The organism is Nocardia sp. NPDC056611 (assembly GCF_042792755.1).
Lineage (GTDB): Bacteria > Actinomycetota > Actinomycetes > Mycobacteriales > Mycobacteriaceae > Nocardia.
This window is the reverse complement of the sequence record NZ_JBHTVV010000002.1, coordinates 159122-213792: the sequence shown is the minus strand read 5'-3', so window position 1 is coordinate 213792 and position 54671 is coordinate 159122. Positions and strand designations below refer to the sequence as shown.

Annotated in this window: 58 protein-coding genes, 3 tRNA genes and 1 pseudogene (1 of these 62 cut by a window edge); 22 read left to right on the top strand and 40 right to left on the bottom strand. The window is 68.4% G+C overall.

What is annotated here, in order from left to right; translation table 11 throughout:
• A protein-coding gene (locus ACFRAQ_RS09385) for a DUF222 domain-containing protein (protein ID WP_379096541.1) crosses the window boundary here: on the top strand, positions 1–743 show its 3' portion. Its footprint begins 730 nt before the window's first position; the window shows 743 of its 1473 coding nt (coding positions 731–1473); its start codon lies off the left edge, out of view; it ends in the stop codon at positions 741–743.
• A gap of 352 nt (positions 744–1095) precedes the next feature.
• On the opposite strand, the gene hflX is transcribed toward ACFRAQ_RS09385, so the two are convergent.
• Positions 1096–2589: a GTPase HflX gene (gene hflX / locus ACFRAQ_RS09380; RefSeq protein ID WP_379096538.1), complete on the bottom strand. Its 1494-nt coding sequence runs from the start codon at positions 2587–2589 to the stop codon at positions 1096–1098.
• An 81-nt stretch (positions 2590–2670) separates the two neighbouring features.
• Positions 2671–3045, bottom strand: a complete 375-nt coding sequence (locus ACFRAQ_RS09375) for a MerR family transcriptional regulator (RefSeq protein WP_379096535.1) — start codon at positions 3043–3045, stop codon at positions 2671–2673.
• Between the two features lie 60 nt (positions 3046–3105).
• Here ACFRAQ_RS09375 and ACFRAQ_RS09370 point away from each other — a divergent pair, with 60 nt between their 5' ends.
• Positions 3106–4263 carry an alkene reductase gene (locus ACFRAQ_RS09370; RefSeq protein WP_379096532.1) on the top strand — a complete coding sequence of 386 codons (1158 nt, stop codon included), beginning with the start codon at positions 3106–3108 and terminating at the stop codon, positions 4261–4263.
• Between the two features lie 8 nt (positions 4264–4271).
• On the opposite strand, the gene dapF is transcribed toward ACFRAQ_RS09370, so the two are convergent.
• The 4 genes from dapF to ACFRAQ_RS09350 are packed head-to-tail and all read right to left on the bottom strand — an operon-like array spanning position 4272 to position 7741.
• Positions 4272–5192, bottom strand: coding sequence for a diaminopimelate epimerase (gene dapF / locus ACFRAQ_RS09365; protein ID WP_379096529.1), 921 nt, complete (start codon positions 5190–5192; stop codon positions 4272–4274).
• Between the two features lie 5 nt (positions 5193–5197).
• Positions 5198–6019 carry a TrmH family RNA methyltransferase gene (locus tag ACFRAQ_RS09360; RefSeq protein ID WP_379096526.1) on the bottom strand — a complete coding sequence of 274 codons (822 nt, stop codon included), beginning with the start codon at positions 6017–6019 and terminating at the stop codon, positions 5198–5200.
• Positions 6020–6041: 22 nt separating this feature from the next.
• Positions 6042–6950: a tRNA (adenosine(37)-N6)-dimethylallyltransferase MiaA gene (gene miaA, locus ACFRAQ_RS09355; RefSeq protein WP_379096523.1), complete on the bottom strand. Its 909-nt coding sequence runs from the start codon at positions 6948–6950 to the stop codon at positions 6042–6044.
• Complete coding sequence (locus ACFRAQ_RS09350) at positions 6947–7741, bottom strand: hypothetical protein (RefSeq protein WP_379096520.1); 795 nt, start codon at positions 7739–7741, stop codon at positions 6947–6949. The genes miaA and ACFRAQ_RS09350 overlap by 4 nt, the downstream gene beginning before the upstream one ends.
• Positions 7742–7915: 174 nt before the next feature.
• Between ACFRAQ_RS09350 and ACFRAQ_RS09345 the strand changes: the two genes are divergently transcribed.
• The gene (locus ACFRAQ_RS09345) at positions 7916–9352 is read left to right on the top strand and encodes a DUF349 domain-containing protein (protein WP_379096517.1); all 1437 of its coding nucleotides are present in this window, start codon (positions 7916–7918) and stop codon (positions 9350–9352) included.
• Positions 9353–9595: 243 nt separating this feature from the next.
• Here ACFRAQ_RS09345 and ACFRAQ_RS09340 read toward each other — a convergent pair whose 3' ends face one another.
• Both ACFRAQ_RS09340 and miaB read right to left on the bottom strand, forming a co-directional pair.
• Positions 9596–10177, bottom strand: coding sequence for a hypothetical protein (locus tag ACFRAQ_RS09340; protein ID WP_357283190.1), 582 nt, complete (start codon positions 10175–10177; stop codon positions 9596–9598).
• Between the two features lie 309 nt (positions 10178–10486).
• Positions 10487–12013: a tRNA (N6-isopentenyl adenosine(37)-C2)-methylthiotransferase MiaB gene (gene miaB, locus ACFRAQ_RS09335; RefSeq protein WP_379096514.1), complete on the bottom strand. Its 1527-nt coding sequence runs from the start codon at positions 12011–12013 to the stop codon at positions 10487–10489.
• 299 nt (positions 12014–12312) lie between these two features.
• Between miaB and ACFRAQ_RS09330 the strand changes: the two genes are divergently transcribed.
• The 5 genes from ACFRAQ_RS09330 (at position 12313) to ACFRAQ_RS09310 (ending at position 15920) form a co-directional block, all read left to right on the top strand.
• Positions 12313–13041: an amino acid ABC transporter ATP-binding protein gene (locus ACFRAQ_RS09330; RefSeq protein ID WP_379100166.1), complete on the top strand. Its 729-nt coding sequence runs from the start codon at positions 12313–12315 to the stop codon at positions 13039–13041.
• A 24-nt stretch (positions 13042–13065) separates the two neighbouring features.
• Entirely contained in the window at positions 13066–13905 is an 840-nt protein-coding gene (locus ACFRAQ_RS09325) for a glutamate ABC transporter substrate-binding protein (protein ID WP_357282891.1), read from the top strand.
• Between the two features lie 91 nt (positions 13906–13996).
• Complete coding sequence (locus ACFRAQ_RS09320) at positions 13997–14677, top strand: amino acid ABC transporter permease (RefSeq protein WP_357096646.1); 681 nt, start codon at positions 13997–13999, stop codon at positions 14675–14677.
• Positions 14674–15585: an amino acid ABC transporter permease gene (locus ACFRAQ_RS09315; RefSeq protein WP_379096509.1), complete on the top strand. Its 912-nt coding sequence runs from the start codon at positions 14674–14676 to the stop codon at positions 15583–15585. Before ACFRAQ_RS09320 ends, ACFRAQ_RS09315 begins: the two co-directional genes overlap by 4 nt.
• Before the next feature lie 59 nt (positions 15586–15644).
• The gene (locus tag ACFRAQ_RS09310) at positions 15645–15920 is read left to right on the top strand and encodes a hypothetical protein (RefSeq protein WP_379096506.1); all 276 of its coding nucleotides are present in this window, start codon (positions 15645–15647) and stop codon (positions 15918–15920) included.
• Positions 15921–16039: 119 nt separating this feature from the next.
• Here the strand turns inward: ACFRAQ_RS09310 and ACFRAQ_RS09305 are convergent, their stop codons facing one another.
• The 4 genes and pseudogenes from ACFRAQ_RS09305 to ACFRAQ_RS09290 form a co-directional block, all read right to left on the bottom strand.
• Positions 16040–16357 (bottom strand): hypothetical protein, encoded by a 318-nt coding sequence (locus tag ACFRAQ_RS09305; RefSeq protein ID WP_379100164.1) that lies wholly within the window; start codon positions 16355–16357, stop codon positions 16040–16042.
• 228 nt (positions 16358–16585) lie between these two features.
• Positions 16586–17089 (bottom strand): annotated as a pseudogene (gene recX, locus ACFRAQ_RS09300) (recombination regulator RecX); the annotation flags it as partial.
• A gap of 1369 nt (positions 17090–18458) precedes the next feature.
• Positions 18459–19493, bottom strand: coding sequence for a recombinase RecA (gene recA, locus ACFRAQ_RS09295; RefSeq protein WP_357282885.1), 1035 nt, complete (start codon positions 19491–19493; stop codon positions 18459–18461).
• A gap of 171 nt (positions 19494–19664) precedes the next feature.
• Complete coding sequence (locus ACFRAQ_RS09290; RefSeq protein WP_379096503.1) at positions 19665–20687, bottom strand: Lrp/AsnC family transcriptional regulator; 1023 nt, start codon at positions 20685–20687, stop codon at positions 19665–19667.
• Positions 20688–20783: 96 nt separating this feature from the next.
• On the opposite strand from ACFRAQ_RS09290, the gene ACFRAQ_RS09285 reads away from it, so the two are divergent.
• The gene (locus tag ACFRAQ_RS09285) at positions 20784–22193 is read left to right on the top strand and encodes an MFS transporter (protein WP_379096500.1); all 1410 of its coding nucleotides are present in this window, start codon (positions 20784–20786) and stop codon (positions 22191–22193) included.
• 131 nt (positions 22194–22324) lie between these two features.
• Here ACFRAQ_RS09285 and ACFRAQ_RS09280 read toward each other — a convergent pair whose 3' ends face one another.
• The 3 genes from ACFRAQ_RS09280 to ACFRAQ_RS09270 all read right to left on the bottom strand — a co-directional run bounded on the left by ACFRAQ_RS09280 (position 22325) and on the right by ACFRAQ_RS09270 (position 24272).
• A complete protein-coding gene (locus ACFRAQ_RS09280; RefSeq protein ID WP_379096496.1) occupies positions 22325–22777 on the bottom strand; it encodes a nuclear transport factor 2 family protein in 453 nt (150 codons plus the stop codon).
• Between the two features lie 36 nt (positions 22778–22813).
• Entirely contained in the window at positions 22814–23731 is a 918-nt protein-coding gene (locus tag ACFRAQ_RS09275) for a pyridoxamine 5'-phosphate oxidase family protein (protein WP_379096493.1), read from the bottom strand.
• An 88-nt stretch (positions 23732–23819) separates the two neighbouring features.
• A complete protein-coding gene (locus tag ACFRAQ_RS09270) occupies positions 23820–24272 on the bottom strand; it encodes a VOC family protein (RefSeq protein WP_379096490.1) in 453 nt (150 codons plus the stop codon).
• A gap of 155 nt (positions 24273–24427) precedes the next feature.
• On the opposite strand from ACFRAQ_RS09270, the gene ACFRAQ_RS09265 reads away from it, so the two are divergent.
• The gene (locus ACFRAQ_RS09265) at positions 24428–24979 is read left to right on the top strand and encodes a CGNR zinc finger domain-containing protein (protein WP_379096487.1); all 552 of its coding nucleotides are present in this window, start codon (positions 24428–24430) and stop codon (positions 24977–24979) included.
• A gap of 7 nt (positions 24980–24986) precedes the next feature.
• On the opposite strand, the gene ACFRAQ_RS09260 is transcribed toward ACFRAQ_RS09265, so the two are convergent.
• From ACFRAQ_RS09260 to pgsA, 14 genes are all read right to left on the bottom strand, one after another.
• A complete protein-coding gene (locus ACFRAQ_RS09260) occupies positions 24987–25178 on the bottom strand; it encodes a DUF3046 domain-containing protein (protein ID WP_357282872.1) in 192 nt (63 codons plus the stop codon).
• A gap of 128 nt (positions 25179–25306) precedes the next feature.
• Entirely contained in the window at positions 25307–26455 is a 1149-nt protein-coding gene (locus ACFRAQ_RS09255; protein ID WP_379096484.1) for a glycosyltransferase, read from the bottom strand.
• Between the two features lie 88 nt (positions 26456–26543).
• Positions 26544–27257, bottom strand: coding sequence for a PIG-L deacetylase family protein (locus tag ACFRAQ_RS09250; protein ID WP_357282868.1), 714 nt, complete (start codon positions 27255–27257; stop codon positions 26544–26546).
• Between the two features lie 125 nt (positions 27258–27382).
• Entirely contained in the window at positions 27383–28534 is a 1152-nt protein-coding gene (locus ACFRAQ_RS09245; RefSeq protein WP_379096481.1) for an ROK family protein, read from the bottom strand.
• Between the two features lie 25 nt (positions 28535–28559).
• Entirely contained in the window at positions 28560–29984 is a 1425-nt protein-coding gene (locus ACFRAQ_RS09240; RefSeq protein WP_379096478.1) for a sugar ABC transporter permease, read from the bottom strand.
• A 17-nt stretch (positions 29985–30001) separates the two neighbouring features.
• Positions 30002–30775 (bottom strand): ATP-binding cassette domain-containing protein, encoded by a 774-nt coding sequence (locus ACFRAQ_RS09235; protein WP_379096476.1) that lies wholly within the window; start codon positions 30773–30775, stop codon positions 30002–30004.
• Between the two features lie 86 nt (positions 30776–30861).
• Positions 30862–32016, bottom strand: a complete 1155-nt coding sequence (locus ACFRAQ_RS09230) for a sugar ABC transporter substrate-binding protein (protein ID WP_379096474.1) — start codon at positions 32014–32016, stop codon at positions 30862–30864.
• A 138-nt stretch (positions 32017–32154) separates the two neighbouring features.
• Positions 32155–33099 carry an NADP-dependent oxidoreductase gene (locus ACFRAQ_RS09225; RefSeq protein ID WP_379096471.1) on the bottom strand — a complete coding sequence of 315 codons (945 nt, stop codon included), beginning with the start codon at positions 33097–33099 and terminating at the stop codon, positions 32155–32157.
• Positions 33100–33171: 72 nt separating this feature from the next.
• Positions 33172–33348 carry a hypothetical protein gene (locus ACFRAQ_RS09220; RefSeq protein WP_357096697.1) on the bottom strand — a complete coding sequence of 59 codons (177 nt, stop codon included), beginning with the start codon at positions 33346–33348 and terminating at the stop codon, positions 33172–33174.
• Positions 33349–33719: 371 nt separating this feature from the next.
• A complete protein-coding gene (locus ACFRAQ_RS09215; protein ID WP_379096468.1) occupies positions 33720–34526 on the bottom strand; it encodes a hypothetical protein in 807 nt (268 codons plus the stop codon).
• Between the two features lie 771 nt (positions 34527–35297).
• Entirely contained in the window at positions 35298–36122 is an 825-nt protein-coding gene (gene pspA / locus ACFRAQ_RS09210) for a phage shock protein PspA (RefSeq protein ID WP_357096702.1), read from the bottom strand.
• A gap of 187 nt (positions 36123–36309) precedes the next feature.
• Positions 36310–36675: a helix-turn-helix domain-containing protein gene (locus ACFRAQ_RS09205; protein ID WP_213556733.1), complete on the bottom strand. Its 366-nt coding sequence runs from the start codon at positions 36673–36675 to the stop codon at positions 36310–36312.
• A gap of 81 nt (positions 36676–36756) precedes the next feature.
• A complete protein-coding gene (locus ACFRAQ_RS09200) occupies positions 36757–37251 on the bottom strand; it encodes a CinA family protein (RefSeq protein ID WP_379100162.1) in 495 nt (164 codons plus the stop codon).
• Positions 37252–37303: 52 nt separating this feature from the next.
• A complete protein-coding gene (gene pgsA, locus ACFRAQ_RS09195; RefSeq protein WP_379100160.1) occupies positions 37304–37912 on the bottom strand; it encodes a CDP-diacylglycerol--glycerol-3-phosphate 3-phosphatidyltransferase in 609 nt (202 codons plus the stop codon).
• A 228-nt stretch (positions 37913–38140) separates the two neighbouring features.
• Here pgsA and ACFRAQ_RS09190 point away from each other — a divergent pair, with 228 nt between their 5' ends.
• Together ACFRAQ_RS09190 and ACFRAQ_RS09185 are read left to right on the top strand one after the other, a co-directional pair.
• Complete coding sequence (locus tag ACFRAQ_RS09190; RefSeq protein WP_357096706.1) at positions 38141–38683, top strand: amino-acid N-acetyltransferase; 543 nt, start codon at positions 38141–38143, stop codon at positions 38681–38683.
• A gap of 41 nt (positions 38684–38724) precedes the next feature.
• Positions 38725–39009 carry a YciI family protein gene (locus ACFRAQ_RS09185; RefSeq protein ID WP_379096463.1) on the top strand — a complete coding sequence of 95 codons (285 nt, stop codon included), beginning with the start codon at positions 38725–38727 and terminating at the stop codon, positions 39007–39009.
• Here ACFRAQ_RS09185 and ACFRAQ_RS09180 read toward each other — a convergent pair.
• From ACFRAQ_RS09180 to ACFRAQ_RS09170, 3 genes are all read right to left on the bottom strand, one after another.
• Entirely contained in the window at positions 38969–40273 is a 1305-nt protein-coding gene (locus ACFRAQ_RS09180) for a glycosyltransferase 87 family protein (protein WP_379096460.1), read from the bottom strand. The two genes, ACFRAQ_RS09185 and ACFRAQ_RS09180, sit on opposite strands and share 41 nt — an antisense overlap.
• A gap of 481 nt (positions 40274–40754) precedes the next feature.
• Positions 40755–41522 carry a pyrimidine reductase family protein gene (locus tag ACFRAQ_RS09175; RefSeq protein WP_379096457.1) on the bottom strand — a complete coding sequence of 256 codons (768 nt, stop codon included), beginning with the start codon at positions 41520–41522 and terminating at the stop codon, positions 40755–40757.
• Complete coding sequence (locus ACFRAQ_RS09170) at positions 41519–42577, bottom strand: asparagine synthase-related protein (protein ID WP_379096454.1); 1059 nt, start codon at positions 42575–42577, stop codon at positions 41519–41521. The genes ACFRAQ_RS09175 and ACFRAQ_RS09170 overlap by 4 nt, the downstream gene beginning before the upstream one ends.
• A 222-nt stretch (positions 42578–42799) precedes the next feature.
• Between ACFRAQ_RS09170 and ACFRAQ_RS09165 the strand changes: the two genes are divergently transcribed.
• Entirely contained in the window at positions 42800–43306 is a 507-nt protein-coding gene (locus ACFRAQ_RS09165; protein ID WP_379096452.1) for a hypothetical protein, read from the top strand.
• On the opposite strand, the gene ACFRAQ_RS09160 is transcribed toward ACFRAQ_RS09165, so the two are convergent.
• Together ACFRAQ_RS09160 and ACFRAQ_RS09155 are read right to left on the bottom strand one after the other, a co-directional pair.
• Positions 43303–43794, bottom strand: a complete 492-nt coding sequence (locus ACFRAQ_RS09160; protein ID WP_379096449.1) for a hypothetical protein — start codon at positions 43792–43794, stop codon at positions 43303–43305. The genes ACFRAQ_RS09165 and ACFRAQ_RS09160 overlap by 4 nt on opposite strands.
• A 176-nt stretch (positions 43795–43970) precedes the next feature.
• The gene (locus ACFRAQ_RS09155) at positions 43971–44351 is read right to left on the bottom strand and encodes a DoxX family protein (RefSeq protein WP_379096446.1); all 381 of its coding nucleotides are present in this window, start codon (positions 44349–44351) and stop codon (positions 43971–43973) included.
• Between the two features lie 132 nt (positions 44352–44483).
• Here ACFRAQ_RS09155 and ACFRAQ_RS09150 point away from each other — a divergent pair, with 132 nt between their 5' ends.
• From ACFRAQ_RS09150 to ACFRAQ_RS09140, 3 genes are all read left to right on the top strand, one after another.
• A complete protein-coding gene (locus ACFRAQ_RS09150) occupies positions 44484–45374 on the top strand; it encodes a LysR family transcriptional regulator (RefSeq protein ID WP_379096443.1) in 891 nt (296 codons plus the stop codon).
• 259 nt (positions 45375–45633) lie between these two features.
• A tRNA-Leu gene (locus ACFRAQ_RS09145) sits at positions 45634–45706 on the top strand.
• A 69-nt stretch (positions 45707–45775) separates the two neighbouring features.
• A tRNA-Arg gene (locus ACFRAQ_RS09140) sits at positions 45776–45851 on the top strand.
• A gap of 323 nt (positions 45852–46174) precedes the next feature.
• Here the strand turns inward: ACFRAQ_RS09140 and ACFRAQ_RS09135 are convergent.
• Positions 46175–47095 carry an Arm DNA-binding domain-containing protein gene (locus tag ACFRAQ_RS09135; RefSeq protein WP_379096440.1) on the bottom strand — a complete coding sequence of 307 codons (921 nt, stop codon included), beginning with the start codon at positions 47093–47095 and terminating at the stop codon, positions 46175–46177.
• Positions 47092–47268 carry a helix-turn-helix domain-containing protein gene (locus ACFRAQ_RS09130; protein ID WP_379096437.1) on the bottom strand — a complete coding sequence of 59 codons (177 nt, stop codon included), beginning with the start codon at positions 47266–47268 and terminating at the stop codon, positions 47092–47094. Before ACFRAQ_RS09130 ends, ACFRAQ_RS09135 begins: the two co-directional genes overlap by 4 nt.
• 57 nt (positions 47269–47325) lie before the next feature.
• Between ACFRAQ_RS09130 and ACFRAQ_RS09125 the strand changes: the two genes are divergently transcribed.
• On the top strand, positions 47326–47499 hold the full coding sequence (locus ACFRAQ_RS09125; RefSeq protein WP_379096435.1) for a hypothetical protein: 174 nt from the start codon (positions 47326–47328) through the stop codon (positions 47497–47499).
• A 6-nt stretch (positions 47500–47505) separates the two neighbouring features.
• Here the strand turns inward: ACFRAQ_RS09125 and ACFRAQ_RS09120 are convergent, their stop codons facing one another.
• Positions 47506–48597: a nuclease-related domain-containing protein gene (locus ACFRAQ_RS09120; RefSeq protein ID WP_379096427.1), complete on the bottom strand. Its 1092-nt coding sequence runs from the start codon at positions 48595–48597 to the stop codon at positions 47506–47508.
• A gap of 948 nt (positions 48598–49545) precedes the next feature.
• Between ACFRAQ_RS09120 and ACFRAQ_RS09115 the strand changes: the two genes are divergently transcribed.
• Positions 49546–50199 carry a hypothetical protein gene (locus ACFRAQ_RS09115; RefSeq protein WP_379096424.1) on the top strand — a complete coding sequence of 218 codons (654 nt, stop codon included), beginning with the start codon at positions 49546–49548 and terminating at the stop codon, positions 50197–50199.
• Between the two features lie 627 nt (positions 50200–50826).
• Here the strand turns inward: ACFRAQ_RS09115 and ACFRAQ_RS09110 are convergent.
• Positions 50827–51114: a hypothetical protein gene (locus ACFRAQ_RS09110; RefSeq protein WP_379096422.1), complete on the bottom strand. Its 288-nt coding sequence runs from the start codon at positions 51112–51114 to the stop codon at positions 50827–50829.
• Between the two features lie 515 nt (positions 51115–51629).
• Between ACFRAQ_RS09110 and ACFRAQ_RS09105 the strand changes: the two genes are divergently transcribed.
• Positions 51630–51696: transfer RNA gene (locus ACFRAQ_RS09105), tRNA-Arg, on the top strand.
• Between the two features lie 9 nt (positions 51697–51705).
• Here the strand turns inward: ACFRAQ_RS09105 and ACFRAQ_RS09100 are convergent.
• Both ACFRAQ_RS09100 and ACFRAQ_RS09095 read right to left on the bottom strand, forming a co-directional pair.
• A complete protein-coding gene (locus ACFRAQ_RS09100) occupies positions 51706–51915 on the bottom strand; it encodes a DUF397 domain-containing protein (protein WP_379096419.1) in 210 nt (69 codons plus the stop codon).
• Entirely contained in the window at positions 51902–52816 is a 915-nt protein-coding gene (locus ACFRAQ_RS09095; RefSeq protein ID WP_379096417.1) for a helix-turn-helix domain-containing protein, read from the bottom strand. Before ACFRAQ_RS09095 ends, ACFRAQ_RS09100 begins: the two co-directional genes overlap by 14 nt.
• A gap of 180 nt (positions 52817–52996) precedes the next feature.
• Here ACFRAQ_RS09095 and ACFRAQ_RS09090 point away from each other — a divergent pair, with 180 nt between their 5' ends.
• The 3 genes from ACFRAQ_RS09090 (at position 52997) to ACFRAQ_RS09080 (ending at position 54519) form a co-directional block, all read left to right on the top strand.
• Positions 52997–53209: a hypothetical protein gene (locus tag ACFRAQ_RS09090; protein WP_379096414.1), complete on the top strand. Its 213-nt coding sequence runs from the start codon at positions 52997–52999 to the stop codon at positions 53207–53209.
• The gene (locus ACFRAQ_RS09085; RefSeq protein ID WP_379096411.1) at positions 53196–53501 is read left to right on the top strand and encodes a hypothetical protein; all 306 of its coding nucleotides are present in this window, start codon (positions 53196–53198) and stop codon (positions 53499–53501) included. The genes ACFRAQ_RS09090 and ACFRAQ_RS09085 overlap by 14 nt, the downstream gene beginning before the upstream one ends.
• A 121-nt stretch (positions 53502–53622) precedes the next feature.
• Positions 53623–54519, top strand: coding sequence for a helix-turn-helix domain-containing protein (locus ACFRAQ_RS09080; protein ID WP_379096408.1), 897 nt, complete (start codon positions 53623–53625; stop codon positions 54517–54519).
• Positions 54520–54671: the final 152 nt, after the last annotated feature.

The window sequence follows — 54671 nt, the reverse complement described above, 5'->3', positions numbered from 1 at the left end:
ATGATGCTGAAAGCCCTTGGACCACCGAGGGACTCGACGACGTAGCCCTCGCCGGGCTGGAGCGGGCCGCACGCCGTGACAACCGCACCGCCGCGCAGCGCAACCATGACGCGCTGCTGGCGTTCCTGCGGCCCGAGATGGGTCCGGCCACTCCCGGTCAGCACCGTGGGCTGCCGGTCTCGACAATCATCACCATGTCGCTCGCGGAGGTCGAAGCGGCTGCCGGGGTGTCCACGACCGCGTCGGGTGGGACCGTGCCGCTGGGAGAAGCATTGCGGCTGGCCGAGAAGTCGAAGCCGTTCCTGGCGATCTTCGATCACGCCGGGCAGGCCCTGCACCTCGGGCGGACCAAGCGGCTCGCGAACTCCGCACAGCGGATGGCGTTGATCGCCACCGAACGCGGCTGCACCCGCCCGGGATGCAACGCACCCGCCACGCTGACCCAGGTGCACCACGTCACCGAGTGGGCCAAGGGCGGTCGGACCGACATCGAAAACTTGACCTTGGCTTGCGATGCTTGCCACGCGCTGATCCATGACGGGCCCGGCGGCTGGAAAACCGTTGTCATGCCAAAGGATTCCGGCCATGCGTGCCGGACAGGGTGGATCGCGCCACGCCACATCGACCCCACCGGAACACCCCGGGTCAACGATCGACACCATGCGGGTGAGTTGATGGCCGCCTCCCTGGCCAGGCTGCGCGATGGCACACACCCACCGGTCAAATGGTGGTCACTCGCCTGACGGGTGGCCTTCCCCGATCACGCAAAGCCCGAGCCCCACCAAAGGTGGGGCCCTTCGGGCTGCGTGCGTCACGGCTGCTCGTGTCACAAGGGCGTGCGCAGAGCTACGCGGAGTGTGGTCGCCTCGCCTGCCCTACCGGACTTGGGCTGACGCCAGGTTGGGAGCCATCACCCGCCACCCCAGCCCGCGGACTGCACGCATCACCTTCTACAGACAACCCGAAGATCCCTTTGCCCTTGCCCCGGGACGATGCGCGGCCGAGCCGTGCGGGGCTGGTAGGTGAGGGGGCCTCGCAAGCTCGGCCGCCCTCTCTTCCTTCTCCAGGCGTCTTTGGTCCTTGGTTGTTCCGGCCCTAGGCGGCCGTACCACCTGCATGCGCGAACTCGGCAAGCTGACCAGCAAGGCTGTTCGGCACGCGAGCGTGAACCCGGGTACCGGTTTCCTCATGCTCGGAGCTCAGGATCTTGCCGTCCGCGTGGATCCGAGCCAGCAGGTCCCCGCGGGTGTAAGGCAGCAACACGCTGACCTCGACATCCAACCCGCCGAGAATCTGACCGAGTCGGTCCCGAAGCTGATCCACCCCTTCGCCCGTGCGAGCGGAGACGAAGGCCGCATCGGGCAGCCAACCCCGCAGCTGCGGCACCTCCAGCGGATCCAGGGCGTCAATCTTGTTGACCACCAGGAACTCCGGCGGAGCAGGCGTCTTGGTTTCCTTCAGCACATCGGTGATGACCTCGCGAACCGCCTTGATCTGCTGATCCGGCAGCGCGTCCGAACCGTCGACCACATGCAGGAGCAGGTCCGCGCCGGTCACCTCTTCCAGGGTGGACCGGAACGCCTCGACCAGCTGTGTGGGCAGGTGGCGGACGAAACCGACGGTGTCGGTGAACACGACCTCACGCCCGTCCTCCAGCGCCGCCCGGCGGGTGGTCGGATCGAGGGTGGCGAACAGCGCGTCCTGCACCAGGATTCCGGCATCGGTCAACGCGTTCATCAGCGAGGACTTGCCCGCGTTGGTGTAGCCGACGATCGCGACCTGCGGGATGCCACTGGACGAGCGCTTGGCGCGCTTGGTGTCGCGGGCGGTCTTCATCTCGCGGATCTCGCGGCGCAGCTTGGCCATTCGCTCGCGAATCCGGCGACGGTCGGTCTCGATCTTGGTCTCACCGGGACCACGCAGACCCACACCGCCGTTGCTGCCCGCACGGCCACCGGCCTGCCGGGACATGGACTCACCCCAACCGCGCAGACGCGGCAGCATGTATTCCATCTGAGCCAGCGAGACCTGCGCCTTGCCCTCACGCGAGGTGGCGTGCTGGGCGAAGATGTCCAGAATCAGCGCGGTGCGGTCGATGACCTTCACCTTGACGATCTTCTCCAGCGCGGTCAGCTGCGCGGGCGAGAGCTCACCGTCGCAGACGACGGTGTCGGCGCCGTGCTCGAGCACCATGCCGCGTAGCTCGTCGGCCTTACCCGAGCCGATGTAGGTGGACTTGTCCGGCTTGTCGCGGCGCTGGATCAGCGCGTCGAGCACTTCCGAACCCGCGGTCTCCGCGAGCGCGGCCAGCTCGGCCATGCTCGCGTCGGCCTGGGCGGCCGTGCCCTCGGTCCAGACACCGACCAGAACGACCCGCTCCAGTCGCAGCTGCCGGTACTCGACCTCGGTGACGTCCTCGAGCTCGGTGGACAGACCCGCGACGCGACGCAGCGCGGCGCGCTCCTCGAGCTGCTGCTCGCCGACGGTCGGCGCGGCCGACCAGCCATTGCGGCCGATCTCGGGCGCGTCGTTGGTCTCCTCGTCGAGGTCCTCGGCGGGAGTGAACTCATACGTTTCTGGCTTACTCATACACCTCCATAGTCCCACGTCCCAACGAACGACCGCACTCGGTTATTTCGGGGCGACCGCGGCCCGCCCGCGGGCCACCGCTCACGACCTGGCCACGAACCGCTCCCCTGCGCGCACGATCACATCGTCGAGCACCTCGCGGGACCGCAGCAGGTCCGCGATGGTGCGGTCGATCTTGTCGCGTTCGGCGCGCAATTCGTCGACCAGCTCGGGTGTGGCGCGCTCGTTCGCGCCGCCGTCGGTGTCACGCATGCACGGGAGGATCTCGAAGATCTTCTTGCTGTTGAGGCCGGCCGCGAACAGCTCCTGAATGTGGATGACCCGGTCCACGGCGAGCTCCGGATAGTCGCGCTGGCCACCCGGGGTACGCGTGGCCACCAGCAGGCCCTGCTCCTCGTAGTAGCGCAGCGACCGATCGCTCACGCCGGTACGTTTTGCCAGCTCACCGATTCGCATGCGGCACTCCGGAATCCGAGGCTTGCACCTCACATTGATGTCAGGTTTTACCTTACCGGCATGACGAACACAGACCTCTTCACCACCGGCCGCGTCGGCGCCCTCGAACTCCCCAACCGCCTCGTGATGGCCCCGATGACCCGCAATCGCGCGGCCGCCGACGGGACCCCGACCGAGCTCATGGCCACCTACTACACCCAGCGCGCGAGCGCCGGCCTGATCATCGCCGAGGCCGCCACCCCCAACCAGGTCGGACTGACCTACCCGAATATCCCGGCCATCTACACCGATTCGCACATCGCGGGCTGGCGGCGGGTCACCGACTCGGTGCGGGCCGCGGGCGGGCGCATGGTGCTGCAACTCCAGCACGGCGGACGCGTCGGGCACCCCGACAACAGTGGACTGACTCCCGTCGCACCGTCGGCCATCGCACTGCCCGACACCGTGCACACCCCGACCGGGCACCAGGACGCCGTCACCCCGCGGGAACTCACCGTCGCCGAAATCCAGGACACCGTCGCCGATTTCGTCACCGCCGCCCGCAATGCGATCGCGGCCGGATTCGAGGGCGTCGAAATCCACAGCGCCAACGGCTATCTGCTGCACCAGTTCCTGTCCGACAACACCAACCAGCGCACCGACGCCTACGGTGGGTCGATCGCCAACCGGATCCGGTTCACCGTCGAGGTGGTGGACGCGGTGATCGCGGCCGTCGGAGCCGAGCGGGTCGGGGTACGGATCGCCCCCGGGGTGAACGTCAACGGCATCGCGGAAACCGACACCGACGAGCTGTACCCGGCGCTCGTCTCCGCCCTCGCGCAGCGGCGACCCGCCTACCTGCACGTGGTCTTCGCCGACCCGGAAAGCAGCCTCTTCCAACGCATCCGGAGCCTGTGGCCGACCACCCTGATCGCGAACCCGAACCTCGGCTGGGGCGTCCCGCTACCCGCCGACGGCGGTGCGGCGGCAGCCGGCGCGCTCCTCGGCGCGGGCGCGGACCTGGTCTCGCTGGGCCGCTCGTTCCTGGCCAATCCGGACCTGGTGGAACGCCTGCGGATTGGCGCGCCGCTCAACACCGTGCGTGACGCGCACCTGATGTACGTCGGCGGCGCGACCGGCTACACCGACTACCCGGTGCTCGCCGACAACTCCGTGCCCGGCGATTCCGCGCTGGACAGCCTCGCCACGAAGCAGCTCTCCGCCGTCAGCGCGGCGTGAAGATCCGCTCAGGCGTCCTGCCACCACTTGGCCGCGATGCGGCCCGTCGCCACCAGCTCGGACGGGCCGCGCAGCCACGCCGAACCGTTCTCGATGCCGACGGTCACCACGCCGCCGGGAATGCGGACCTTCACGTGTCCGGTGTCCGAGGCGAGGTCGAAACCGTCGCGGGCGAGGGCCGCGGCGGCCGCCGCAACGGTTCCCGTGCCACAGGATCGGGTCTCGCCCACGCCGCGCTCGTAGACTCGCATGTTCACACCCCGCTCGCCGTCGGAGCCGACATTCAACGGGGTGAGGATCTCGACGTTCACACCGTGCGGGAACAGGGTGTGATCGAAGCCGGGGGCGTGCTCGAGGTCGAGGTCGGCGAGCAGCACCGGGGTCAGGTCGGGGTCCACGCAGGCCAGGTGCGGGTTGCCGACGTCGATGCCGATCCCGGTGAATTCACGTCCGCTCAGCGTCGCCGTCGAGGGGCCGAGGTTCTTCACAATGCCCATGGCGACGGTCACTTCACCGTGCACAGGATCGGCGTGGTGCACGACCACCGGCCGCGCGCCCGCGCGGGAGCCGACCACGAACTCGGAACGCTGCTCCAGCCCGGTCGCGACCAGATAGTGCGCGAACACCCGCACCCCATTGCCGCACATCTCGGCGATGGACCCGTCCGCGTTGCGGTAGTCCATGAACCAGTCGTCGACGTCGACGCCCTCGGGCAGTGCGGCCAGCACGCCGGTCTCGATCAGCGCGCCCGCGCGGGCCACCCGCAGCACCCCGTCCGCGCCGAGCCCCCGCTGCCGGTCGCACAGGGCGGCGATCCGGGATTCGGTGAGCTGCAGCCAGGCGTCCGGGTCCGGCAGCACCACGAAATCGTTCTGGGTGCCGTGGCCCTTGCTGAATTCGATATCAGCGGCGCTGCTCTCGCTCGTCATGGTCATTACGGTAGCGCCCGGCGCTGACGGGAGATTTCGTAGAGGGCCACCGCGGCCGCGGACGGCATACCGAGCGTGCCATCGGTGGGGATGCAGACCAGTTCGTCGCACACCTGCCGCCAGCCCGGGGCCAGGGCCTCGGTCTCGTCGCCGAGTACCAGCACGGTGCCGCCGTCGAATTTCGCGTCGTCGAGGGCCAGGCCGCCGCGATCGTCGCTGCCGACGATCCGGGTCGGGACACCACGCGCCCGCTGCCGGTCCCGGAACGCCGCCACCTGCGCCGGACCGGAGGTGCGCAGCACGGGCACCTCGAACAGGGCGCCGTCGGAAGCGCGCACGCTCTGCGGGTCGTACTGGTCGACACCGGAACCGGTCACGATCACCCCGCCCGCCCCGAACGCCGCCGCGGATCGGATCAACGCGCCCAACCGGATCGCCGACGCGGGCCGATCCACGACCACCACGGTCGCCGGATCGTCCGCGGTGCCCGGCGCGAAGTCCTCGAGCTCGGGCCGTTTCGTCACCGCGACCGCGACCAGTTCCGGCACCGGCTCGCTCGGTTCGGCCAGTTCGGCCATCACCTCCGGCACCAAGCCGATACTGGGCACGCCGCTGGAGTCCAGCACCTGCCGCGCCCACGGCGACGGTTCCGGATCACCCAGCCGGTAGACCAAAGTCTCCAGCGGCCAACGGCATTCGAGGGCGCGGCTGATGGGCCGCATGCCCTGCACCAGGAATCGGGAATCCCGGGTACGTGCGGCGCGGGTGGTCAGGTAGGCCTGCCACACCCCGACCGCGGCGGTGCGTGTGTTCGCGCGACGCGTCACTGTGGTTGTTCCTGTTCGTCCCTCATCGGTGAGGCTCGAGGAGGGCCAGCGTGGTCTCCGCCAAGGCGGGATCCGCGCCGTCCACCCATCGCACCCGCTGATCTCGGCGGAACCACGACCGCTGTCGCCGGACATAGCGCCGGGTGCCGATGAAGGTGCGTTCCTGAGCTTCGTTCAGGTCGTATTCGTTGTCCAGGAAATCGAGGACTTGGGCGTAACCGATGGCGCGGCGGGCGGTTTGGCCGTGGCGCAGACCGTGTGCGAGCAAGCCCTCGACCTCGTCGAGCAGACCGGATTCGAACATCTTCGCGGTGCGCAGTTCGATGCGGGCATCCAGTTCGGCGGTCTCCCGATCGACACCAATAATGGCTGTCCCCCACCGGGGTTCACCGATCTGGGGCGCCGAGGCGGCGAACGGCTGCCCGGTCAGCTCCACCACTTCGAGGGCGCGCACCATACGGCGGCCGTCGGTGGGCAGGATCGTCTGCGCGGCCACGGGATCGGCCTGCTTCAGCGCCTCGTGCACGGCGACGGTGCCGCGGTCGGCCAGCACCGTCTCCCACTTGGCGCGGATCTCCGGATCGGTGGCCGGGAAATCCCAATCGTCCAGCAGCGCTTGCACGTACATCATGGAGCCGCCCACGATGACCGGGGTGCGGCCACGCGCCATGATCGCCTCCACGTCGGCGCGGGCCGCCGCCTGATACGAGGCGACGGTGGCGGTTTCGGTGATGTCGAGGACGTCGAGCTGGTGGTGCGGGATGCCGCGGCGTTCGGCGACCGGAAGTTTCGCGGTGCCGATGTCCATGCCGCGGTACAGCTGCATGGCGTCGATATTGACGATCTCGCCGTCCAGGCGTTCCGCCAGATCCAGGGCCAGATCGGACTTTCCGGTGGCGGTGGGGCCGACGACCGCGACGGGGCGGGTCACGAGGTGACCCCGCCATCGGCGGAGAGCGTCGGGCGCCACACGCTGACGTGGTAGGCGACGCCGAACGGGGCTGCGGCGTAGCGGGTTTCGACCTGCGGATCGGCGGGGTCGGCGGCGAACAGTCCGGCCAGCGCCTGGTAGGCGGGCCGGCCCTCCACCTCGATCGCGGCGCACAGGGCGGTGTCGAGGGCCGCGAGGGCCTTGCGGTCGCCCGCGCTCAGGGCTTGGTCGATATCGGCTTGCACGCCCTCCGCGCGCTCGTCGAGGTATCGGGGGGCCTTCAGCGAGAGGGTGGCCGCGCCGTCGGCAACCACCAGGACACCGACCGGTTCGGATTCTGCGTCGAGTTCCGCTCGCAGCGTCCGCCCGAAGGCCAGACTCTCTTCCGCGGTGGCATCGGCCGAGATCAGACGGCATTCCGCGACGGTCTCGGGCGCGACCTGCTCGCGTAGCCACCCCGCGATCAACGCGGGCAGCGGTAACAGGACATCCGCGACACGCTCGGCAACCGGGCCTGACAAACCGACCCGCACGTCCACGCCGTATCCCCGGAATGTGCCCACCGCGTCAGCACCGATCACCCGGCCCGAATCGCCCGCGCCCGAGCCCTCCCCCGGCTCCGCCACGCCGACGACGACCCATCGCGACACGCGGGCGGCCAACTCCCGGCCCGCAGCCGACACCGCAGCTCGCAGCTCTGCGACAGCCCCCTCGACGGCAGACCCGGCCGCGCCCTCCAGTTCGGGAACCAGCACGGGCGGCGAGGGGACCAGTGACGCAACACAGAACACGCCGTCAACCGTAGCGCTACCGCACCTCACCAGCCCCACCCCCGCCGATCGCCGCGCCGCCGAAGCGGGCTCAAAGACAGCATTTCGCATCTCAGCCTGGTTGAATGGGATGAGCTAGACCGATGAGCTAGGGCGTAACCAGGCAGCCGTGACGCGCGGCAGGGACGAGGAGCTATGACCGACAACAACGGAAACGAGAAGGCTACCCACCCGGAGTCGACCCCGACGCCCCAGCCCGGCGCCGCCGTGCCTGCCCCGAGCGAGAGCGCCAAGCCATCACCGGCGGCCGCCGCCGCACCCCGCCCGGGGGGCCCGCGCCGCAAACCCGAAACTCCCAAACCGCACGCCATGCCCGGCCCGGCCGCCGCGCATCCGCACCCGGTCGTGGTACCGAACGTCAGCGACCCCAGCCAGTGGGGACGGGTCGACGAGGACGGCACCGCCTGGGTCAAGACCGCCGACGGCGAGCGGGTGATCGGCTCCTGGCAGGCCGGTGACGCCGCCGAGGGCCTGGCCCACTTCGGCCGCCGCTACGACGATCTGGCCACCGAGGTGGCCTTGCTGGAGGCCCGCCTGGCCGCCGGCACCGACGCCCGCAAGACCAAGACCGCCGCCACCGCGCTTGCCGAAACGTTGCCGACGGCCTCGGTGATCGGTGATCTGGACGGTCTGTCCGCCCGGCTGCAGGCCATCATCGAACACTCCGACGAGGCGGCCGCGCACGCCAAGGAGGAGAAGGACCGCACCCGGCACGAGCAAACCGAGCGCAAAGAGGCCTTGGCAGCCGAGGCCGAGCAGATCGCCAACGACTCCACCCAGTGGAAGGTCGCCGGCGACCGGCTGCGGGAGATCCTCGACGAGTGGAAGACCATTCGCGGCGTGGACCGCAAGGTCGACGACGCGCTGTGGCGCCGCTTCTCCAAGGCTCGCGAGGCGTTCAACCGCCGCCGCGGGGCGCACTTCGCCGATCTGGATCGCGAACGCGCCGCCGCCAAGGGCCGCAAGGAAGAGCTCTGCGTCCGCGCCGAGGAACTGTCCGGCTCGACCGACTGGTCCGGCACCGCCGCCATCTTCCGTGAGCTGCTGACGGAGTGGAAGGCCGCCGGTCGCGCTCCCCGCGAGGCCGACGAGCAGCTGTGGCGTCGCTTCAAGGCCGCGCAGGACGTGTTCTTCGCCGCCCGCAACTCCGCGGCCAGCGAACGCGACCACGAGTTCGAGCACAACGCCTCCCTCAAGGAGGAACTGCTCGAGGCCTATGCGCACATCAACCCCGAGACCGGGCTCGATGCCGCTCGCAACGCCCTGCGCGAACTCCAGGAGAAGTGGGACGCCATCGGCAAGGTGCCCCGCGAGCGCATGCACGACCTGGAATCGCGTCTGCGCGCCATCGAGAAGAAGGTCCGCGAGGCCGCCGACGCCCAGTGGCGGCGCACCGACCCCGAGGCCATGGCCCGCGCCGCCCAGTTCCGCGAGCGCGTCGCCCAGTTCGAGGAGCAGGCCGCCAAGGCCCAGGCCGCGGGCAAGACCCGCGACGCGGAGAAGGCCCTGGAGCAGGCCAAGCAGTGGCGCGAATGGGCCGAGGCCGCCGAAGGCGCGGTCAGCCAGCGCTGAGCTGTGAAAAGAGCCCGGCGGCAACCTGATTCGGTTGCCGCCGGGCCTCTTTCGTCGACCGGAGCAGCTGCCTTCGACCCCGCCACCGCGATCCTCGGCCACACCGCACCGCACTCCGACCGTGGCCCGGACGAGCCGCGTTGTCCGAGGGTGGCCGCGCGAACGCCCCCATCACGTGAAAAAGGCCCGGTGACAACCGATTCGGTTGTCACCGGGCCTTCCAGATCTTCGTGGTGCCGTCGTTCAGTCTTCGCCGAAGAGGCGGCGGCGCTGCTGGTCCTCGGCCTTGGCGGCGGCCAGGCGGCGCTGTTCCTCGGCGGCCAGCTGGACCGAGGTGCGGGCCCAGACCACGCGGACCCAGTGGAAGGTCAGCACGATGATGGCGAGGGTGGCCAGGATGAGGCCCGCGCCGGGGCCGGCGCCGTGGTAGTTGCCGAGGCCGGGGGTCTGGCGGTGCCAGATGGACAGGACGCCGAAGACGCTGCCGACGGCGGAACCGGCGACGGCGATCCACGCCAGCATCCAGCGGCGGGTGATGAGCGCGAGCACCGAGAAACCGATGCCGAAGATCACCACGAACCAGACGAACACCCGCGACGGCAGGCCGATGTGGTCGGCCTGGGCGACGGTGTCGTAGAGCAGCACGTCGAAGCCGCGGGTCTTGCCCGCGTGCGGCAGCACCAGCGAGGCCAGCAGCACGAACACCGAACCGGCGACCACCATGGCGCGCATGCCCGGATCGATCTCGCCGGCGATCTTGCGTTCGACGGCCTCGAGGTCCGCGCGGAACTGCTCGAAGTCCTGACTGTGGTCGGCCGCCTTCATGCTCTCCTCGTTCGCGTCGGGCGCCTGCTGCGACGCCGTATCCGATTGTGCTGCTTCGTCTTCCGGCTGCTCCGGCCGGTCACGAGGCTCGTCGGAGCCGGTGGGCTGCTGCTCGGTCATGCTGATCCTCGCTGACGCCGTAGCGCTCCCGCGCCGTGACTGGGTGCGGCGTGCGCGGGCGAAGAGCCGACGGCGCACGTCCCCCGCGATCCTGCCCTATGACACAGCGTAGTTGACCAGCGACCCCCACGATCCCGGGACCGGTTCCGGCCCGGCCGCCGATCGCACGCGATTCGCCGCGGCGCGCGATTACTCGCCGCAGGCGGACCCGCAGCCCGCCGCCGCCGTCTCGACCACCACCGGCGCGCCGATGCCGGGCAGGCCCAAGCCGACGCCGATGGGCGCGGTCTTGGGGGTGATGCCCTGCTCGTGGGCGTCGCCCGCGCGGGTGCGGCGGTGGCTCAGCACCTCGCCGTCGGCGATCAGGTAGTGCGGGGCCGCACCGGTGACGTCGATGGTGATGATGTCGCCGGGCCGGATCTCGCTGCCCGGCGCCGGATTCACGGTCGGGCGGAAGTGGACCAGACGGCCGTCGCGGGCGCGGCCGGACATGCGGGCGGTCTTGTCGTTCTTCTTGCCCGCGCCCTCGGCGACCAGCAGCTCGACGGTCGAACCGATCAGCGCCTGATTGCCCTCGAGCGAGATCTGCTCCTGCAACTCGATCAGCCGGTCGTAGCGTTCCTGCACGACCTCCTTGGGCAGCTGGTCGGGCATGGTCGCGGCCGGGGTGCCCGGGCGGATCGAGTACTGGAAGGTGAACGCGCTGGTGAACCGCGCCTGCCGCACCACGTCCAGGGTGGCCTGGAAGTCCTCCTCGGTCTCACCGGGGAAGCCGACGATGATGTCGGTGGTGATGGCGGCGTGCGGCATGGCGGCACGCACCTTCTCGATGATGCCGAGGAACTTGGCGCTGCGGTAGGAGCGGCGCATGGCCTTGAGCACGCGGTCCGAGCCGGACTGCAGCGGCATGTGCAGCTGCGGGCAGACATTCGGGGTCTCGGCCATCGCCTCGATCACGTCGTCGGTGAACTCGGCCGGGTGCGGGGAGGTGAAGCGGACCCGCTCGAGGCCCTCGATCGTGCCGGTGGCGCGCAGCAGCTTCGCGAAAGCGCCACGGTCGCGCGGCTCTTCGGGGTCGGCGAACGAGACGCCGTAGGAGTTCACGTTCTGACCCAGCAGCGTCACCTCGAGCACGCCCTGCTCGACGAGCGCCTGCACCTCGGCGAGCACGTCGCCGGGCCGCCGATCGACCTCCTTGCCGCGCAGCGCCGGAACGATGCAGAACGTGCAGGTGTTGTTGCAGCCCACCGAGATCGACACCCAGCCCGCGTACGCGGACTCGCGCTTGGCGGGCAGCGTGGACGGGAACGCCTCGAGCGACTCGATGATCTCGACCTGGGCCTGCTCGTTGTGGCGGGCCCGCTCCAGCAGCACCGGCAGCGAACCGATGTTGTGGGTGCCGAACACCACATCCACCCAGGGCGCCTTCTTGACCACGGTGTCGCGGTCCTTCTGCGCCAGGCAGCCGCCGACCGCGATCTGCATGCCCTCGCGTTCGGCCTTGATCGGCGCCAGGTGGCCGAGGGTGCCGTACAGCTTGTTGTCGGCGTTCTCGCGCACCGCGCAGGTATTGAAGACGACCAGGTCAGCGGTATCGCCGGCCACGGCCTTGACGTAGCCGGCGTCCTCGAGCAGACCCGAGAGCCGCTCGGAGTCGTGCACGTTCATCTGGCAGCCGTAGGTGCGGACCTCGTAGGTCCGGGCCGGGGAATTCACCCAACCAGGGTAATAGCTGCCCGGCGGAGGCCCTAAACCCGTCCGGGCCTCGGGCGAAACCCGTCCGGGCCGCGCGCACCCGGACCCCGTGGCCGCGCCGTGGATGGTCGCCGAATTGTCGCCGAATCAACGCCCGACCGGCCGAGCTGGTCTCGGCAGCGTCAATCGCTGGTTACGCGCGGGTGTCGAGTCTCGGCACAACCCGGGCCGGACCGGCAAAGACGAGCATTTCGGGCGCAAGGTGGTTAGGGTCACTGGTCATGACCGACGTGGCCGATTCCATCAGCACTCCCGCGCCGATGATCTCGATGCGGAATGTGGACAAGCACTTCGGCTCGCTGCACGTCTTGCGTGACATCAATCTCGAAGTGCCCAAAGGGCAGGTCGTGATCGTGGTGGGACCCTCGGGCTCCGGCAAGTCGACGTTGTGCCGAACCATCAACCGGCTCGAGACCATCGATTCCGGTGAGATCGCCGTCGACGGGGTGAAACTGCCCGAGGAAGGCAAGGCCCTCGCCAAGCTGCGCGCCGACGTGGGCATGGTGTTCCAGCAGTTCAACCTGTTCGCGCACAAGACGATTCTCGACAATGTCATGCTCGCGCCGGTGAAGGTGCGGCGCCTCGACAAGACCAAGGCGCGGGCCCGGGCGCTCGAGCTGCTCGACCGGGTCGGCATCGGCAATCAGGCCGACAAGTATCCGGCGCAGCTCTCCGGCGGACAGCAGCAGCGCGTGGCCATCGCCCGCGCGCTGGCCATGGATCCGAAGGTCATGCTGTTCGACGAGCCCACCTCCGCACTGGACCCGGAGATGGTGTCCGAGGTGCTCGACGTCATGGTGCAGCTGGCCAAGGACGGCATGACCATGCTGGTCGTCACCCACGAGATGGGCTTCGCGCGCCGCGCCGGCAATCGGGTGCTGTTCATGGCCGACGGGCAGATCGTCGAGGACACCGAACCCGAATCCTTCTTCACCGCACCGAAATCGGATCGCGCCAGGGACTTCCTCGGCAAGATCCTCTCCCACTGACTCCACAAGAGAACAGGACGTTCGATGAGGATCAACCCCGCGCTCAGGATCGCCGCCGGAGTGGCTGCCCTGGCCCTCGCTGTCACCGCGTGTGGCGGCAGCAGCAACAAGACGGCCAGCCAGCACGCGGCCGATGGCAAACTCACCATCGGCATCAAGTACGACCAGCCGGGCCTGGGCCTGCACAACAAGGACGGCAGCTTCAGCGGCTTCGACGTCGACGTCGCCACCTACGTGGCCGACAAGCTGGGCGTGAAGGCGGAGAACATCACCTTCAAGGAGTCGCCGTCCGCGCAGCGCGAGACGCTGATCGAGAACGGGCAGGTCGATTTCATCGTCGCCACCTACTCGATCACCGACAAGCGCAAGGAGAAGGTCGATTTCGCGGGCCCGTACTTCCAGACCGGGCAGTCGCTGCTGGTGCGGTCGGACAACACCGACATCACCGGGCCGGATTCGCTGAACGGCAACAAGAAACTGTGCTCGGTGAAGGGCTCCACCCCGGCGCAGAACATCAAGGACAAGTACGTCGCCGCCCATGAGGTGCAGCTGATCACGTACGACACCTACTCGCTGTGCGTGGAGGCGCTCAAGTCCGGCGCGGTCGACGCGGTCACCACCGACGACATCATCCTGCGCGGTTATGCGGCGCAGTCGCCGGGCGCGCTCAAGGTGGTCGGCAACACCTTCACCGTCGAGAAGTACGGCATCGGCGTGAAGAAGGGCGACACCGAATCGCGCGGCAAGATCAATGACGCCATCGACGCCATGATCGCCTCCGGGGCGTGGAAGGCCGCGCTGGAGAAGGAGTTCGGCGCCACCGGCTTCCAGGTTCCCGAGCCGCCCAAGGTCGACCGGTACTGATCCACGGACTCGTGCCGGGTGATTTCCTGCTGACAGAGTTCACGGAATCACCTGGCACGCTTCGTTTTCCGATCGGAGGAATGGGGCAGTCGTGTTCGACTTGATCTCCAACTATCACACCAAGTTGCTCGACGCGTTCTGGGTGACCATCAAACTGACGCTGTATTCGGGGTTCTGGGCGCTGATTCTCGGCACCCTCGTCGCGGGCATGCGGGTGTCGCCGATTCCGATCGCGCGCTGGATCGGCACGTTGTACGTCAACATCATTCGGAACACGCCGCTCACGCTGATCATCGTGTTCTGCTCCATCGGCCTGTACTCCACGCTCGGGCTGCGGCTCGCGGCGGAGGGGCCGAACAGCATCTCCGAGAACAACTTCCGGTTCGCGATCGTCGGGTTGAGCGTCTACACCGCGGCTTTCGTCTGCGAGTCGCTGCGAGCGGGCATCAACACGGTGCCGTTCGGGCAGTCGGAGGCGGGCCGTTCGCTGGGGTTCACCTTCGGGCAGAACCTGCGCATGGTGGTGCTGCCGCAGGCCTTCCGGGCGGTCATCGCGCCGCTGGGCAGCGTGCTCATCGCCCTGACCAAGAACTCGACCATCGCCTCGGCCATCGGTGTCGGCGAGGCGGCGCTGCTCATGGCGGAGATGAACGAGAACGAGGCGGCGGTGCTCAATATCGGCGCCATCTTCGCGCTCGGGTTCGTGATCCTGACCCTGCCGACCGGCCTGTTCTTCGGCTGGCTGGCCAAACGATACGAGGTGGCGCGATGACCGCGGCGTCCGTGCTCTACGACGCGCCGGGCCCCCGCGCCCGGGTGCGCTACCGGATCTATTCGGTCATCGCGATCGCCGCTGTCGCCGCGGTGTTGTGGTTCCTCTACCGCGGGCTCGCCGACAAGGGTCAGTTCACCGAAGCCAAATGGAAGCCGTTCACCGAGAGCCAGGTCTGGAGCACCTACCTGTTGCCGGGTCTGCGCGGCACGCTCGAGGCGGCGGCGCTGTCCATCGTGCTGGCGCTGGTGCTGGGCATGCTGTTCGGCATCCTGCGCATGTCGGATCATCGGGCGATCCGCTGGTTCGCGGCCGTGGTGGTGGAGGTCTCGCGGGCGATTCCCGTCCTGGTCCTGATGATCTTCCTCTACTACCTGTTCGCCAAGCAGAACGCCTTCCCCTCCGATCAGCTGGCGCTGGCCGCCGTGGTGACGGCGCTGACCGTCTACAACGGATCCGTCATCGCCGAGATCGTCCGCTCGGGCATCCGCGCGCTGCCCAAGGGGCAGACCGAGGCGGCCGTGGCGCTGGGCATGCGCAAGACCCAGGTGATGGTCTCGATCCTGCTCCCGCAGGCGGTCACCGCCATGATGCCGGCGCTGATCTCGCAGATGGTGGTGGCGCTCAAGGACTCCGCGCTGGGCTACCAGATCACCTACCTCGAGATCGTGCGCTCGGGCACCCAACTCGGTGCCGCGCAGCAGAACCCGATCCCGTCGCTGATCGTGATCGCCATCATCATGATCATCATCAACTACACGCTGACCGTGCTCGCCACCCGCGTCGAGAAGTGGCTGCGCACCCGCAAACGCGGTTCCCGAGCCGTGGTCGCGGCGGGCACCATCACCGCCCCGCCCGGCATGGACGCTATGGTGTCCGACGTTTCCCTGCAGAAACCGCCGAACTGACCGGTGCGGCTTGCCCGACCGCCGGACAAGCCGCTCCCCCAGCTCGCATACTGAATTTCATGACCGAAGACGTCAGCGCTCGAAGAGAATTCGTCGTCGGGCTCTTCCTGGCCACGGTGCTCGCCCCGCTCCTCGCGGGGCTCACCAGCTTCGCCGCCATCCTCGGCGCCCACCTCACCCGCGAGGCCGCACACCGGCTGCGCGCCGCCCGCCGGGAGAAACCCGCCGACCCCGCCTCACCACACCTGACCGCCCAGCGCCCACTGCGCCATACCGGACACCGGCACGCCCGCCGCGCCCTGTCCACCCGCCGCCCGGGCGGCGTCCTGCACTGACCTCCGGCCGGGGCAGACATTCGGCCGAACTCCCCGATGCGCTGATATGGTCAGCCACCACCGCCGCGGATACCTACGCGCACTGGCGGAGTGAGCGGAGCGGGCATAGATGCCGTTGATCAGTCACCCGACAGGTTGGCCTCGGCCAGTTCGGCTTTCACCACCGAGTAGGCCGTGGCGGCGCTGAAGCCGCGGCGGGCCAGGAGACCGACGAGGCGTTGGGTGGCCTTGGCGTGGTCCAGGTTTCGGGGGAGGGTGCGTATTTTCGCGCGCACCAATTCGGCGGCACGAGCTTGCTCGTCATCTTCGGCCGAGTCGGTAGGGGGCGGGGACGAGAGCTTCGAGCGGCGCGGGGAGGCCGCTGTTCCAGTGGATGTCCGGTCGGTTCGATCGGGGGCACCGCTGCCGAAGTTGGCGGCGTTCAGCTCCGTGGTCACGACCTTGTAGGCGGTGGCGGAGGTGTAGCCGCGGCGAGCCAGCAGGCCGACCAGTCGACGGGTGGCTGTCTCGCGGTCGAGGTTCGGGGACAGGGTGCGGAGCTTGGCGCGAATCAGTTCGGTCGCGGATTCGGTGTCGTCGGAGGGGGATTCGCGGCGGGGGTGGGTGGAGTTCGAGCCGCTGGTCGACCGAGGCCCGGAGGGAGGGGGATCGCGACGGGGTGTGGGTGCGGGCGGGACTTCGGTCGTCACCACTTCGAAGGCCGTGCCCGGGTTGTAGCCCTTGCGGGCCAGCATGGCGATCAGGCGGCGGACGGCCTTGTCGCGGTCGAGATCCGGGGAGAGGGTTGCGGCCTTGCGGCGGACCAGATCCGACGCGCGGGTCAATTCGTCCGCGGCGGTGATCGACTCCAGGGCCGGTTCGGCGTGTTCGGGTGCGATTCCCTTGCGTCGCAATTCCTCGGCGAGGACCTTCTTGCCCTTGCCTCCATACGTGTGCCGCGAATGCACCCACTGCTGCGCGAAGGCCGCGTCGTCGATCAACCCGACCTCGGTCAGCCGATCGAGCACCCGCTTCGCCACGTCAGCATTGAAACCCTTGTCGGCCAGCCGATCAGCCAACTCGAACCGGCTTCGAGCCCGATCAGTCAGCAGACGCAGGCAGATATCCTTCGCCTGTGCTTCGGTGCCGCCACCCGCCGGCGCGCCCGATCCGGCCGACTCCTCACCGGACCCATTCCGTCCACGACGACGTCCCGGCCCGCGACGACTCTCATCATCCTCGAATTCTGGACTATCACCCCCGGCGCGGTCCGCATACGCCCCGCGCCGACGACCGCCCCGCCCACGCCGACTGTCGTCCTCCTCGGAGTAGGCGCCATCGCCCCCGGCAGCCCGTTCCCCGTACTCGTCGCGCCGGCGACCACCGCGACGCCCGCGTCCACCAGCTCGATCCGCGTCGGGCCTGCCGCCACCCGACCCCGGACCCGAATTCTCCTCGTCTCGGCCATACGACTCCCCCGCAATCGAATACTCGTCATCGCGTGAATACGCTTCCCCCGCAACCGAGTTCCTAGCATCCCGACGTCCCCTGCGGCGGGTGATCACTTCATCGGCATCCTGATACCCGGCAGTGCTCGACTGTTCCGCCGAGGCCGTCTTCTCCCGGCTCCCCCGCCGCCCCCGCGACTCCGACGCAGCTGCGTTCGCCGCCGCATTGGCTGCGGCGACAGCCGTGGCCTCGGCCAAGGCGGCGCGCGCCGCGGCCAGCCTGTCCGCCGAAGCCGCAGACACCGAATCGGTTTCGCGCCCGCCGGCAGTTGCTTGTGTGGCAGAGGATTCACCGTCACGGCGAAAGCGCTGCTCGGAGCTCTGCACGGCACCGATCGTTTCCAGCTCTGTCGCCGCCGGGCGGCCGGTCGCCGCAACCTCCTGCGACGAAGGCGGCGTGCTCCGCGCAGCCGCTGGAGGGGTGGCGCCATCCCGGCCGAGGCCTGCAGCGAGAGTGGCCGTTTCGAGGACTGACCGGCGCCCGGTCGGCCGAGTCGCTCCCGGCGGCAACTGGTCTTCGCCAGTGTCGCCTGCGGGGTGGGTCCCACCGTCGCCGGGGGCAGTGGACGCTTCCTCTCGCCACTGCCCCGGCGAGCGGCCTCGCCCGGTAGGCGAACGGCGGTGGGGGCGGGATGAATTCGGGGGTGGGCCGTCGAGGGCCGGATCGTCGCCAGGGGATTCTGGATCATGGTCCGCGGCCTCGGCGTTCGGGCGCGGAGGGTCGAGCCGGGGCGATGCGTCGTCGGCGGTTCGCCAGGTTGAGCGGTCGTCGCTCGGCGAGTTGTGTCCGGGGGCGGCGTAATAGGAGTCGGTGCGGCCGGTGGAGGGGCCGTAGTTCCAGCCGCCTGCTGAGGCGTAGGGGTCGGCGGAGTCGCGGCCGAAGAGGTCGTGGCTCGGCTCGGTGGAGCGGGGCGCAGCTGGTCGGGATCCGCGGCGGGCGGATTTGGCGTCGCGGGATTCCAGTTGGCGGCGGAGGCGTTCCACCGCGTCCAGCTGGGGGGTGGGCCCCGGCGGGGTGCGCCGGGGCCCTTCGGAATCCCGCGAGGTCATGTCAGAAGTCGGCGGCGGTTTCCTCGGCGGTGACGTCTGCGCCGATGCCGAGCTTCTCCTTGATCTTCTTCTCGATCTCGTCGCGGACGTCGGTGTTCTCGAGCAGGAACTTGCGGGCGTTCTCCTTGCCCTGGCCGAGCTGGTCGCCCTCGTAGGTGTACCAGGAGCCGGACTTGCGGATGAAGCCCTGATCGACACCCATGTCGATGATCGAGCCCTCCTTGGAGATGCCGAAGCCGTAGAGGATGTCGAACTCGGCCTGCTTGAACGGCGGCGAGACCTTGTTCTTGACGACCTTCACGCGGGTGCGGTTACCGACCGCGTCGGAACCGTCCTTCAGCGTCTCGATGCGGCGCACGTCCAGGCGGACCGAGGCGTAGAACTTCAGCGCCTTACCACCGGTGGTGGTCTCCGGCGAGCCGAACATGACGCCGATCTTCTCGCGCAGCTGGTTGATGAAGATGGCGGTGGTGCCGGAGTTGTTCAGCGCCGAGGTCATCTTGCGCAGCGCCTGGCTCATCAGGCGGGCCTGCAGACCGACGTGGCTGTCACCCATCTCGCCCTCGATCTCGGCGCGCGGCACCAGGGCGGCGACGGAGTCGATGACGATGATGTCGATGGCGCCGGAACGCACCAGCATGTCGGCGATTTCGAGCGCCTGCTCACCGGTGTCGGGCTGCGAGACCAGCAGCGCGTCGGTGTCGACACCGAGCTTGCGGGCGTAGTCCGGGTCCAGCGCGTGCTCGGCGTCGATGAACGCCGCGACGCCGCCGTTGGCCTGCGCGTTGGCGACCGCGTGCAGCGCGACGGTGGTCTTACCCGAGGATTCCGGGCCGTAGATCTCCACGATGCGGCCGCGCGGCAGGCCGCCGATGCCGAGAGCGACGTCCAGCGCGATGGATCCGGTGGGAATCACCGCGATCGGCTGGCGCGCCTCTTCTCCCAGGCGCATGACCGCGCCCTTGCCGAAGCCCTTCTCGATCTGCGCCAACGCCAGTTCGAGGGCCTTGTCACGATCGAAAGCCGGAGGTGCCATCGTCTGTCCCCTTCTCAACGGGTGAGTCTCATACTGTGGTTGGCGCCCACGTTAGAGGGAGGCACCGACAACTTCCGACGACGAGCTTAGACGAACAGGTGTTCGATGCAAGCGACGCGCTGAACGACACGCGAAACACCTGGTAGCAACCGATCGGCAAGCTGACCGGGCTCAGGGCACGACCCCCACCTTCCGGTCATCCAACAGCGTCGACGACTGTTTGAACATCCGCAACGCCGACAGCACCTGAACATCGTTGATCCCCGGCAGCGCCCCCAGCGACTCGGTGACATACCGGTACAGATGCGCGGTGTCGTGGCACACCACCGCGGCCACCAGATTCACGGTTCCCGTGGTCGCCGCGACGAACGCCACCTCCGGATGCGTGGCGACGGCCCGGCCCACCGCCTCCAGATCCCCGGGCCGCACCCGCATCCACAGCAGGGCTCGCGACACGTAGCCCATTCGCTCCAAAGCGAAGTCGAGGTCGAAGTACAGCACCCCGGATGCGATGAGCTCGCTCATGCGCCGCGCCACCCGGCTCGAACTCCACCCGGTGGCGGTGGCGATCTGCGCGTAGGAGGCCCGCCCGTCGCGCCCCAGGATGGCCAGCATCGCCTCGTCCTCGCGCGACAGCTGAACCGATTTCTCCGGCCCCCGCGGCTCCCACATGGGCGGCCGTGGCCCCAGTTCACGCAGCTGCCCGGCCGTGAGCAGCCTGCTGTAGCGCGGCCACTCCTCGGCGAACGGGAACTGCCGCATCACCTCGTGCACGGTCAGCTCGAGCACCTGGGTGGCGCGCGGGATCATCCGCAACAGCAACTCGTCCTGCCGCTCCACCGATCGCGGCCGGCACACGCAGGTGACCTCGAATCCGGTGGCCAGCAGGGAAACCCAGCTCACGTCCGGCTGCCGGGCGAGCGCTTCGGCCAACGCGACCGCCCGATTCGGCGCGGTCCGCATGCGCAGGATCCACCGGGTGCGCCCGAGCGGCACCGTATTCACCTGCCCGGCGACGTGGAGCATGCCGCGCTCCCGCAGCGACCGGTAGCGCCGGGCGACGGTCTGCTCGGAGACGCCGAGGATCGCGCCGAGCCGCGCGAACGGGATGCGCGCGTCGGTGACCAGGCCGTGGATGATCTGCTTGTCGAGCACATCCAGAACGGCGGATTCACCCAGATCTTCGCCATCCATGGGAGGAATCCTTCGCATTCAGCGGTGTGGCTAGGGAATGTACGCGCTCTCCTCCAGCCTAGGTGACGAAATCGTTCATTCCTTCTGGAGGTTCCCGTGCGGAAATGGCTGCCACTGCTGGCCGCGTGCCTCGGTTCGTTCATGCTTCTCATCGACGTCACCATCGTGAATGTCGCGCTGCCCGATATCGCCGCCGACCTGGGCACCGGATTGTCCGGACTGCAATGGGTCATCGACGGCTACGCTCTCGCCCTGGCCGCCCTGCTGCTCATGCTCGGCGCGCTGGCCGACCGGTTCGGCGCGAAACCCACCTATCTGATCGGTCTCGCCTTGTTCGCGGCCGCGAGTCTCGGCTGCGGGGTGGCCGGATCGGCGAGTGTCCTGGTGGCCGCGCGCGCGGCACAGGGCATCGGCGGCGCGGCCATGCTGGCCACCACGCTGTCGCTGTTGCACGCCACCTACACCGGCCGCGATCGCGGGATCGCGTTCAGCGCCTGGGGCGCGGTGTCGGGCGCGGCCGCCGGTGTCGGGGTGGTGCTGGGCGGCGCGTTGACCGATCTGCTGTCCTGGCGGTGGATCTTCTTCGTCAACCTGCCGATCGCCGCGCTGGCGATCGCCTTGTCCGCCATCGCTTTCGGACCGTCGCCACGCCGTGCCGACCGCCGGGTGGACCTGGCCGGCATGCTGAGCTTCACGGTGGCGGCGACGGCCGCGACCTACGGCATCATTCGCGCGGGCGAGCACGGCTGGGGCGATCGCGGGGCCGCGGCGGCGCTGATCACCGGCGCGGTCGCGCTCGTGGTGTTCGTCGCCGTCGAATCCGGCAGCGCCGCACCGATGTTGCCACTGCCGTTGCTGCGTGGCGCGGGCTTCACCGCCACATTGATCGCCGCCGCCGGCCTGAGTTTCGCCGCGTTCTCCACGAGCCCGCTGCTGTCCCTGTGGCTGCAGCAGTACCTGCATCTGAGCCCGCTGCGGGCGGGGCTGTCCATGCTGCCGCTGTCGGTGTGCGCCTTCCTGGTCTCGGGCGTCTTCGGCAGGCTGCTGCACGATGTCGCACCGAAGTGGACGATCGGCGGCGGGCTGGCGGTCATCGGCGCGGGCAGCGCGCTGTTGACCCTCATCGGCACCGGATCGTCCTGGACCGCGACGATTCCCGGCTATCTCCTGATCGGCGCGGGTGTCGGCATCATGGCCCCGCCACTGGTGGCGGTCGGTCTGGCGGCGGTCCCGCTGCACCAGAGCGGCACCGCGGCCGGGGCGATCAATACCGCGCGGCAGCTGGGCCTGGCCTTGGGAGTCGCCGTGCTGGGCACCGTCTTCCGGAACGCGGGTACCGGGAAGACGCCCGGGCACGCTTTCGTGGACGGCTTGAACACCGCGACGATGACGGCCGGGGTGACCGGAATCCTGTCGGGTGCACTGGTCTTCGCCCTGTACACGCGAGCTGCCCGCCCGGCTCCCGCCCCGGTCGTCGCCCCGCCGGAACCCGCACGGCTCGCCTGACCCGGCGCTCCACCCGAGGCGGTCCACCGCGCCCGTCCCGGCGCGGGTCCACATCACGGGCAACCACGATCAGGGAGCTCGCACCGAGGAATCGTCCGAATTCCCTCGGTGCGAGCTCCCTGATCGTGTTGCTACCGCAGGGGAAGGGGCGCGTTGTCCTCTTCGGGGGTACGCGGGCCGAAGATGCGGCGCTCGGACTCGGCGATCGGTACGTCATTGATGCTGGCCTCGCGGCGGGACATGCGGCCATCGGGCGCGAACTCCCAGAGTTCGTTGCCGTAGCTGCGATGCCACTGGCCCGCGTCGTCGTGCCATTCGTACTGGAAGCGGACGGCGATGCGGTTCTCGGTGAAGGTCCACAGGTCCTTGCGCAGGGCGTAGCCGTTCTCGGTGGACCATTTGCGCTTCAGGAAGTCGACGATCTCGGCGTGGCCGGTGAGGAATTCATCGCGGTTGCGCCAGACGGAATCCTCGGTGTACGCCTGCGCCACCTTCTCGGGATCGCGAGTGTTCCAGGCGTTTTCGGCGGCGCGAACCTTCTGCTTCGCGGATTCCAGGTCGAAGGGCGGCAGTGGGGGACGCATGGCGGTGAGCCTTTCGGGTTGACGGGGGATCGCCGGTCAGGGGTTGACCGGCGACAGCTCGGGGTCGGTCCAGCGCAGTGGCGTGGCACCCGAGATCTCGACGGCCTCGGTGACGGTGAAATCGATGGCGCATTGCGCGCCGGGCGTGAAAACCGTCTCGTCCCAGGTGATCTCGGCGGTTCCGGTGATTTGCAGGGTGGTCCCCGTCCGCCAGTCGGGCACGAGCAGCCCGCAGCGCGGGTCGGAGGCAATATTGCCGAGGGTCATGAACATGGAGTTGCCGCGATAGTCGGGCCAGCGCAGGCGGGTCGGGGAAAGCACCTGCAGGAAACCGGGATTGCCGCCGCGATGGGAGGCGTCGGCGTGCCCGTCGGCGTCGGCGGAGGCGACGAAGAAGGTATCGGCGCGTGCGATGAGCTCCTGCTGCGCGGCAGCCAACTCCGTGCCGCGACGCACCTCCGGCGCCCCGCCCGCGACCCATTCCTCGACCCCTCGGCGGGAAATGTATTTCGGGCAGTTCGAATACACCTGTTCGGTATCGATGCGCAGTCCGGTCGCGGTGGGTGCGATCACCCCGTTGACCCGCATGCGGCGGCGCGTTTGCGGTTGCAATGCGATCATCCCGACATGCCTTGTGCCGCGCAGTGATTCGGCCAGCGGGTCGCCCGTCACCGGTGTCGCCTCGACCTCGATGGCGCGCTCACCGGCGGCGTGGACGAATCCGGGCGACCCGGCCAGCTGGCCCGCCCACATGCGACCCGCGTCATCGGCGGCGGCCAGCACGATCATCGGCTGTTCGGCCAGGAATTGCGCGGCGGCGGCCGGAATGTCGGGCCGGATCATCCGGCCGACCCGCTGCGCGATGTCGGCCTGGCCGAGCCGCCGCTGCACCGCCAGTTCCCCGGGGTGATAGGCGACCCCGCCGGGCAGGTCCCGGACCCGTCTGTCGTTCATGTCCGTCTCCCTTCGGGGGCTCGGTTCGGCGTGGAGGCGCCGCGGTGGCGCCCATGCGAATCCCGCGGTGCGAGTCCGATATTCCTGCTCAGAAGAACCCGCAGGTCGGGGCGCTGCCCGAGGGAGCGGGAGCATGCTCGGCACCCGACGGCGCGTACACCTCGAGGCGGATGCCGTCCGGGTCGATGAAGAAGATGCCGCCCGAGGCCGCGCCCTCGCCGTGCGCGACGACGCCGTCGTGGGCGAACGCGACGTCCAGGTCCTTCAGCGCGGTCTCCACCGCACGGACCTGGTCGATGGTGTCGACCTGGAACGAGAGGTGGTGCAGGCCGGGAGTTTTCGCCGAGAACTCGCCGTCGCTCTGCTGCCACAGGGTGACCTGCAATTGCCCGGCCCGCCCGAGGAAGGCGAAGCGCTGCGCTCCTTCCCCGCCCGCACCGAGCTGCTCGAAGCCGAGCGCGCGTCGATAGAAGGACACCGAGCGGTCGAGGTCGGTGACATTGAGGCCGATGTGCCCGGTGGCGAGGACGGGTGCGGTCATGATGAATCCCTTCGGAATGATCTAACCCATGTTGCTTGTTTGACAGGTTAGACGCTAATCGCAGGGGTCGCCCAGCGTCAACCCCTATAGTTGATTTGTCTGGTTAGAAGGGAGCGGATGATCCGATGACGACAAGGAGCCGGTTACCCTCAGACGTGCCCGAACCACGCCCCCACCTCGGTGAACCGCCCGCGTTGGACCTGCTCAACACGCGCTGGATAGCGCAGACGGGCCCGCAGGATCTGCTCACCGACGTGGCCGGCGCCGGGCAGTGGCTGGCCGACAACAACCTCGACGTCCCCGCCGACGAGGACACGCTGAACGCGCTGCTGGCCGCCCGGGAGGCGATCCTGCGCGTGGTCAAGGCCGACTCCGCGGATGATCCGCACATCGCCGACGACCTCAATGCGGTGCTCGCACACGGCCGCATCCGCCGCGCTCTGACTCCCGACGGCCCCGCCGGGGTCCCCGAGGTCGCCGACCCGGCCTGGCTACCCGCCTGGCTCGCCGCCGACAACCTGCTACATCTGCTGGCGAACTCCCCCGAACGCATCAAGCAGTGTGCGCACCCGCACTGTGTCCTGTGGTTCCTGGACACCTCGAAGAACGGCACCCGCCGCTGGCATTCCATGGCGGCGTGCGGGAATCGCGCCAAGGCAACGCGGCACTACGCGAAGAAGACCCAGTCGGAGCAGTCCGCCGGGTAACCCGAATTCACCAGCGCGACTTCGGCACATCGAATTCCGCGCACAGCGCCCGCCACACGTCGCGGGGATCGACCCCCGCCTCGATGGCCTGCGCGCCGGTCCGCCCCATGGACGGCAGCACGTGATCGGCCAGCAGCGCGTCGGCGCGCGCCGTGCCGAACTCGGTATGCATCAACTCCTGAAACTCCGTCAGCCGCACGGCCGCGAGCCTACGCCACCGACCGGATCCGGCCGGTGGCATACCGGTTCGACCGGATCGCCCGGCTCGTGCGCGACCGTTGGTTCGGAGGTCGCACCGCTGGTCCGGCTCTCGCCGAGCAGGCGGCGTCAGCGCACCACGGCGTGACAGATCTCGACCGGGTCGACGGTGTCGGCGATGCCGGCGGCGGCCGACTCGGCGGCGGTCTTGTAGGCGGGGTCGTCGAGGATGCGTTTCACCGCGTCACGCAGGGCCTCGGGGGTGAGCGGCCGCACGAACAGGGAACTGCCTTGGCGGGCCGCGCGATTGGCGAGTTCCCACTGGTCGCCGCCGCCGGGGACGGTGACGATCGGGACCCCTGCCAGCAGGGTCTTGGCGAGCAGACCGTGTCCGCCGCCGCCGATCACGACCGAGGCGTGGCGCAGCAGTTCGTCCTGACGACCCAAACCGGCTGTGGCCCAGGTCGGGAGGTCGGTGGGCGGGGTGTCGAGGGTGGAGATGGCGAGCCGGACGCCCGCGCCCTCGAACGCCGCCAGCGCGGCCTCGGCGAGACCGACCTGGCCGGTCTGGGCGGTGGAGGGGGCGACCATGACCAGCGGTTCGTCGCCGGGCGGCAGGTCGAGGATGTGCTCGGTGGGCTCCCACAGCAGGGGCCCGACCAGGTGGGCGTTCTCCGGCCAGTCCGGCCGCGGCACCTCCAAGGCGGGCAGCGTGGCGATCAGCCGGGCATCAGGCCCCGGATCCTGCGAGGGCAGGCCGATACTGGCCCGCGCCTGCTCACGCTGCACTTCCCCGCGGCGCACGGCGCGCGAGCTCAGCCCGCGCAGCACCGAGTCCCGCGCCCGTCCGCGCAGACCCTCCCCCGCCGCGAGGCCACTCCCGATGGGCGGCAACCCCTTCGACTGCAGGTACAGCGGATGCGGCGACAGTTCCACCCACGGCAGCCGCAACCGCTCCGCGGCCATTCCGCCGCCGGCGGTGAGCACATCCGACACCACGAGTTCGGGCAGCATGGCGCTCAGATCCGGCAGGATCTCCGTCGAAATATGCGCGGCCCGTTGATGAATCCGCGCCCCGGCGTCACTGTCGTCGTCCTCGGCCCGAGGCGCGAGGCCCTTGAGCCGCCGCACCCCGATCCCGGCCTCCCGCGCGGCGTCGAACCAGCGCGGGCTGGTGAACAGCACCGGCTCGTCCCCGGCCGCCAGCAATCGTTCACACAACGCAATCGCCGGAAACGCATGCCCCGGATCAGGCCCGGCCACCACCGCTACTCGCACGCAGCCAGCGTCCCACACCCGCCCGACACATCCGGAACCTCACCCACCTTCCGGTTCCGCGTCGCCGGGCGGGCGGCGAAGTCCCAGCTCAGCCCGCGAAGCGGTAGAGCTCGAAGCTGAGGGCTCGGGCGGCGGGGAAGCCCTCCTTGGGGCCGGTGGTCATCTCGATGACGGCGCGGGCCTGGGCCTCGACGGGTTCGGGGCTGAGGACCTCGAGGTAGCGGCGGTGGGCGGTGAGGGATTCGACGGCGGCCTCGACGGTGTCGGTGACGTCGAGGCCGTGGCTGCCGTCGCCGACGCCGTAGACGGCGGCCCAGCGTGGGGACCACGCCGGGAGGTCGGCGATGTCAGGGTGGATCCACTCGTTGCCCGCGTCGGAGACGGCGTCGAGGGCGGCGCGGCCCACGGCGCGGTGGTCGGCGGAGTTGACGTAGCCGCGGGCCCAGGTGTCGCCGAAGTTGAACAGGATCACCATCTCGGGGCGGTGGCGGCGAATGGCGGCGGCCAGGTCGCGGCGCAGCGCGAGGGATTCCTCGATGCGGCCGTCGGGATAGCCGAGGAATTCGACCGAGCTGACGCCGACGATCTTGGCCGAGGCGCGCTCCTCGTCCTCGCGCAGCGGCCCGGCCTCGGCGGGCGACAGCCCCGCGATGCCGGCCTCACCGCTGCTGACCAGTACGTAGCGAATGTCCTTGCCCTGCCCGGTCCATCGCGCGACCGCGGCGGCGGCCCCGTACTCGATGTCGTCGGGATGCGCCACGATGACGATCCCCCGCTGCCAGTCCTCGGGAAGCTGCTCCATGCCTGTATTCAACTCCGGCCGCGCGGGCCCGCGCCACCAGGGCACGAACTTCGCACCCGGACACGCATCGCACCGCGCCCGCCGCGCCGCGGACCGAGCCGTCACGCGCGGTGAACGGGGCCGTCTCACAGCATGCTGAGCACGCCCTCGAACGCCGCCTCAGCCGCCCCCAGCAGTTTGAGATCCGGTCCCAGACAGGACTTCTCGATCCGCACCCCGCCGAACGCGCGGCTCACCATGCTGCGCCGGTGCACCTCCTCGCGCACCCGCGCGATCGCCGGGCCGGGCAGCGCGGTGAACAGGTCGCCCAGCACCACCAGTTCGGGACCGAGAATGTTCACGACATTGACCAGCCCGAGCGTCATCCAGTCCAGGTACTCGCCGAGCGGCGATTCCCAATCCCCGCTCAGCGCACGCAGTTCGGCCACGATCGCGCCGCGCGGCCCGTGCTCGGGCATGCCGAGGGCCCGGCACAACGCGGCCTCCCCCACCTCGGTCTCCCAGCAGCCCTCGTTGCCGCAGTAGCACTTTCGCCCGCCGGGCCGCACCGTCATGTGCCCGATCTCGCCCATGTACCCCGCCTGCCCGCGCAGCAGCTCACCCTGGGCGATGAGCCCGCCGCCCACCCCGACATCGGCGGACACGAACACGGCATCGGCGGCGGTGCGCCCCGCGCCCCTGAGATGCTCTGCGAGAGCTCCGAATTCGGCGTCGTTGCCGACCGTGACCGGCAGCTCCAGCACCGCACGCAGCCGCTGCCCGAGGGCCACTTCGCCCCAGCGCAGATTCGCGGCATTGTGCACCAGCCCGTCGGCGCGCCGCACCACCCCCGGCACACAGACCCCGGCCGCGACCGGCCGCAGCCCCAGATCCTCGGCCAGGATCGCCGAGGATTCCGCGACATGTGTGATCACCTCGTCCGGTTCCCGTTGCCGCCCCCGCAGATTCCAGCTGTTGCGGCCCATGATCTGCCCGCCGAACCCGACCAGCGCGATCCCCACGTGCTCGACCTGCACGTCCACCGCCAGCACCACCGCCGCCTCGGGCTGCGGCAGCACCAGCAGCGACGGCCGTCCGGCCCCGCGCGCCAGCCGCGGCACCTTCTCCTCCACCACGCCGTCCTCGGCGAGCCCGTCCACGAGCATCTTGATGGTGGATCGGTTGAGCCCGAGTTCGGCCGCGAGGGTCGCGCGGGTGGCGGGGCCTCCGGTGTGTAGCAGCCGCAGGAGGGTCGACCGGTTGAACCGGCGCACCTCGTCCGGACGGGCGACGGTCATGAACTCGGATATACCATCGCGCGGCTCACCGGCCGGACATCGCCACGCGGCGTCTCGACAGCGCGTCCACGGTGGCGGCCAGCAACAGCACCAGCCCGGTCACGATGGACACCACCGCCGCCGGTTGCCGCAGCAGGCCCAGCCCGTTCGACACCACCGCGAGCACCGCGCCGCCGATCACGGCGTCGGCGACCCGCCCGCGCCCACCGAACAGCGAAGTCCCGCCGATCACGGCCGCACCGACGGCGAACAGCAGCGTATTGAGCCCGCCGGCTTGCGGATCCACCGAACCGACCTTCGAGGAGTAGACGATCGCCCCGACCGCCGCGCACGCGGAACTGATGACGAAAACGCTGGCCCGCAACTGGGTCACATTGATGCCCGCGCGCCGCGCCGCCTCGACATTGCCGCCGACCGCGTAGATATGACGGCCGTAGGTGGTCCGCGTCAGCACGTAGGTTCCGGCGACCAGCAGCACCAGCACGATCGGAACCACGTACGGCACACCGGAAATGACGATGAGCGAGCTCGGCGACCGGTTGACCGTGAGCAGCGCCGTCACGACCACCGCGAAGATCACGAGCGCCGCGACCTTCACCACCACCAGCGCCGTCGGCCGCGTCACCAGCCCGCGCCGCCGGCGCAGCACGTGCCCGCCGAGCGTGACCACGGCGTACCCGCCCGCCGCCACCACGCACAGCACCCAGCTGCCCGCCGTCGACAGATTCCCGTTCGCCACCGCGTCGAGCACATGCGAGGAACTGATCCCCAGCACCCCGCCTTCGCCGATGAGCTGGAGAATCACGCCCTGCCACGCCAGGAACAGCGCCAGGGTCACCACGAACGACGGCATCCCGATCTTGGCGATCAGGAACCCGGTGATGGACCCGATGGCCGCGCCCACGCACACCGCGAGCAGCATCTCCACCCACGGATTCGCGGACAGGCCCAGCACCGTCAGCAGAATGCCGAGCAGCGAGAACGCCACGCCCGGCCAGATCCGCAGCAGCCCCGCCAGGATCGCCGCCAGCGCCAGCATGGCGTTGAACACGAAGAACACCGTCGACCCCATGCCGGTCAACAGGTTCCCGTTCTCCACGTAGTGCATGGCCAGCACCGCACCCGCCACCCCGGAGGCCGTGCCCGCCGACAGATCGATCTCGCCGATCAGCAGCACGAACACGATCCCGATGGCGATGATGGTCTGCCCCGCGCCCTGCGCCAGCAGGTTGGCGATGTTGTTGAGGGAGAAGAACACGTCCGACAGCGCCGAGAAGAACACGATCAAGGCCACCAGGCCGAGAATCGCGGGCAGCGAACCGATCTCGCCGCCACGCAGCCGAGCCACGTAGTCGCCGATGGCTTCTCGCACGGACAGTGTCGTGGTGTCGATTCCGAAGTCGGTGACGGCGGTACCCGATTCGGCCGTCGCTTCCGAAACATTGGTCATACCGGCGGATTCCTCGCTCACATCGCCACCGCTTCCGGCCGCGCCAACCCCAGATCCCCCGAGCGCCCGGCGGTGATCAACTCCACCACCTGCCCGGTGGTGACATCGGCGGTCCGCACCTGCGCGGCCATCCGCCCCAGGTACAGCACCGCGATCCGATCCGCGACCTCGAACACGTCGGCCAGGTTGTGGCTGATCAACACCACGCCGAGCCCCTGTTCGGCCAGCCGCCGCACCAGATCCAGCACCTGTCGCGTCTGCGCGACGCCGAGCGCCGCGGTGGGTTCGTCGAGCAGCACCAGATTGCTGTTCCACAGCACGGCTTTGGCGATCGCCACGGTCTGGCGTTGCCCGCCGGAGAGTGCCGCGACCGGGGTGCGCACCGACTTCACGGTGCGCACCCCCAACGAGGCCAGGGTGCGCCGCGCCGCCTCCTCCATGCTCGCCTCGTCCAGCAGCCACGGCTTGCCGCGCTCCCGGCCGAGGAACATATTGGCCACGATGTCGAGGTTGTCGGCCAGGGCCAGGTCCTGGTAGACGACCTCGATGCCGAGCGCCGCCGCGTCCTTGGCGCCACGCAGGTGAACGGGTTCGCCCCGGAATCGCACCTCGCCCGAATCGGCGGCGTGGATTCCGGCGACACATTTCACCAGCGTGGATTTGCCCGCGCCATTGTCACCGACGAGTGCGGTGACCTCGCCCGCCGGCACGGTGAGGTCCACGTCGTGCAGCACGTGCACCGGTCCGAAACTCTTGTTCAGGCCGGTGATCCGGAGCAGCGGCTCATTCATGCTGTGTCCTTTCGCGCATGACCGGAGCGCTGCGTGGCTACGCTGCGCTGCCGCCTCCGCGCTTGACCGCTCATGCGCGGCAATCCTCAGGCGATACCGAGCGCGGAGCAGGCGGACTTCACGTCGCCGGAGCAGACGTCGCCGGCCTTCACGAAGCCGGAGTCCACCACCTGCTTGACCTCGGTCTTGGTGATCGGTTGCGGTTGCAGCAGTATGGATTTCACGTCCCGCTTGCCCTTGGGGTCCTGGCTCACGGCCTGCGCCAGCGCGTCCGCGGCCGCCTTGTCGCCCTTGGCGAGCGCGACGGCGAGTTTCGCCGCGTTCTCCGCCTCCTCCTTGATGGGCTTGAACACGGTCATGTACTGGTCCCCGCGCAGCACCGCCTTGAGCCCGTCGACGGTGGCGTCCTGACCGGTCACCGGCACCTTGCCATTGAGGCCGTTCTTCTTCAGCACGGTGATCACCGCGCCCGCCAGGCCGTCGTTGGCGGCGACCACGCCGTCGACCTTGCCGCCGTTGCCGGTGAGGATCTGTTCGAAGGTGGTGCCGCCCTTCTGGTTGTTCCAGTCGTCAATGGGCTGGCTGCGCACCAGCTTCAGCGCGCCCGAATCATAGAGGGGCTGCAGGGCTTTCTGCTGACCCTGATGGAAGAGGGTGGCGTTGTTGTCGGTCGGCGCGCCCTCGATTTCGACGACCTGCGCGCCCGGCTTGTCCTTCAGCGCGGTCGCCATTCCCTGGCCCTGCAGCTCACCGACCTTCACATTGTCGAAGGACACGTAGTAGTCGGAGGATCCGCCGAGGTTGAGGCGGTCGTAGTCGATGGTCGGGATGCCGGCCTTCTTGGCCTTGGCCGCGACGGCACTGCCGACCTCGCTGTTGATGGCGGCGATCACCAGGACCTTCACGCCCTTGGCGATCATGCCGTCGGCGAGGGTGGTGAACTTCTGGACGTCGCCCTGCGCGTTCTGCACGTCTGCGTCGAAACCGGCCTGGTTCAAGGCGCTTCGCAGCAGGGGCTTGTCGAAGGATTCCCAGCGGGCCGAGGTGGCCGTCTCGGGGAGGATGACACCGACCGTCCCGTTTCCCCCGCCACCGGCGGGAGCGTTCGACGTGGAGGTGTCGGTACTGGAATTGGATCCGCAGGCGGTGAGGGTGAGCAGGCCGGACAGGGCCAGTGCGGCGGCGGCGAGACCCCGTCGACGTCCGGACTTCTTCGGCGGGAGCGCGCTTTTCGTCCTCATCAGGGTGACCTTCTTTTCCATGACGCTGCACGCGGCGGTCACTGGGTTGCGACCGCACACACGGCATATGTTGTGGGCAACAACATATGCCGTGTGCGGTGCGTGCAGGGGACGATTCGCCAAAACAGGCGGGGCCGGTCAGGGCAGTAGAATGACCTTTCCACCAGCGTGGCCGTCCATCACGAACGTATGCGCCGCAGCCACTTCCGCCAGCGGGAACGTCTTCGCGATGGCCAGATCCAGCTTGCCCGCCGACAGCAGCGGCAGCAGTTCCCGCCAGGCGTTGGCGCGGATCTCGGTGCCCGGGTCGGCGCCGGGGCCCTGACCGAGCACCTTGAAACCGTCCGCGGCGGCACGGCCGAAGGCCACGATGCTCGCGATCCGGCCACGGTCGGCGACCAGTTCGAGGGAGACGTCCACGGCCTCGTCGGTGCCGGCCGTGTCGATGGCGGCATCGATTCCGTTGGGGGCCAACGCCTTCACCCGATCGGCGAGGCCGGGACCGTAGGCGACGGGCTCGACGCCGTAGGCCCGCAGCCGCTCATGACGACTCGGCGAGGCGGTGCCGATCACCCGCGCGCCCCGCGCGACCGCCAACTGGGCGGCCAGGGCGCCGACACTGCCCGCCGCGCCGTGCACGAGCACGGTGTCGCCGGGTCCGACGGCGGTGGCCGCGAGCAGATGCACCGCGGTGCCGCCGACACTGAGCACGCCCGCGGCCTGCTTCCAGTCCACGTCGGCGGGCTTGGGCACGACGCGGGAGGCGTTCGCGGTGACGGTGGTGGCGTATCCGCCGCCCACCGTCGCGATGACCTCGTCACCGACCGCGATCGGCCCGGCCGGGCCCACCGCGTCGGGGCCGACGGCGGTGACCACCCCGGCCACCTCGAGCCCCAGCCGGATCGGCAGCTTGCTCGGATCGGTGCCGAACGCACCGCTGTAGAGCTTGTAGTCGAAGGGATTCACCCCGGCGGCACGCACCGCGATGGTGACGTCGCCCGGCCCCGGTTCGGGCACGTCGACGTCGATGAGCGACAAGACTTCCGGTCCACCGTAGGCGGTGGCAACGACAGCAGTAGCCATACGGCGATCATACGGAGAACGGACCGCCCGCCCGGGTCTCCCCGGGTAGACGGTCCGTCGCGGGCCGTACGGTCAGAACTTGCTCAACGGCGACTTGTCCTTCGACCCCGACACCGCCTTGTACAGCAGGTACAGGCCGAAGATGACCGCGCTCACCATCAGGATGGGGAACAGGCTCTTGATCAGCGCGCCGAGAATCATGAAAGCGATCCAGACGAGGACGACGACGCCGAGAATCTTCCAGAACATTCCTTGCCTCCTAGTTTCCGAACCGCCGTCCGCGCGATCCGACACCATCCATACTGCGTCGGGCAACCGAGAAAATCACCAGGTCAGCAGCGATATCGGGGAGGAAATCAGGGTTCACCCCGAGACTTCCGGCGTGCACGGGACACGCCTGGATCCGGGCTATCGGCCGTCTACCTGCGGCAGGACCGCGTCATGATTCCGTGCGATGACGTGCACCGAGTAACCGGCCAGAGCACCCCCGCCCGAAGATCCGTAATGCCCGACGAGTACTCGCCACGCTCGTGGGAGCGGAACTGTCGCAGGCCGCGTGATCTGGGGCTTCCCGAGGCACCGAGTGTGCTTCCGAAGCCGCCGGGGTTTTCGGGGTGAGGTCAGGGATTGGCGCGGAACCGCTGATCGGCCAGCTCGGTGAGCGCCTGCGCCCAGCCGTCGAGCCGATCGGCGGCATCGCGCAATCCGACCATGGCCCAGCCGAGATCATCGGCCACCGCGGCGCTTTCGGGCACCGCCAGCACCCTGGCGGCGGCCTCGACCATGCCCTCGAATTCGACCACGCCGCCGTCGAGTCGCACGGACACGGCCCGAACATGCTCGCCCAGCGGCGAATTCGATCCCAGCGCACCGGCGGCCTGCTCCATCGCGACCACATCCTGCGCGAGGGCGTGCAGTGCGGCGGCACCCGACGCCGCCGTCTCCAGCGTGTCGTCCAGATCCTCGGCGGGCAGCCGCCCCGATCGCGCGATCTGCGCGTGCAACCCGTGCAATGCCCGCTCCGCCCGCACCAACCGCGCGATCGAAGCCCGCGCCGCCGACCGAATCGGCGGCAGCTTACGCGGCACGAAGGCCGCCTGCGGCAACGGTTCCCGCCGCATATCCAGATACCGTCGCGCCGTCACCGCGGTTCCGGTGACCAGCGCGACCGCACCGCCACCGACCACGACCACCGCCCACGCCGGAGCCGAGATCAACACCAGCCCAACGGTTCCGGCCGTCGTCAGCCCCGTGGCCGTCCCGAGCCGGAAACTCCGCCGCCGGGCCCGCCGCCGCTTCCGCAGCTCCCGCTCCCGCGGATCGGCCCACTTCCGCACGGCCACCAACGCCTGCTCCCCCACACCCCGCAGCGTGTCCGGCAGCCGCTGCGCCAACTCCTCGGGCTCGAACCCGGTGGGCGCCAACACCTCCCGCACCGCCTCGGTGGCCCGCTCCCGCCGCGCCCGCTTCTTCGCACGCCGACCGGACGCTCGAACCTCGGGCCCCGGCGGCACAGAACCGGAGCCCGCTCCACGCCCGTTGACCGGCCGATCCGCGAATCCTGGTGCCTGGCTGAATGCTCCGTCCACGGGGGTCGGAGCCGCTGCGAACGCGGGACGCCCGACACCGGGTTCCGTCGACGGGGTGCGCGGCGCCGCCGCATCGATGTGCGCGCTGAATTGCCCGGTGGCTCCGGGCGGTACCGCACCCGATGGCTGCGATTCCGAGTTCGAGGAGGCAGGCCGCACGTCGCGTCCGATCAGACGCTTGCGGCTGCGCCACCCTGTCGGTGCGGCCGACGGCGGCGTCTGCGGCACGGCGTGAGGCGCGGACCGGGGCGCGCGCGGCGGGGGCGTCGTCGTCGACGGCGAGGGATCGGATTGCGCGGGCGCGGTGGCGGCTCGGGCAGTGGAGCGGTCATCGAAGGGCGCGCCCGCTGAAGCGGCAGCGGCCTGACCGGCCGGATCGGGTTCCGGCGCCGGGAAACCGGCCGGAGAGGGCGCAGAAGCCGTTCCGGGCCCGGAGGTTTCGGGCTGCGCGGGCGGCTGGGAGTTCGCGGGCGCACCGAACGGTGACGGGAAGCCCGGGATGGGATCGGGGGTTTTCGTCCGGGTTCGGCGGAGAAAACGGGCAGGGGAGGTCGCGGGACTCTGGTCGGCCCGCGATCTCCCCATCGTGTACTACTTTCCGCGCAGCAGTTACTGCTGGGCGGCCTGGCCCTTGTTGAACGGCTGCGCGGCCGGCTGGGCGGGCTGGCCCTGCGGGATCTGCTGCTGGGCGCCGCCCGACGGCAGGGCGTCGCCGCGCATGGAGGCGCGGATCTGCTCGAGGCGGCTGTGGCCGGCCATCTGGATCGAGGCCTGCTGGACCTCCATCATGCGGCCCTGCACCGAGTTCTGGGCCAGCTCGGCCGAACCCAGGGCGTTGGCGTAACGACGCTCGATCTTCTCGCGCACCGCGTCCAGGCTCGGGGTGGTGCCGGGGGCCGACAGCGTGGAGTCCATCTGCTGCAGCGAGGCCGAGACCTGCTCCTGCATCTTGGCCTGCTCCAGCTGGGACAGCAGCTTGGTGCGCTCGGCGACCTTCTGCTGCAGCAGCATGGCGTTCTGCTCGACGGCCTTCTTGGCCTGGGCGGCGGCCTGCAGCGACTGGTCGTGCAGCACCTTCAGGTCCTCGACCGACTGCTCGGCCGTCACCAGCTGCGCGGCGAAAGCCTCTGCGGCATTGGTGTACTGGATCGCCTTCTCGGTGTCGCCCGCGCCGGTGGCCTGGTCGGCGAGCATAACCGCCTGGCGCGCATTGGCATTGAGCTTCTCGACCTCGTCCAGCTGACGATTGAGCTTCATCTCCAGCTGGCGCTGGTTGCCGATCACCGACGCGGCCTGCTGCGACAGGGCCTGATGCTGGCGCTGGGCTTCCTCGATGGCCTGCTGGATCTGAACCTTCGGATCCGCATGCTCTTCGATCTTCGAGTCGAAGAGGGCCATCAGGTACTTCCAGGCCTTCACGAACGGATTAGCCATCGATTGATCCCGCCTCCATATGACGTGCCGCGCCCCGTAGCGCGACAGTAGTGCGCGACCGTCGCGCACCCCTGTTGTCCCATATCTCCACTGTGCAACGGTCGTTCCGGAGATTTCGGCAACAGCACGACCTCTCCGGGACGAAGCCTACAGAGAATTTATCCCTTTCGGCCCCTCAGTACAGCGATCACTTGGCGGCCACCAGCACCAGACGATCCGACTTGGGCGCCGGAATCACGATGCGGGGGCCGAAAGTTCCATCCGCGGCCATCGCCACGTCACCGTCGCCACCCCGGACGGGCACCTTCGCGGCGGCCTTGTCGGCGTCGGCCATGGTTGAGCTCACATCGAACAGCACCTGCGCCAGCGGGACGTCCAGGGCCTGGCAGATGGCGGCGAGCAGCTCGCTCGACGCCTCCTTGCGACCCCGTTCGACCTCGGACAGGTACCCCAGGCTCACTCGCGCGGAGGTGGAGACCTCACGCAGCGTCCGGCTCTGGGCGACCCGAGCGCGCCGCAGGCTTTCCCCGATGGCTTCTCGCAGCAGCGTCATCTCGTTCTCCTCACACTCGTCTCGCCGGACCCAGCGTTTGACTGGACAACGTCCGGCGTCGGCCGCGCGTTCCCGGTGTCGTCACTCGCCCCGAACCAAGCGGACGAGTTCGGTGACCGCGGCGCGTACCGCGCCCACCCTGATCGTCCACCGGTCTCCCGGCAACTTCAACCGAAGCACCTCGGTGGACTCCGGACCCGCTATACCAACAAATACCGTGCCAACCGGTCGGCCGTCCTGTGGTTCGGGTCCGGCGACTCCAGTGAGTCCGATTCCCCAGTCCGCTCCGCACCGCTCACGTGCGCCGACGGCGAGTTGCTCGGCGGTGCTCGCGGCCACCGGACCATCGGAGGTCAGCGTGTCGGCACTCACACCGGCGAGCGACGCTTTGAGGTCGGTGGCGTAGACGATCAGCCCACCCCGCAACACCGCGCTCGCGCCGGGAATTCCCGCGATGGCGGCGCTGAGCAGTCCGGCGGTCAGCGATTCCGCGGTGGCCACCGTCTGATCGGCGGCGAGCAGCGCGGCCACCAGGTCGGCGGCGGGCGCGGAGGTGACCAGGGGATCGGGCGGGATGGGACCGGCGGTCGCTACGCGCGACAGCAGGCCGTCGATGTCCGGCCGGACCTCACGCGGCACGACTGCCGCCCGGCGACCCGAACCACAGCCTGGCCGCTTGCACGACGTAATCGAGACCGGTGACCACCGTCAGTAGCACGGCCACGTACATCAAGTCCATTCCGGCGGTGGCGAAGGCGCCCGAGAGCGGCAGCAGCAGCACGCCGATCGCGACCGACTGGACCAGGGTCTTGAGCTTGCCGCCCCGGCCCGCGGGAATCACCCCGCGCCGGACCACGGCCAGCCGCAGCAACGTGACGCCCAGCTCACGGGCCACGATCACCAGCGTGATCCACCAGGGCAGGTCGTGCAGCATGGACAGCCCGATCAGCGCGGCGCCGATCAGCGCCTTGTCCGCGATCGGGTCGGCCAGCTTGCCGAAGTCGGTGACCAGACCGTATTTGCGGGCCAGTTGCCCGTCGATGCGATCGGTGATGGCGGCGACGCCGAACGCGGCCGCCGCGGCCCAGCGCCACTGGGGGTCGTGTCCGCCGCGGGCGAACAACGCCATCAGGAACAGCGGCACGATGAGAATGCGCAGGATCGTGAGCACGTTGGCGATGTTGAGCAACGGCACCGGCTTCGGCTCGACCAGCGTCTCCGACCGGTGCGCGGCCATGGCGTCCGAGCGGTCGGCCTGCGGGCGGGTGGCGGGCGCGAAGCCCGGACTCACCGCGGGACGGGGGTCGGCCCAGCGCCCCTCGATCTCGTCACGCTGCACCGTCACCAGCGCCCCCACCGGCCGCGGGACCGGCCACGGTTTCCGGACCAGGCCGGGATGCGGGGGAGCTGGATGTGCGACACACCGACAAGCCTATCGGTACGCGGGCCGACTACTGTGCACCCCATGACAACACGGGCACCAGACAGCGGTTCGATCGGCGGGCAGGCGGCGGGAGCGCCGGTCGTCCGCCGAGCGCGAACCTCTGACGTGCCCGAGATCAAACACCTCATCGACATCTACGCCGGCCGCATTCTGCTCGAGAAGAACCTGGTCACTCTCTACGAGGCGGTGCAGGAGTTCTGGGTCGCCGAACGCGACGGGGTGATCCTCGGCTGCGGGGCGCTGCACGTGTTGTGGGCCGACCTCGGCGAGGTGCGCACGGTCGCGGTGCACCCCGATATCAAGGGCACCGGCGCGGGGCGGCTGATCGTGGAGCAGCTCATCGCGGTCGCGCGCGAGCTGGAGTTGCGGCGGCTGTTCGTGCTCACCTTCGAGGTGGAGTTCTTCGCCCGGCACGGGTTCGCGGAGATCGAGGGCACGCCGGTGACGGCGGAGGTGTACGCCGAGATGTGCCGGTCCTACGACACCGGTGTCGCCGAATTCCTGGACCTGTCCTACGTCAAGCCGAACACGCTCGGGAATACCCGAATGCTGTTGACGCTCTGACTCCTCCGTATCCGTCACCGATTTCGATCAGGAGCGTGCCCATGGCCGTCTTCGCCATCCACTACGTCTACTCCGAGGCCACCGTCCCGGCCCGCGACATCCACCGTCCCGAGCACCGGGCCTGGCTGAACGCGCTCGTCGACGAGGGCACCGTGCTCACCAGCGGGCCTTACGCGGACGGGTCCGGGGCGCTCATCCTGGCCTCGGCCGAGGATCTGGCCGCGGTCACCAAGCTGTTCGAGGACGACCCGTTCAATCGTGAGGGCCTGCTCGAGGACAAGCGGATCACCGAATGGTTGCCGACCATGGGCGCGTTCGCTCCCTGAACCACGCACTGCGCCAGATGATCACGGCGCTGGTCGCGATCATCAGCAGCGGATAGCAGCCCGCGTAGGTCGGCACGGTGAGGTAAGCCCACCACACCGATCGGTCTGCGCGGGGCAGCATGAACAGCCCGATGCCGATCGGATGCGGGGAGCCCTCCATGGGCGGACGGTCAGAGAACGTCCACCACCAGCAGAATCCAATGAGGACGACGCTCGCGGGGGCCAGCATCGCCCAGCGGACGGTGGCCGTGCGCGCGTAATGCCAGGCGAGAATCGCCAAGGGCATGAACCACACCCAGTGGTGTCCCCAGGAGAACGGGGAGACGCAGGCGGCGGTCATACCCGTCACGGTGACGGCCAGTAGCTCGCGGTTCGCCCGACGGGCCAGGACGGCGGCGAGCAGGCCGAGGACCGCGACCGGCAGAACCACGAGCACCCAGAGCCAGGCCGGTGGCTCGAACACCGTCATGCCGAACGGGTTCGACGTGTAGCGCTCGATGTCGAAGAAGCGCAGCAGCTGCGCGAGGAAACCGTTCACGGACTGGTTGGCCGGGGAATCGACCGCGCCGACGCGTTCGGGGGCGGCGATCTGACGGCTCCAGTAGGACCAGGCCTCCTGCGGGCGTAGCAGGAAGCCGATCGCGACGGTCGCGGCGAACGCTCCCGACGCGACGCCCAGGGACCGCCATTGGCGGGTGCAGGCGAGGTACAGCAGGAAGAAGATCGGCGTCAGTTTGATTCCGGCCGCGAGCCCGACGCCCGCGCCGCGCAGCGATGCCGCGCGCGGTCTCGTGAGGTCCCAGACGACCAGCAGCGCCAGGAAGATGTTGATCTGGCCCAGCCAGATGGTCGTGCGCACCGGCTCCAGCACGGTGCACACCACCGCGAGCGGGAGCGCGAACATCCACGTGCGCAACACGTTCCGGTATCCGAGGGCGATCAGGCAGCCCCCGGCGAGGCCGACGAGCGCCGCGAGGGTGGCCGTCCACCACAGGGCTTTGACCGTGACGAGGGAGAACAGCGTGAGCGGCACGAAGGCCAGGGCCGCGAACGGGGTGTAGGTGAACTCCATGCCGAACACCACCGGACCGTCGTACAGGCCCGACCGCGCGCGGATCACCGCACCGCCCGCCCGGTAGACGTCCAGATCGACGCCATTGCTGAACAGTCCGTAGTAGGGATCGCCGATCGGCAGCGCGTAGATGTGCCACACCACCGCGGCCGCCGCGAGCAGCAGGCCGATGATCAGCATCCGGTCGGTCACTTCGGGCTCGGCGCGCGGGTTCCGCGCCCTGACGACAAACTCTTTAGCCCCCGCAACCATCAGTCCACGATAACCACACAATCCGGACAGCGGGCGCAATCATGCTGCGCCACACCAGATTTCACATCACATTCGACTGGCACGACCGATCGAGCCCCGGACCGGTCTGCGTCGGTTCGGGGCCCGCTCGGGGGTAATCGCCCATGGTGATCGCTCAGCATGTTTGACGAAATAGGACAGTACCGGCAGCGACACGCCCCGAAACGGACGTGTGAGCCGTACCACACGCCCTGGCCAGTGGCCCCACACGGTTGTGGGTGTCGCCGATTCGATCAACTTCCCGCGAGGCGCGGGAGCCTCAGCCCGAATATAGTGGGCCACTGAGTATTTCGTGGCACGACAAAGACAATCAGCACCCGATCACGCGAATCATCGTGCGCCGGAGCCGAACCGGAGCCACGCCGGATTCGAGGCGCCCGCGCTATGACTTCCGCGCCCAGCGGGCGAGCTGGAAACCATCGGTATCGAAGATGATGTGCTTGCAGTCCATCCGCAGCCGCGCCGGACGCTCGGTGTGGGTGATGCGGCGGGCATCGCCGCAGACCACGGTGGGTGCGGTGGTGACGCAGAGTTCGTCGAGCACGTCATCGGCCGCCAGCTGGCCCGCGAGGCTCGGGCCGCCCTCGCACAGGATGCGGCGCATGCCCAGGCCGACGAGGGTGTCCATGATGGCGGCGGTCTCGACGCGATCCGGGCCCAGCTCGACGACCTGTGCGCCCGCGGCGGCCAGGTCGCGTTTGGCGGCGGCCGGTGCGGCGGCGGTGGTCAGGATGATCGGCGGGACGATCGTGTCGGTGAACAGCCGGGATCCCGGATCGATGTCGGCGCGGCCGCTGACCACCGCGAGCGGCGGAACCGGTTCCAGGCCCTGGGTTTTGCGGCGCTGCTGACCGGATTCGGGGATCCGGATGCCCCGGTAGTCCTCGACCCGGATGGTGGCGGCCCCGACCAGGACGACATCCGCGAGGCTGCGCAGCAGTTTCAGGACACGCTGATCCAACGGGCTGGTCAGGCCGCTGGAGGAACCGTTCGTGCTGATCGCGCCGTCCACGGAGGCCACGAAGTTCGCGCGGACGCGGGGCTCGGAGGTGTCGGGGTAGGCGTAGAGATCGGCGAGGTCGTCGTCGGTGAGGCCGGCGGCGCCGACGATGTCGGGGATCCCCGCCCCCGAGGTTCCGCTGGTTGTCATCGGACGCCCTTTCCTTCTCGATCCGTACTGAGCCCTGCTCGATCCGTACTGAGCAGAGCCAGGAACAGCCGGGTGGCGACCGATTCGTACGGCTCGGTCATCGGGTCGCCGTAGGCGGTCGCGCCGGGCATAGCCGTAGCCCGCCTCCGGGCGGCGGTGGCCAGTGCGCCCATGATGCCCGCCGAACGCTGGATCGCCGCCTTCTTCGCCCAGGCGAGTCCCCGCGCCGATTCGGGCAGCAGGGCCTCGCAGGCCAGGCGCAGGCACAACTTGTCGGCAGGTTCTCCGTCATGTTCGCCGAAAAGCGCTGTCGGGGCGAAGGTCTCGGCGACCTCCCACATGCGGACGGTTTGGAAGACGTGCACGAACCGGTCGGCGTACTCGCCCATGATCCGCGGATAGAAGTCCGGCACCAGGCGGGCGTGGACGAAGTTGTTCGCCGATTCCTTGCGGATGGTGCGGTCGAGTTCCTCGACGGCCTCGGGCGAGCCGATCGGGTTCCGCAGTTGTTTGCCGCCCGCGACGATCGCGTCGGCGCCGCTGCCGGTGAGGATCGGGCCGACCGCGCCGAGGCGGTCCAGGGCGGGCAGCGCGGCGAGCAGCGGGACGGCGTAGGTGACCTCCCACAGCTCCGGCACGCCGAGGCGTTCGATCGCGTGCGCGGCCAAGTCGACGATGGCTCGCTCATCGATCTCGACGATGTCATGAGTGAGGCCGAGGGCCCGCGCCGCGGCTTCCGCGTTCTCCCGGTCCGTACCGCCCTCGGAGACAATGGTTATCGCGTGCGGGCGCACACCGGCCGCGACGGCGGCCGCGGTGACCAGGATCGAGTCGACTCCACCCGACAGCAGCACCACCGGGTCGGCGGTCGCGGCGTCGAGGACGGCCCGCAGCCGATCCCGCACCTCCTGCCCGATCAGTGCGGCCGCCACCTCGGGGTCGGTGACCTGCCGCGATCCTGGATCGGCCGTGGCGATATCGCGCAGGTCGGCGACGAACTGCATGGTCTCGCCGGTCTGGTCGGCGCGGACCCGCTCGTTGCGAGCAGTCGTCATGGGTTCGATACTCCTTCGCCGCGAGTCACGCAGTCGAACCTACAACACCCGGCCTTCCGGAAATTCCAGCCGTGACGGGGCAAATCGGGCACGCCGGACGGGTATCGGCCTCGAATAGGAAGCGTGGCGAACCGTGTTCGTGTCCGGGCCGCCGAGCGTTCGAATTCACCCCTGCGCAGCGTGAATCCGTCTGCGCACCTCCTGGAAAGGACGAGCAGCGTCATGTCCGCCCGCGTCGTTCTCGTGATCGTGATTCACCTGATTCTCGCCGCAGTCACGATCACCCCCGCCTCCGGCGAGCCACTACGCCCGGGCCGGTATCGCATCTTCCTGGAGGCCCAACCGGCCTACACGCTGCGCCCGGCCGTGACGGCCCCCACCGGCGCGAAGGCGATCGTCGACGACGGCGCGGACGTGAATCGCTGGGAGACGGTGTTGATCACCTACAAGCCCGCGGGTCCGCTCTACCAGCTGCTCAATTCTTCGACCCGGTTGTGCCTGCAACCGGTCAAGCTCGATCCGGTCACCTATTCCGTGGGGCAGGCCGTCTGCGGGGTCGCCGACACGGGCCTGTGGTACGTGAGCGAGACCGCGGGCAATCATCGTGTCAGCCTGGCGTCGGACCCCAGTCTGACCCTCTACGGCGATACCGCGTCGGCGGTGCCGATCGCGCTGCTCGGTCACGTCAGCGACGAGCCGCGGGCCCGCTGGGTCTTCAAGCGGATCTAGCCGCGATCGCCCTTGGTTTCGGGCCCGTCGCCGGATCCGATGCGGCGCGGTTTGGCGATGGGCCGGATGCCGGTGGCCGGGGCGTCGTCACCGGTTCGGCGCCGGCGCGCCGCATTGAAGTCGATCACGCTGCCGTCGCCGCGGCCCGCCTCGGGAGCGGGCGCGGGGTACTGTGCGCGGCCCGGGTCGATCGGCAGCCAGCCGGTCTCCCCTTGCAGTTCCGCGCGGGTCACCGGCCGGGTCGGCGCGGGATCGTAGGCGGAGCCGCCCGCCGGATTCCAGGGCATGGACGGCGGGCCGGGGGCCGGATCGGTGGTGCGCCGCGGGCGACGCGGCAGCCGGGTGAGATTCGAATCGTCTTTTTCGGGCGTGGAAGCCTCGCCTGCCCGCATGGCTTCCAGCTTCGCGCGCAGCCGTTCCACGGCATCGAACCGGTTCGCGCCGGGCCCCGGCAGAGATCCCCGCCCCGGCACTTCCTGGTCCGACATCGAACTATCCTCCGACGGGTGCCACGACACCCGCCGGCACCCCGTGCTGAATTCTGTACTTCATGATGGCGACGCTCACGTCCGCAATTCTCCCATTCCTGACCAATCAACGATAACCGGGCGGATCGCGTGGTGAGGTAGGGCGGGTCCGGGCGTCGCGTCGGCAGGACAGGTGGTCAGGCGAACGACCAGTGGCCGAAGCGGCCCACGGCGATGAACACGGCAATGGCGACGTACACCAGGTTCACCGCCACGAGCGTGTAGTCGCCGCGTCGGCCGTGGGTGTACATCGCCCCGGCCATCAGCGCGATCCAGGCGACGGCGGTGACCGGGACCAGCACCGGCGCGACGCCCAGCACAGCGGGCAGGATGAGCCCGGCCGCGGCGAGGATCTCCAGGCCGCCGAGCGTGCGGACGAATCCCGCGCCCAGGTCGGTGACCCAGCCGCCGCCCGGGGCGGCCGCCAGTTTCGCCATCGGCAGGAGGGCCTTGTTGAGTCCGGCGACCAGCGCGACCGCCGCGAGCAGTCCGGCCGTGATCCACAGTGCGATGTTCATGAGATGTCCTTCACTCCAGGCGGTTTCGGCTCCGGGTGGGTAACCGGTTTCGGTGATGAACTCAGCATCGCGGCAGGTCAGCGGGGGAACAAGGTAAGGTTCGTGGACCGATCGATAAGTGTGGGGTTATCAATGGAGTTGCGGGACATCGAGATCTTCCTGACCCTCGCCGAGGAATTGCACTTCGGGCGTACCGCGGAACGACTCCACGTCTCCCAGGCGCGGGTCAGCCAGGCCATCGCCAAGCAGGAGCGCCGCATCGGCACCGCGCTGTTCGACCGCACCAGCCGCCGAGTCCGGTTGACGCCGGTCGGGCGGCGGTTGCGCGATGACCTCCAGCAGGTGCACGGCCTGCTCCAGCAGGCGCTCGCCCGCGCCGAGGCCGCCGGGATCGGTGCGGGAAAGACCGTGCGGCTGGGCGTCTTCGGCCATGCCGGTCACGAATTGCGCGGCCTCGTAGACGCTTTCCGGACCCGGTATCCCGGCTGCGACATCCAGTTCGGCGAGATCAACGCCAGTGACGCGTTCCCGGCGCTGCGAGCGGGCGAGCACGATGCGGCCGTCCTGTGGCTACCGGTCTCCGAGCCCGACTTCAGCGTCGGACCGACTGTCCTCACCAGCGGCCGAGTCCTGGCCGTCCCGGACCACCACCCCCTCGTCGAACGTGGCGCCGCCTCCCTCGAAGACCTCGCCGACAACCAGGTGCTCGACTACGGCCCCGACGCCCCCGACTACTGGGCCGCCGCCATGACCCCGGCCCACACCCCGTCGGGCCGACGCATTCCCCGTGGCCCCGTGGCCCGAACCTTCCACGAGATCCTCACCCAGGTGGCCTCCGGCCGCTGCGTCCACCCGCTCGGCGAAATCGCCGCCCGCTACAACAATCCACCCGGCATCGTCTTCCTCCCCATGCCGGACGCCCCACCCCTGCATTTCGCCCTCACCTGGCGCTCCAGCACCGACAACCCGGCCCTGCACGCCCTGGCCCGCACCGCCGCCGACCTCGGCCCGATCGCACTCTGACCCGGCGCCCTCCCCCGTCCCGAAATTCGTTTTACCGCTGGGCAACCCGTTGCTACCGTGGTTCCAACACACCACGACGACAGGAAAGGCGGCCCCCGTGACCGAGCTGAACCAGCCCCGCACCACCTTCGACCTCGCCCGCCGCCTGCGCGTCCGCCTCGGCGTCCGGAGCGACTCCTAACGGCCTCGACCCACGAGCCGCCGGGGCCGCCTCCGCACCATCGCAGCGGGGAGCGGCCCTTTCGCCATCCACGCCCATTCCCTCGTAGCCCAACGGGAGAGGCAACGGTCTCAGATGCCGTCCAGTGTGAGTTCGAATCTCACCGAGGGAACCCACTTCTCACGCCCCGCGCACCTCAACGGCGAGTAGATGTCAACGGCAGACATCCGCGCGGGGCCGAGTGCCCGTAGCTCAGCGGAGAGAGCGCCTGCCTACGAAGCAGGAGGTCGAAGGTTCGAATCCTTCCGGGCACACCACAAAACGAAGCCCTGACCAGCAGTCCAGTGGTCAGAGCTTCGGTCGTGTTGGGGATCATTCGTCCTTAATGTCACGAGTTGTCACAACCGCCCCCAACACAGCCGCTGCGTCGGCAAGTGCGTGAGCCTGTGAATGGGCGTAGGTGCGCTGGGTGAAGCTGGCATCGGTATGCCCGAGCCACACGGCGATCACGGCAATCGGGACCTTCCGAAGGTGCATGGTCGTGCCCGCAGTCGTGCAGCCGAATATGACGAACCTCAGCCGCTTTGGCCGTCTTGATCCAGCGGTGCGACAACGTGTGCGGGTGATACGGGTTGCCCGCCTAATCGCACGCCACATACCCACCGTTGCGGTACGCATCCCCGATCACCAGCTTCTCGGCGACCTGCCGACTCTGCGCCCGCTTGAGCACCTCCACCAGGTCGTCATCCACGGGCAACGTCCGTCTCGACGCCTCGGTCTTGGGTTCGTCCTCGAACACCGCGCCGTCCCCCGCCGCCCGACCGCCCTCGATCGACAGCGTTCCGGACTCGAAATCAACTTTCCACCAACGCAATCCGCCGATCTCACTGCGCCGCAACCCATGCAGGGCCAGATGCCACAGGTGCTCATTGCGGTCTCCGTTCAGACTTTCGAGCACCTGGCGAACCTCGTCAGCCGTGTAGGTATCCGGTGTCTTCCGACGCTGCGGCGCGGCCTTGATCTGATCGGCGACGTTGCGTGCCAACAGCTTCCGATCCATCGCGTAATCGAGAACCGTCGAGGTGGTGTCCACCGTGCGGTTCAGCGAGCGGGGACCCCACGGACGACGCACCCGGCCCTTCTCGGTCATCATGCCGCCCTCACGCAGCACCATCACCAACTCGTCCAAATGCTTGCGGGTGAGCTTCTGCACCGGGAGCGAACCGTACCGCTGCTTGACCGGTGCGAGGTTGTACTCATAGCCAACCAGGGTGACCCGCCGCACCGAGTGCAGACTCTTCAGCCAGTCGTCGATGATCTCGGCCACGGTCACGTCCTTGCGCGGGACAAAGGTCCCCGAGGGGGCTTGGTCGAGGAATTTGGCCAGTGCGTTCCGCGCCTCCTTCTCGGTCTTGAATCGCCGACGGATCTGGTGACGCTTCCCGGACTCCGGATCACGGCCTGCATCGGCCACCACCTCGTAGCGCACAACCTCCTTCTTCGTGCGCCGATCGGTCACCATCATCTTCGTGATCTGCGGCGGCAGCTGCTGGCGACTCATGCGGCGGCCCCATCCAATCGCGCGATATAGTCCGCCACCGCCTGCTCGGTGACGAAGCGGCGCCGACCAATCTTCACCGACCGCAGCTCACCCGAGATGATCAGTTCGTAGTACTTGCTGTGGCCGACCGGAATCCGCTGGCGGACCTCCTTCTCGGTGAGCAGCTGTGCCATCGTCCGTCCCTCCGCGTTTTCTGCGGATCACTTCCACTCGCGCTTGATGACTACGTGGTGAGCATCGGAGATGTCGACCGCGTCATCAACATGCTGGTCGGCGACACTCAGCGAATCTGGATCTATCCCGAAAGGGGTTGGGCCATCGAGCAGGACGTGCCGGCCGACGTTCGTGAGGCATACGCCCGCCTTGTCGAGGCAGGGTTTACCCGCCGCCTGCTCAGCGAGTAGCGAACCTCAGCAATCGGGCTGGAATGGGTAGCACCCAGGCCGGGTTCCCTGCTGCGGCACCAGCGACACTTGCGCAGACCCTGGGGTGCCGGCCTCGGGCGGCAAACCCGCCGGAGCATCAACCGAAGTGGTCACTGGGCGCGAACCACGGTTGTGCTCCGCCAGTGAGTGAGAAGCGCTAACCACCAGCCAGATACCGCCGCCCAGTACCACCGCGGCAAGACCCGCGATCAAGAGCGATCCAAGCGCTCGACGTTCGCCGCGGCGCGTGCGACGACCCGACCGACGAGGCCGACGAGACTCGGTTGTGCCCCACGAAACGCGGGACGTTTGGCGGTCGAACAGCAAATCGGGAGTCGTGTCGCTCGTCGCGGTTGAGGCCGCTTCCATGCCACGTGCCGACCAGTGATCAACAAAGCCCATGTCCGACACGACTTCACGCGGAGCGGCACTCTCAGCGCCCCCGCCAAATCCTTCCATCGCCAACGCGCTGGCACTCGCCCCGGAGTCGTTGACTCCCAGCTGATCCAGCATCGCCCGAACACGATCGACCGTCCAAACTTGCCGATGGAAGGTACCTCGCTGAAACCAGGTGAACAGATCGTTCGGCCGATCCCCGAGCAAAATATCGACACCCTTGGGCATCATCCGCTTCGTTGGCTTGTCCAGCGTCACAGTCGTTCCCGACCTCGGAACGATCACCACCAACGCCGAGACGAACTGTTCAGCTCCGGTCGCCTTCTCGGTCAACGCCTTCAAGGCGTACATGGCCGACTTCGCCTGATAGATCGGATTCACGTCGCCACCGCGTACATGCACAGGGTCACCCTCGTAGCCGAGCATTGACCACGACCCGTTGACCGGACAGGACAGGACACCGCCGAACTGACTGAACGTACCCTTCACCTCGATGCAGACGCACGAGTTCGGTGTGAACACAATGAAATCCGCCTCCTGTCCAGCATCCTTCCTCCGCCTACCAGGTACGTGCGCCCCCGCGACAGCGAGACCTGGAACCCGGCAGGCCCGTAGCCACTCCGCCACGGCTCTCTCGGTATAGGGCGCATCAGCCCGCTCATTGACGACCAGCACGGCCATCCCCCTTGGATTGTTCGAATCGATCAAGAATGCGTTCAACGACTTCGTTTGCGTGGGATCTCGAATGGAACAACGGTAGACCCACACACCGACATCACGAGCCGATCTAGTTGCAGCACAACAGAATTCATTTGCACCCACGTTCGACTGGCTATCGCCCAGCCACGAACCCCATCACGCCGCCACCCCGCTCCACGAGCCGAATCGCTCCTGCCGCGAGACGCCCCATCTGGGCTCGACTCTCAGATTCCCCCGGCGTCTTCAATCCTCCTCATCCACTGCCGAATTCCGCCATACAGGATCAAGAGCGGCGCGCAGGGCGCGCCGCCCCACACAACGGGCGGGCTGCGCAGGCTCCGCCCACCCGGCGCGGCGGTGTGTTGCGGCCCGCCCAGCGCACCGCCGGAAACCTGTACAGCCATACAGGCCAAGAGTTTTCACGAGGTGATCGGCTGGGATGACGGGATAGGGAAGGGAGTCCCCACGATCAAATCCGGACTGTGTGAATACAGCCCCACTCAGCCGAAGACGCCCCAGTCGAGGAGGCCCCACTGAATCCAGGTGCAGGCGCTTCCCGAAGTGGGATCGCCTTGCGGTTGAGTGTCCCTCCTTCCTCATGGCCCGATTGTCTCGCTCCAGGAGGCCGAGTCAAGGGAAAGAGCGCCCTTGACACGACCTCCTTCCGCTGAGGGCGGCCAGTATGAGAAAGCAGGGGAAATGCAGTCTCGCGGTCTGGAGCGGGCGTGAAACTCCAGTGCGATAGAACGACGGTCGAGCTAGGGTTCCATCCTCATGAACAGCACTTCCGTGTCTGAGTCCGCGTGGGCCGACCGTGTCGAGCGTGTGCGGACCGCCGTCGCTACTTGGTACGAATGGCTTGGAGAGCCGAAGCCGTCAGCACCGACCAGCGCGATGCTCGGAGATGACCGCATTCATTCAAAGCGGCCCGTGAGCCAGATCGCCTGGCAGGGTCTACTGACCGCGACTGACAACTTGGGATTGATGGTGGACAGCCAGCACGCCATCGGTCATCGACCCATCGCACCATTTACACTCGCTCGGGCTTCGCTCTTCGCCGCGTCTCGAACTGTATGGATTCTGGCCCCCTCGTCACGCCGGACTCGGCAGGAGCGAGCTCTATGGGCAAACTTTGAGGATGTTCGGAACCTCGTCCTGCTTGTGACCGAGAGCCCGCGCGATCCCTCAGAGCCGGGAGCGGTCGCGGCCAAGGCTCACGTCGAATCCGAGTTGAACGAGCTCAAGGAAGTCGCTTTGGACCGGTTGGGGCTCGTCCTCAACTCCAAAGGCAAGCCTACGGATACGAGCATCATCGAGGCGGCTGCCGCCTATCTGGATCCGGACGATGGCGATGAGCGGCGGGCAATCAAGATGCTGTGGCGAATCCACTCAGGTCATGCGCACGGTCTGAGTTGGCCGAATCTCCTCAGGCCGCCAGCAGAGGGGTTCGTTGGACCGGACGGTCACAACTATCGAAGGCAGATTGCGGACCGTCGTGCCTTCGGCGAGGCTGCCAGCGCGGCGATGCTCATGACGAATGCGGCATTCAACCTCTACGACCAGCGTGTTACCGCCCACCTCTAAGAGACGGCCTCGCCCGGCAATGAGCGGGGCCACCGCGGCGTTCTCAGCTGCACCAACCAGAGATCCAGCGTCTGGTGATGTCCCGCCAGATCCTGCGCGAAGCTGGAGCCGGGTAGTGGCCCAGTTCGACATAACTGCCTGTGCACCTTAGGATCTCAACGCTACTTAGCCTTGCGAACTGGGGGAAGCTTGAACTGCGGGACCTGCGGAATGAAGATTCCATGGGCTGGGCGCATCTGTCCGTACTGCCATGCACCAAAGCGGTCCATTGGTTGCCTGCCATTCCTGCTGCCAGGATGGTTGGGCATCGCAATTAGTGCCGGCGTCCACGCTGGCGAGTGGGCGACCTTTCTCCCGCACCACCTCCAGATGGCACTCAGGTATGGCGTCATCGCAGTGATCCTTGTCGGACCCCTGATTCTGCGAAGACTGATCTATCTCCGGCGCCGCACCATGTCGAACGACTGACTCTCTGCCCCGTCCGCAGCACGTCCGCAGTGCAACTCACCTTGGCCATTACCCACCAACGAAGCCAACCGCCAAGGTGCAGGCAACCACGCAAAGCTCGACCTCAACCAACGAACCGAAACGCCCAGCAGGCAGTTCGAGCTGCACTACGACGTTCAGTCAACGTAGTGAAGCGTGAGCAAGTTCGAGTCTGACCACGTTGGCGAAGTCCTGCTCAGCAGCACGCAGACGGTGTACGTCCTCATTGGGTATGCGCCCCGGCCCGCGCTGCGCTCTGATCAGGATGAGGTCGTTCAGATCCTTTGCCAGTTTGAGGGCAGCCTGAACAATCCGATCCGAATCTGCAACGATCATCACCCGGCTGATGGCGTCGTCCAGTCGAGCGTCATATTCGGCTCGCCCCTCGGCGATCACGGTGCCCTTGGCCTCGTCCGTTTCGCTGATCACCTGGAACCGTAGGTCCGAGTACATAACGAACCTTCGAAATGTCCGGACGGCCGCGAGAAGCTCGACGCACGCATCACGTCGATCCGCAAGCCGCTTTTCCGAAGCTGTGAGGCGGTGCGTCCGGACCTGTATGCGAGAAGTGATCAGACCGCCGATCCCAACCCCGACGATGGCCGAGACTGGACTGAGGATTGCCAACAAGACCTGCAAACCGCACTCCCGCGAACGTTGGCCCAGAAGGTTCCGTGGATCGTACAACGATCCGCAGGAGGTCCGCAGCAACACCGGATGCACTCCGTCCCCGCCAATGCGGCCAATGGGCAAGTCCTCTGGTCAGCCGATGACACCGACCCTCACCAACGACAGCCAATCCGAGCAAACGTCGAGAAGCACCAGCTCAAAAACCGTCAGGCCCAGAAGTCGGCTCGCTGTCACCGAGTTGTCACAACCACTGCGGACGAACCCTGACACTGACGTACCGAAACGTTCCCGAACCAGACACAGCCATACGGCCAGTAACCCGCACTGGGCGGCCGAGTCTGCCTACGAAGCAGGAGGTCGAAGGTTCGAATCCTTCCGGGCACACCGAGTTCAGCGTCGGTCGAACGAACCCGCTGCGACCACACTGATGAACGAATCCCATTGGGCTGGAAGCAGAACCAAAGCGCCACCGGCCGGGTTCTTCGAATCACGCACCCCGATGCCACCGTCGCCGAGCCAGGCCACCTCGACGCAATCCCCCTGGCTCCCGCTGTGACTGCTCTTGAACCAGGCAGCTCCGGATAGGTCAGTGCTGCTCATGTTCGAACTCCTTGATGACTCGGCGAACCAATTCGCGGCTCGGCCCATCGTCCAGTGCCGCACTGCGAATGGCTGCCGCGAGCTCACTGTAGAGCCGAACCTCGTCCGGCTTCTCCAGATAGACATCCTGGGTGGGGCCGCCTTCGATGTACACGATCGGCGGTTCGATTCGATCGCCGTCGGGCTCGAATTCGAGGAGGGTGAACGAGCCGCGCGGCATGCCCCAGGTCAGTCCGGCCGAGAACGGGTGGATTCGCACTGTCACGTTGGGCAACTTCGAGACCTCGGCCAGATGACGCAGTTGCGCTGCCATGACCGGGCGGCTGCCGATCAGTCGGTGCAACGCTGATTCGTGCAGCAGCACCTCCAGCGCGATGGGGCGGGTCTTGCGAGTGACGATGACCTGCCGCCTCATTCGATGCTCGACCCTGCGATCGATGTCCTTGCGGTTGGCGAACCCCGGATAAGCACCGATCACGGCCCGCGCATAGTCAGCGGTTTGCAGCAGTCCGGGGATGTGCTCGTGGTAGGTGGTCAGCCGATCCGCGGCAGCCTCGAGACCGGTGTACATGTTGAATGCCTCCGAGTACAGGCCGCCGTACGCGTGATACCAGCTTTGTGTTCGCGCGATCGTCGCGAGATCGATAGCGGCACGCAGTTCGGCCGGGCCGACCCCGTAGACCTCGCACAACGCACGCACATCCTGCTTACGCACCTTCTGGGTTTGGCCCGCCTCGATTCGTTGCAGCGCGGACGCGGAGAGATCCGCGAGCTTTGCTGCGGCGGCAATCGTGAACCCGTTCGCATCCCGGCATTCCCGAAGAAAGCGACCGAGTTGCCGTCGCGGCAAGGTGGAGCCCGAAGCGGCTTCCGCCCCGTACTTGTCATCTTCGCTGGCCATGCCGACATCCCTCATCATCGAACCGGGTGGAACGGGTCACGAAATCGGGTGCTGCATAGAGCATTATCGGGTAGAGCGGTGGACCTTCGGGCGACTTTCGATCGGGTACCCGATTTTGCGTCAACCGATTCTCCGGCGGCGGTCTACTGGTGGCACAGCATCGGCAGGGAGGAGATCGTGATGTCCACCGTGAGCACGTGGTCGGTCCAGTCCATCATCGACCGCATCGAATCCGAGCGGCGGAAGGGCGGGGGCGTCGGTCGTCGGCGGCGGCGGCCCACGCCGCACTGCAGGCGCTCGTGCGGCGCATGGCGATTCGGCGTGGCGCTGCTCGCGCTGACCTTCCTCGACGGCCGCGCGGCAGGATGGGGTGGCCGCCATGCCATGCGATGAGTCCGAACAGATCGAGCTGCAGGTGATTCAGGATGTGCTGGACACCGTGGAGGCCAGGATCCGGGAACTGGAGCGGCGCGGGTGGCGGTTGATCGTGCCGCGGTCGCGCGTTTACGCCGCGGTGCTGCTCGCGGTCGTGGTGAGCGCACGAGACGCGCATCACATTCCAGCGACGCTGGATCGAGCCTCGATTCTGGACGAAATCCTCGACGGCACAGAACCATTCGATGGTTCTGACGTGCGGCGTTCGATGGAGGAGACCGTCCGCGGCTACGCCACGCCCACGAACTGAACGTCGCCCGGCCGCCGCTCCCGTCGAGCGCGCTGATTCACGAGTCGACCGGCCCGGCTTGACTCGGCTGAATCGAACTGATTCGATCTGAATCATCATGGTTTCATCGAATCAGCCGGCAGTGGGCGCGACGGAGGCGGCAGTCAGCGCCGCGAGTTCCGTTGCGCACCAGTCGAACCCGCGCCAGCAGCTGGCCGCGGAGTTGCGCCGGCTGCGAGACCTGGCCGGAATCTCCGGGCGAGAGTTGGCCAAGCGCGTCGGAATCAGCCAGTCGACCTTGTCCCGCATCGAGGCGGGGACCGTGGTCCCCCCGCTACCGCAGGTGCTCGGCTGGGCCGAAGCGGTTGGGGCGGAATCGGATTCCCGGCAGTCGCTGCGCGCGCTCACCGAGGCCGCGCACTCACCCGAGGTGCAGGACTGGGCCGGTGCGCTGGCACACCGCCCGCATCTACAGGACGATGTGCAAGCCCTCGAGCAGGATGCGCAGGTGGTGCGGAACTTCCAGCCCGCGCTGGTGCCGGGTCTGCTCCAGACCGCCGACTACGCCCGCCGGGTATTCGCCACCTTCGATCCGCCCTATGCGCCCGACGCGCTGGCGGCCGCGCTCGCCGCGCGCCTGGATCGGCAGCGCGTGCTGTACGACCCCGCCAAGCGGTTCGAATTCCTGATGACCGAGGCGGCCCTGCGCTTTCGGCCCGGACCCCATCGCCTGCTGCTCGCGCAGCTGGACCGGATCATCTCGATCGAGACCCTCGATACGGTCGCCATCGCGGTGATTCCGCAGGACATCGAGGCGAGCACCACGATCCCGCACGGTTTCGTCATCTACGAGAACGAGGACCACGCCCTCGCCTCCTCGGAACCGATCGCGGGAAGCATGGTCACGCGCGGCCCCGAACTCGTCGACGCCCATCGCCGCCGCTGGGCGGCTCTGGCCGAAATGGCTTTACACGACACCGATGCTCGTGCATTGCTCTCCGAACTACGGAGCGAAATCCAGCGCACAGCAACCCATTGACCATTTTCCAGCGGCCGTCGAGGGGTCGGCCGCACGTGGGGGTGGTGGGGGGGGGGGGGGGATGGTGGGGTCCCCCACACCCAAAAAAAAACCGGATGGAAAAATAAACGGCCCCCCCCCCCCCCCACACACCCCCCCCCACAAATGAGTTA

What these genes read in the sequence shown, in the direction of transcription:
- hflX (WP_379096538.1), bottom strand. Translation starts at nt 2,589, where the DNA reads ATGAGTAAGCCAGAAACGTATGAGTTCACTCCCGCCGAGGACCTCGAC.
- ACFRAQ_RS09375 (WP_379096535.1), bottom strand. Translation starts at nt 3,045, where the DNA reads ATGCGAATCGGTGAGCTGGCAAAACGTACCGGCGTGAGCGATCGGTCG.
- ACFRAQ_RS09370 (WP_379096532.1), top strand. Translation starts at nt 3,106, where the DNA reads ATGACGAACACAGACCTCTTCACCACCGGCCGCGTCGGCGCCCTCGAA.
- dapF (WP_379096529.1), bottom strand. Translation starts at nt 5,192, where the DNA reads ATGACGAGCGAGAGCAGCGCCGCTGATATCGAATTCAGCAAGGGCCAC.
- ACFRAQ_RS09345 (WP_379096517.1), top strand. Translation starts at nt 7,916, where the DNA reads ATGACCGACAACAACGGAAACGAGAAGGCTACCCACCCGGAGTCGACC.
- ACFRAQ_RS09340 (WP_357283190.1), bottom strand. Translation starts at nt 10,177, where the DNA reads ATGAAGGCGGCCGACCACAGTCAGGACTTCGAGCAGTTCCGCGCGGAC.
- ACFRAQ_RS09330 (WP_379100166.1), top strand. Translation starts at nt 12,313, where the DNA reads ATGATCTCGATGCGGAATGTGGACAAGCACTTCGGCTCGCTGCACGTC.
- ACFRAQ_RS09325 (WP_357282891.1), top strand. Translation starts at nt 13,066, where the DNA reads ATGAGGATCAACCCCGCGCTCAGGATCGCCGCCGGAGTGGCTGCCCTG.
- ACFRAQ_RS09315 (WP_379096509.1), top strand. Translation starts at nt 14,674, where the DNA reads ATGACCGCGGCGTCCGTGCTCTACGACGCGCCGGGCCCCCGCGCCCGG.
- ACFRAQ_RS09310 (WP_379096506.1), top strand. Translation starts at nt 15,645, where the DNA reads ATGACCGAAGACGTCAGCGCTCGAAGAGAATTCGTCGTCGGGCTCTTC.
- recA (WP_357282885.1), bottom strand. Translation starts at nt 19,493, where the DNA reads ATGGCACCTCCGGCTTTCGATCGTGACAAGGCCCTCGAACTGGCGTTG.
- ACFRAQ_RS09290 (WP_379096503.1), bottom strand. Translation starts at nt 20,687, where the DNA reads ATGGATGGCGAAGATCTGGGTGAATCCGCCGTTCTGGATGTGCTCGAC.
- ACFRAQ_RS09280 (WP_379096496.1), bottom strand. Translation starts at nt 22,777, where the DNA reads ATGCGTCCCCCACTGCCGCCCTTCGACCTGGAATCCGCGAAGCAGAAG.
- ACFRAQ_RS09275 (WP_379096493.1), bottom strand. Translation starts at nt 23,731, where the DNA reads ATGAACGACAGACGGGTCCGGGACCTGCCCGGCGGGGTCGCCTATCAC.
- ACFRAQ_RS09270 (WP_379096490.1), bottom strand. Translation starts at nt 24,272, where the DNA reads ATGACCGCACCCGTCCTCGCCACCGGGCACATCGGCCTCAATGTCACC.
- ACFRAQ_RS09250 (WP_357282868.1), bottom strand. Translation starts at nt 27,257, where the DNA reads ATGGAGCAGCTTCCCGAGGACTGGCAGCGGGGGATCGTCATCGTGGCG.
- ACFRAQ_RS09245 (WP_379096481.1), bottom strand. Translation starts at nt 28,534, where the DNA reads ATGACCGTCGCCCGTCCGGACGAGGTGCGCCGGTTCAACCGGTCGACC.
- ACFRAQ_RS09240 (WP_379096478.1), bottom strand. Translation starts at nt 29,984, where the DNA reads ATGACCAATGTTTCGGAAGCGACGGCCGAATCGGGTACCGCCGTCACC.
- ACFRAQ_RS09235 (WP_379096476.1), bottom strand. Translation starts at nt 30,775, where the DNA reads ATGAATGAGCCGCTGCTCCGGATCACCGGCCTGAACAAGAGTTTCGGA.
- ACFRAQ_RS09230 (WP_379096474.1), bottom strand. Translation starts at nt 32,016, where the DNA reads ATGAGGACGAAAAGCGCGCTCCCGCCGAAGAAGTCCGGACGTCGACGG.
- ACFRAQ_RS09225 (WP_379096471.1), bottom strand. Translation starts at nt 33,099, where the DNA reads ATGGCTACTGCTGTCGTTGCCACCGCCTACGGTGGACCGGAAGTCTTG.
- ACFRAQ_RS09220 (WP_357096697.1), bottom strand. Translation starts at nt 33,348, where the DNA reads ATGTTCTGGAAGATTCTCGGCGTCGTCGTCCTCGTCTGGATCGCTTTC.
- pspA (WP_357096702.1), bottom strand. Translation starts at nt 36,122, where the DNA reads ATGGCTAATCCGTTCGTGAAGGCCTGGAAGTACCTGATGGCCCTCTTC.
- ACFRAQ_RS09205 (WP_213556733.1), bottom strand. Translation starts at nt 36,675, where the DNA reads ATGACGCTGCTGCGAGAAGCCATCGGGGAAAGCCTGCGGCGCGCTCGG.
- pgsA (WP_379100160.1), bottom strand. Translation starts at nt 37,912, where the DNA reads ATGGCCGCGCACCGGTCGGAGACGCTGGTCGAGCCGAAGCCGGTGCCG.
- ACFRAQ_RS09190 (WP_357096706.1), top strand. Translation starts at nt 38,141, where the DNA reads ATGACAACACGGGCACCAGACAGCGGTTCGATCGGCGGGCAGGCGGCG.
- ACFRAQ_RS09185 (WP_379096463.1), top strand. Translation starts at nt 38,725, where the DNA reads ATGGCCGTCTTCGCCATCCACTACGTCTACTCCGAGGCCACCGTCCCG.
- ACFRAQ_RS09175 (WP_379096457.1), bottom strand. Translation starts at nt 41,522, where the DNA reads ATGACAACCAGCGGAACCTCGGGGGCGGGGATCCCCGACATCGTCGGC.
- ACFRAQ_RS09170 (WP_379096454.1), bottom strand. Translation starts at nt 42,577, where the DNA reads ATGACGACTGCTCGCAACGAGCGGGTCCGCGCCGACCAGACCGGCGAG.
- ACFRAQ_RS09165 (WP_379096452.1), top strand. Translation starts at nt 42,800, where the DNA reads ATGTCCGCCCGCGTCGTTCTCGTGATCGTGATTCACCTGATTCTCGCC.
- ACFRAQ_RS09160 (WP_379096449.1), bottom strand. Translation starts at nt 43,794, where the DNA reads ATGTCGGACCAGGAAGTGCCGGGGCGGGGATCTCTGCCGGGGCCCGGC.
- ACFRAQ_RS09155 (WP_379096446.1), bottom strand. Translation starts at nt 44,351, where the DNA reads ATGAACATCGCACTGTGGATCACGGCCGGACTGCTCGCGGCGGTCGCG.
- ACFRAQ_RS09150 (WP_379096443.1), top strand. Translation starts at nt 44,484, where the DNA reads ATGGAGTTGCGGGACATCGAGATCTTCCTGACCCTCGCCGAGGAATTG.
- ACFRAQ_RS09135 (WP_379096440.1), bottom strand. Translation starts at nt 47,095, where the DNA reads ATGAGTCGCCAGCAGCTGCCGCCGCAGATCACGAAGATGATGGTGACC.
- ACFRAQ_RS09130 (WP_379096437.1), bottom strand. Translation starts at nt 47,268, where the DNA reads ATGGCACAGCTGCTCACCGAGAAGGAGGTCCGCCAGCGGATTCCGGTC.
- ACFRAQ_RS09120 (WP_379096427.1), bottom strand. Translation starts at nt 48,597, where the DNA reads ATGGCCGTGCTGGTCGTCAATGAGCGGGCTGATGCGCCCTATACCGAG.
- ACFRAQ_RS09100 (WP_379096419.1), bottom strand. Translation starts at nt 51,915, where the DNA reads ATGAGCAGCACTGACCTATCCGGAGCTGCCTGGTTCAAGAGCAGTCAC.
- ACFRAQ_RS09095 (WP_379096417.1), bottom strand. Translation starts at nt 52,816, where the DNA reads ATGGCCAGCGAAGATGACAAGTACGGGGCGGAAGCCGCTTCGGGCTCC.
- ACFRAQ_RS09090 (WP_379096414.1), top strand. Translation starts at nt 52,997, where the DNA reads ATGTCCACCGTGAGCACGTGGTCGGTCCAGTCCATCATCGACCGCATC.
- ACFRAQ_RS09085 (WP_379096411.1), top strand. Translation starts at nt 53,196, where the DNA reads ATGCCATGCGATGAGTCCGAACAGATCGAGCTGCAGGTGATTCAGGAT.